Source organism: Prevotella sp. P3-122, from assembly GCF_002251365.1.
Taxonomy (GTDB): domain Bacteria; phylum Bacteroidota; class Bacteroidia; order Bacteroidales; family Bacteroidaceae; genus Prevotella.
Window position 1 is genome coordinate 1 of sequence record NZ_NPJH01000080.1, and the last position, 57671, is coordinate 57671.

Below are 57671 nucleotides of genomic sequence, written 5' to 3' on the forward strand. Positions count from 1 at the left end.
TCACCAAACTTAAAAACAACATGAAAGGTGCCTTGATGAGCGTGTCTGACAAGCTGCTGCTTAGGAAACGAGCAATAATAGAAACGGTAAATGACGAGTTGAAGAATATTGCACAAGTGGAACATTCAAGACACAGGTGCTTTGACAATTTCATCGTGAACCTGCTTGGAGCTATCGCTGCTTATTGTATGTTTCCTAAGAAGCCGTGTGTCAATGTACAACGTACAGTTGATACACAGCTTTCATTGTTTTGAATTCATCGAACTCACGTAGATTTACAAAACGGTGGAGTCATATTGAAAGAAACGTGTACTGAAAAAAATGGTTGCATAAGATTGAACCATATTCCTACAGGTTGCTACGCTATCACCATGTTTTTTAATAATCACAAGATAAAGGAGATAAAATGGAATAAGAGATAGGCAAAATATGCTTTAGGGATGGTCCATCATTCTGAACAATTAGGGATTTCCCTATCGTCTATTAGGGAAATTCCCTTTTAGTCATCAAGGGATACGCCTATCTTTGCGGCAGAGAACTTTGCCCGACGTTTTCGATAAGCCAGATGAGCAATGATGAGATTGCTCAGTCATTGCCATGGCGAGAAGACAAAGGATGAAATCCAGCAGTTCTTTTGAGATAAAAACAATTATTCTCCCCAAAAGGGGGATATCATAGTTTTGGAATGTAACATTGATTTTTAGCCGATTAAATGTATAATTAACTAAGTATTGAAAAATGAAAACCTTTAGATTATTCTTATTGCTCTTGGCAGACATGTCAATGGTTTCTGCCAACGCAATGGCAGGAAATCTGTCGACACTTAAAGACAGAATACTTCAAAACCTTAAACAGCAAAAACAAGAGAAGGTTTATCTGAGTTTTGACAACATCAGCTATAGCAGTGGTGATACTATATTCTACAAAGCCGATGTGGTGGAAGATCCATATCGGACTGCCACACGGCAAAGCTCTGTTCTATACGTAGAGATACTCTCTCCGTCAGGCTGGATAATGGAACGTCAGAAACTACACATTACGGACGGGCATGCAGAGGGTGCATTTTGCCTGTCGGAATCAATAACTGGAGGGTTTTATGAGATAAGGGCTTACACGGCGTGGATGCTTAATTTCACGAATGTTACAGAATCAAAGACTGGCAAGGCGAAGAAAGGCAAGAAAGAAAAGGTTCCTAAATACAACAACAGCAAAGAGTGTTGGGGTATATTTTCCAGGGTGCTGCCAATATATGGTGAAGACAATTGGTATGGTGGCACAAAAAATGTCAACAACAAGAAAACCAGTAAAGATGATGTGTCGCTCAGTGTCAGTTTTTACCCGGAAAGTGGTAATATCATTAAAGGGGTTCCTGCAAGGGTTGCCTTTGAGGTAACCGACTGTCTGGGAAGGTACCAGGATATTCACGGATGGATAAACTCAAAAAAAGGAAAAATTAAGGAGATACGGACCGCTCATGACGGCAAGGGCGTTTTCTGCTTAAGCAATGAGGAAACATCTGAAATGCTGACAGCGGAGTTCAAAACTGCCGATGGCACAAAGAAGTTCCGCCTGCCTGCTGCACAGTCTGAAGGATATGTTATGAATATCCTCAACGGGAAAGATGTAAAGGTGAGAATAATGCGCAATTCTCAGACCAAGGGCGAGGAATTGGCACTGGCTGTATGCTCGTACGGTAAAATGACCTCTTTCGTGGAGTGCGACATGAGTAATGACCTGCAACAGGAAATAACTCTAAAAAAAGACTCGTTGACTACAGGAGTTAATGTCGCAACACTTTATAATTGCAACGGACATATAATAGCGCAAAGAGTTTTTTTTGTCAACAGGCACGACATGGCGGTAAATGTTGAAGTGGATTACCCAAGAGACGTAACTGTTAAACCACACGAAAAAATAGACATAGATATCAGGCTTACAGAAAAAGACTCTGGCAAGCCGCTTGCCGGTGAAAGCTTCTCTATTGCTGTGACAAAGGACTGTAGTGGCAACGATGCAGGCAGAACAGATATAATGACATATCTTTTACTTTCTTCTGAGATTAGAGGATATGTGGCAAATCCGCAATATTATTTTGCAGGTAACGATATTGGGAGAGCTGAGGCTCTGGACGTTCTAATGATGGTGCAGGGATGGACAAGGTACGACTATGCGGGACTTGCCTCAGACGAAGGAAACATGCTGATATATGAGGCCGAGAAGGGGTTGTCGCTCAAGGGCAGGATTCTCGATACACATTACAACTCTGACATATACTACAGCTCCGCATACAACGGCAACGGATATACCGAGAAGCAGACTTCGGACGGTGAGGGATACGGTGAGCGCAGATATTGGACCGGTTGGAATAATAAAAAGAAGAGATTCTGGCTGAGAATGGATCTTATGACAGATAACGATATCCGCATAGACGAGAAAGAGATATTCTCATCCGACGAGTTCTCTTTCGATATACCCGCTTTTTGCGGCAAAGGCTATGCATACCTCATGATGAACAGGCAAAGCCTGAGAGACGCAGGAATAGAGGCAACCGATAGGAGCCACCATCACATAGGAAACGGAGACGTAAAAGACAATTCTCTTGAACGGACCTACATCATAGACTACAAGATGCCTATTGCGCCTTGGCCAAGAAAAATCAGCTATTACGAGACAACACACACCGACAGGAATTTTGCCGCAAACGCCTCTGTCAACAGGATGCCTGTTTGTGAGACTGATTTTCATAGCTGTAAACCGACATTCAGCATGGATATAAATAGCCTGATGGCTTATCTTTCTGTCAGGAATGGAAGAATTGCCGACTTTAGGACAAATTCTGTCGCTGTAAACAGAAGTATTAATCTTGTTAACCCAAATGCCTTGGAAATATTACCAGTGCTGGGTATTTCTGGCGATGTGGCCATGTTTGTAGACGGCAGGCCGGTATCAGAATACGACATGGCGAATATGGGTGCCAATTCAAAAAAAGCCAAATGGCCTGCCGATATGTCTTTCAAACGCATTGACGTTTATACATGCCGTCGGGCACGTGCTGCCTGTTTGACAGAAACAGGAAACGGTAAGATAAACCTGGCGGAGCCTTCGGTAAACATGCCGACAGCTGTTAATTTTATTACTGATCAAACGATTAAGGGGCTTGTTGACATGCCTCAATTCACAGGCAACCAAATAGAGTTCAACGGTTTCAGTACTCCTGTCGATTTTTATCGGACAGACTGCCTTGGACAGAAATTGCAAAACCTAACAGACAGAAAAAGTGGAACACTGCTTTGGATACCGCAGGCAGTCACAGATGACAACGGTATGATGAGGCTTTCATCATTTAATGGCTCTGAAAATATAAAAATCAATGTCAAGGTAGAAGGAATAACCAAAGATGGCAAATTTATCATTGGCAAGTAAAGGGGGAAGCTGCATAGCACAGGGGATTCTGCTTGTGACGGGCATTCTGACAGTTACAGGGTAAGGTGTACAGAAAAATTGAATATCCTAATTCAGAAGTTCATGTCGTTAATTGTCGCGCTGTAAGCGCATTGACAATGTTCCCTTACACCCAGGGTGCCGCTGCGCTCTACCCTGGGCTATGTTCTTCTGCGCTTACAGCGCGTGCTGGACACAGTATTTTTTTGATAACATATATTCAAAAAATAATCCTAATTTATTGGAAAGTAATAAATACAGTTTCTTCCCTTGCTTACATCCTTTCCATCAGTCTGCTATCCCAGCATTGCGAGGGCCTTGTTTTCGGCAGCTTCCATAATCTCACGTTCTCCCGGGCCCTTGTCGTTGATGCCGCACAGGTGGAGTATGCCGTGGATAATTACTCTATGTAGCTCTTCATCGTAGGTTTTGCCGAATTTCTCTGCGTTGGTCCTTACGGTGTCGAGTGATATTACAAGGTCGCCGTTGATGACGTCGTCCTCGTCGTAGTCGAATGTTATGATGTCGGTATAGTAGTCGTGTCCCAGATACTCACGGTTCACCTCCAGTATCTTCTCGTCGTCGACAAACATGTAGCCTATGTCGCCAACCTTTCGTCCGTATGATGCCGCAACGGCCTTTATCCATGCCGACGTGTCCCTTTTCCTGATTTTGGGCATCCTGATGCCCTCTGCGTTATATGTAATCATAATGTTACAGAATTAATTCTTTGGCAAAAGTAGCAAAAAAAATATGTAGCTACCATGCTTAATTATAATTATTTGCTTTTTGGCAGGAATTTATCTACATCTTTGCCGAAAGCTCGCAATTCTCTTACCGCACTCGACGATACGCAAGCCAATTCCGGTTCGGAGTATAGCAGGATAGTCTCTATATTGCCCACAAGGCGGTTTATTTCCGCTTGGTCGCGTTCAAACTCGAAGTCGCGTACATTTCTTACCCCTTTAACAATAAAGCCTGCTCCGACTCTTTTTGCCAAATCCATGGTGCAGTCGCTAAAAGCTACTACCTCTACCTTTGGCTCGTTGGCATATACATCCTGTATAGCCTTTACCCTTTCGTCGGTAGTGGTAGTATATTTCTTCTTGTCGTTTAGGCCTACTCCTATCACGAGCTTATCGAATAGAGGCAACGCACGGCGCACTATCGAGTCGTGACCAATAGTGAAGGGGTCGAAGCTGCCAGCAAAAAGTCCGGTACTCATATATTGTGTCTTTTGTTGTTTCCTGCAAAAGTATGCAATAAAATCCGTTCCTGCAAGTGATGGCGCAAAAAATATACTTTCGCTCTTGTTTGCTACCTGTTGGCGTATTTCGCTTTTTTAAGTTAAATACATGTGCGTTAATAGTTTTTTTCTATATCTTTGCACACTAAACCAATTATACTAAATATACAGATGAAAATTATCAAGACTATCATTGCAGCCTCTGCACTTGCGGCAACGCTCGCATCGTGTGACAAAGCCGAGCCTACATCTTACTACACCATACAGGTAGCACTGCCTTCTACAGGCGGCTATCCCATAGGCTATGCATATGCCACCGATATGGCCGACAGCCTGAAGTTCCTGTCCACAAGTCCATGGAAAATAGAGCACGTTGACGGTGACAACTCGTTCGTGACTATCGACGGCAGTATGACGGGCAAGGCCAACGTGATAGTAGCCTACGGGGTGAGGTTCAGCGAGAACACCACAGGCAAGCGACGCTTTGCCACCTATCGTATCGTAGACTCCGAGGATGCCGGCAATGCACAGGCCTCGTTCCGCTTCGTACAGTATGCCACACGTCCCGACGGCTCGCTTGGCACGGCTGCCGAGGTGAAGTCCATAAAAGGCTCCGATGGCAGCACCATCGACATATCCTACGATACTAAGCACAGGCCTGTGGCGATTGCCATGAGTGCCGGGAGCATGGAGCGGAAACTGACGTTTAGCTACGATGACCTTCTGAATAAGGTGACCGTCAGCCAGCCACGCTATCAGTTTACGTATGCCGACACCCTCTATACCCTGAACAACCTTACCCTTGAAGGCTCTTACGAGGACCGATACCTGCCTAACCTCACGTCCTATATCTACCAGCCACGCATGCTCATGGACCTTACGTCCAACGAGTCATCGCTCGTAAATACCGTTACTGACTCCAGAACTAATGTATCGCAGACCATGGCCTACAAGGCGTTCTCCAATGGATTATATGAATACAGCTTCTCCAATGGCTTCATGGTTCAGAACGCCATCGGCAGCAAGTTCGTACAGGCATATGGCTACTATTACAACGGAAAGGGCTCGCTCATGGTAGACAGCCTGCATTGTGCCGACAGCATAGCAGTGGAGCGAGTGTTCCCTGACTATAGCCACAAGGCAGAGACCTTCAAGATGACATATTCAAGTATAGACAACCGCATGACCTCGGTTGACGTAAACCAGCTCATCGGCGGTGTTGCCAACTGCGACCCTTATCTGCTGCTGTCGTTCTACAAGCTGGCCCGTCAGACGAGCGTTGTGGCTAAAGCTGAGGGTAAGAAGGGCACCACATATACCGTTTCTACGGAGACAAATGCCAACGGCTCTGTCAGGACCATGGCCGTTACTGACCATAAGGGCAACAAGATAACCTACACCTTCGAGTATTGATGAAGATAGGAAATATAGACTTTGGCAGCCGCCCCGTGTTCCTCGCACCAATGGAGGATGTCACCGATATAGGCTTCCGTATGCTCTGCAAGCGGTTTGGCGCCGCCATGGTATACACTGAGTTTGTATCGGCTGAGGCACTTGTGCGTTCGGTGAAGTCAACGGTCAGCAAGCTTGCCATCTGCGACGAGGAGCGTCCTGTGGGAATACAGATATACGGACGGTCGGTAGAGGACATGGTTGAGGCTGCACGGATAGTCGAGCAGGCATCGCCCGACATCATCGACATCAACTTCGGTTGTCCTGTCAAGAAGGTTGCCGGCAAGGGAGCAGGAGCAGGAATGCTCCGCAACATACCGCTGATGCTCGACATTACCCGCGAGGTTGTCAAGGCTGTCAAGGTGCCCGTAACCGTGAAGACGCGATTGGGATGGGACTGCGAGAACCTTGTCATTACAACCCTTGCCGAGCAGCTTCAGGACTGCGGCATACAGGCTCTCACCATCCACGGGCGTACGCGCAGCCAGATGTATACTGGTAAGGCCGACTGGACGCTCATAGGCGAGGTGAAGAACAATCCGCGCATACATATCCCCATCATCGGCAATGGAGACATCACCAGCGCCGGGGAGGCCAAGGAGGCGTTCGACCGCTATGGTGTCGATGCAGTAATGGTTGGACGTGCCACTTTTGGCCGTCCTTGGATATTCAAGGAGATAAATGAATGTATTAACGGTCTGCCGCCACAGCCTCTGACGGTGGACGAGAAAATAGACCTGCTGGAGGAGCAGCTGCGCATAAATGTCGAGCGCATCGACGAGTATAGAGGCATTCTTCATACTCGCCGCCATCTGGCCGCAACACCAGTCTTCAAGGGCATACCCGACTTCCGGCAGACACGCATCGCCATGCTTCGTGCGTCGACAGTTGCAGAACTGACATCAATACTTGAGGACTGTCGGGCGATAGTAAGGGTTTGAGAGGTTTATTCTGGATATTATTCATTTAGGTAGGGTGTACAGTTTGATGTGCAAAAATTGAATATCCTAATTCTGAACTTCATGTCGATAATTGTCGCGCTGTAAGCGCAAAAGCGCATAGCCCAGGGTAGAGCGTAGCGACACCCTGGGTTCTTCAAGTAGGTGACGATCGCGCTGTAAGCGCAAAAGCGTAGATAACAGCAGGATATATAACGCTTTTGCGCTTACAGCGCGCAAGGACAATGTCCCATTACACTCAGGGTGCCGCTTCGCTCTACCCTGGGCTATGCGCGGGTTGCCCCTTCAGGGCGTTATTACTGATATTTGTACACCAAACTGTACACCCTATCATTCAGGTTTTATTCTCATCTGCTTCTCCTTTCTACAGAAACCTCGATGCTCATGGAAGGATTCACGTTGTATCTTACCGATGCGCCAATCCTGTCACCCAGTTCTTGCATGTCGTAGAGAGGGTAGGGCATGCGCAAGCCGTTGACAACCGATTTCTGTCCATATAGGAATGCTTCCCAATGCTCATCAAAGCGGTAGCCCACCATGGCCGTCAGGCCAGCATCGCGATAGGAGTCATGTGCCCAGTTGATATTGCTCAGATAGCCTCCTACAGCTACGGAGAGCCTGTCGGTGAGCGGAACGGCATATAGTGCGGAGATATCCTGTGTGAAGCCTACGCCGCTGTACGAGTGCTTGCCAAATTGTGCAAACACTGACAATCCGAGGTTTACGTTCAGCCCCTCGTGTAAGTCCCAAGATGGTGCCCATCGCCAGCTGTAAGGACAATATCCCAGAGACTCTACCCGTCCGAAGGTGTTAACGTTGGGCAGCACTAAGGAGTCCAAAGCGGTATGTCTCGCCGGTTCTAAATAATCCATGCCTATGGCGGCATCATCCACGGTAGCCAGCCTGTTGCTGTCTGCCTTCTCAACATTCTGCGCATGCGATGCTGTCGCCATGCACATTGCCGCTATAGTCATAATTGCCTTGATTGTATTCATTGCTGCAAACTTACACAAAAAAATACCGAATACAATACAACATGGCAGCTTTTTAACTAATTACTACATTCTTTATCATTCGTCCTTGCGTCCGAACATCTTGTTGATGATTAGGGCTATTGCTCCGTCGCCTGTCACGTTGCATGCCGTACCGAAGCTGTCCATGGCTATATACAAAGCTATCATGAGAGCCTGTGCGTCGGCATCGAAGCCGAGGATGCTTGCCAGAGGCGCCAAGGCAGCCATGATGCTTCCACCGGGAACACCTGGGGCAGCGACCATTACTATGCCAAGTATGAGAATGAAGTGCAGGAATGTACCGAAGTCGTGAGGCATACCGTTGAGCAGGCATATTGTCAGCGCACAGCATGTAATCTTCATTGCCGAGCCCGACATATGTATGGTAGCGCATAGTGGAACCACGAAGCCTGCCACTCCCTCGCTGACCTTGTTCCTGATGGTCTGTGCAAACGTCACAGGAATGGTAGCTGCCGACGATGACGTGCCCAGGGCTGTAAGGTAGGCAGGCAGCATGTTGGCAAGCAGTCGCAGCGGATTGCGCCGTGTTATCGCTCCGGCCACTGCATAGGAGTAGAGCAGTATCAATATGTGCAGCACGAAGATGACCATTATGATGTATGCGAATACCACCATTATGCGGTACACCTGCCCGCTGCTGGTCATATTGAGGAATATGCCGAAGATGTACAGGGGCAATAAAGGGATGATGGCCTTGGCGATGACTCTCGCTACGACATCCTTGAATTCGACTGCGAGATTGCGCAACGACTGCAGGTTGCCGTAGTTTATGCCCAGACCCATTATGAACGAGAGCACCAGGGCGCTCATCACGTCAAGCAATGCCGGTATCTTCACTGAGAAGTAGGGCTGTATGTCTACTGGCTGCGACATTCCAGCCATGGCATCAGCATTAGCAACCATCGAGGGAAACAGCCATTCGCCCACGCCGTAACCCAACAATGCGGCAAGCGACGTGTCGGCATATGCTATTGCCACCGTAGCCAGAAGCATGGAGCCTACGCCCCGTCCTATCTCGGCTATGGCTGGCGTGACAAGTCCTACGATGATGAGCGGTATCATAAAGCCAAGGAACTGGCTGAAGACACTATTGAAGGTTACGAATACCTTAACGATGCCCTCATGGAGGATATCGCCCAGCAGCACGCCAAGGATTATGGCAACGGCAATGCGGAACAGCAGTCCCGAGAAGATGGTTCTAAGCTTGATGTTCATGGTTATGGAGCTGAGATTGGTCAGTCGTCAGGCAAGTTTCTCCGCCATGGCCTTGCCGAGAGTCTCGCATTGTGCTTTCACCTCTGGTGTGAGGGCCTGCTTCATGTCTACAGGCTCGCCTACCATCTCGAAGTGCAGGCGGGTGTCGTTCCACTCCACAATCTTCCCAACGGCTTTCGAGGCCCATGCGTGTGAGCCGAAGCAACCGAACAGACGCTTGCCCTTGATGTCCTTGTTGGCAATCTCTGAGAGCAGTACCTCCATCTCGTGGTAAAGTCCGGCATTGTATGTCGGAGCACCGACAATGAGGCCCTGGTAGCGGAAGATGTCGCGTAGGATGTATGAGTGGTGGGTTTTCGATACGTTGTACATGACGATGTCCTTCACTCCAGCCTGCGATGCGGCACGTGCTATCTGCTCTGCCATACGCTCGGTGTTGCCGTACATGGTGCCATAGCAGATGACGAGACCCGGCTGTGCCTCGTATTTTGACAGGCTGTCGTAGATGCCAATCACCTTGTCGATGTACTTATGCCATACAGGGCCGTGGGTGGAGCAGATATAGCTAAGCTTTACTCCAGCGAGCTTCTTTAGTGCGTTCTGCACGGGCGTGCCATACTTGCCGACAATGTTGGAGTAGTAGCGCACCATCTCAAGCCAGAAGGTGTCGCAGTTTATCTCCTCGTCGATGATGCCGCCGTTGAGAGCACCGAAGCAGCCGAAGGCATCGCCCGAGAAGAGTATGTCGCCCAGTAGGGTCACCATGGTCTCTGGCCAATGTACCATTGGCGTGAGCACAAAGCTCAGCTCGCTGCTGCCGAGTGACAGCGTGTCGCCATTGTTGACAACCATGATGTCGTCACCAATGCCATAAAAGCCCTGTATCATGGAAAAGGTCTTCTTGTTGCCGACAATCTTTATCTCCGGATAATACTTCTTTACCAAGGCCAGCGAGCCGCTATGGTCGGGCTCCATATGGTTTATTACGAGATAGTCAACCGGCCTGTCGCCGATGACCTCGCGTATATTCTCGATATACTGTGTGAAGAAATCCACCTCTACGGTGTCAATGAGGCACACTTTCTCGTCCACAACCAGGTAAGAGTTGTAGCTTACTCCGTTGGGAAGTGGCCATAAACCCTCGAAGAGACTTTTGTTGCGGTCGTTAACGCCTACGTAGAAGACATTGTTGCTAATTGGTGTCATGATTAAAAAATTGGTTTAATATGCTGTTCTTTTTATTCTTTACTGATTTTCTCTCCAAACTCCGGTGACACGAAGTTGTATATGTCCTTGCAGCATTCTGCCGAGAACCGTTGTCCGTACGATATGATTTTGTCCCATTGCTCCTCCGTGAGCCCTTTGTCGATGTCGTCGCGTGTGATGTTCTCGTGTATCAGTCCGAACACGAATCCGGCATTGAAGTTGTCGCCAGCCCCGATGGTGCTCACCACCTGCGTCTCTGCCGTGGGATATTCTTTCCTGAATGTCTTGTCTGCCCTTACAATGATGGGGTTGGCTCCTCTGGTACAGATAAATTTCTTGCAGTAGAAGGAAATCTCTGACTGATAGACCTTGTCTGCGTCGGGGATACGGTAGAGTATGCCAAAATCCTCGTCAGAGCCTCTCACGATATCAGCGTATTCAAGGTTTTCTATCAGGTTAGGGGTAATCTTCATTATCTCGTGCTTGTGCGACGACCTGTAGTTGATGTCGTAATAGAGTATGGCTCCATGGTTGTGGGCATATTCCAGAAATCCTCCCACCTGAGGTCTGACAACAGGATTTATGGAGAAGAACGAGCCGAAGACCACGATGTCGTCGCGGTTGATTTCGGGATAAACAAACTCCAGCTGGTCGTGTGGATGGTCTTTGTAGAATATGTAGTCGGCATTGTTGTTCTCGTCGAGGAAAGCCAGTGAGATGGGCGACTTCGAGTCTGGGAACACGTTGACGTTGTCTGCGTTTACTCCGTTATCCTTCAGGAAGCTGATGACATATTTGCCTATTCTGTCGTTGCCTGCCTCCGAGATGAATGTTGTGTTGACGCCCGCTCTGCCAAGGGATATCATAGCATTGAAAGCCGAGCCGCCCGGCACGGCCTCTATGGGCTTGCCGTCTTTGAATATGATGTCGAGAACAGTCTCGCCAATTCCTATTACTTTTCGCATGTCTGTAGTTATATATGTGATTGCAAAGTTAGTGCAAACGGATGAGAATACAAAGGAATTGATTTTATTTTTTATACTTGCTCAACTATCGGAAGAGGGATAAAAGGTGATAAATGACGCTTCAGAATGATGGGAATGCAGGCTGGAATACTAGCGTGCGATAACTGTGTCAGCTACATGAGCAGGCCATCACACCTGCTTGTGTTGGTCATCACACCTGCTTGTGTTGGCCATCACAGCTACGTGTGTATTTGAGGCTGGTGTGACTTGAAAATGAGGCAAGTTGAATAGTGATATGGAAAAATATCATTGCTTATTTGCATGGTTTGAGAAAAAAGAGTATATTTGCACCACAATGCAGGAAACTGCATTCTGCAAATCTCAAATAACAAAGCCATAATGAATAAAGACTATAAGAAACTCCGTAATGTTATATTTGTTCTCTTAATCATACTGGCGGTATTGATTCTCGCAAATAATGGAATGTTGCCATCTGTGAAAATCAACCGTGATGACAATTCTGGTTATTTTGTCGATATAGGTGATGGCGGCATGGAATTTGGGGATGAAGACGAGGAAGAAGGCAACGCACAGCAAAGCCCATCATACAAGGCCATGGATGATGACAGGCTGATAGAGATAAATAAGAACATTCATTGACACATGGAATATAATACGGCGCAGCTTCATAACGGACTGCGCATAATACATCTGCCCAACGCTTCAAAGATTGTTTATTGTGGTTTCCAAATAAAGGCCGGTACACGCAACGAACAGGCAGGCGAGGAAGGGCTGGCTCATTTCTGCGAGCATGTCACCTTCAAGGGGACTGCCCATCGCAACGCCTTTGCCATCATCAATAGTCTTGAGAAACTGGGTGGAGACCTAAATGCATTCACAAACAAGGAGGACACTGTCTTCTATTCAGCCATTCCGCACGAGCATTTTGCCTGTGCCGTAGACCTTCTTACAGATATTGTGTTTAGAAGCACTTACCCCCAGAGCGAGATAGATAAGGAGGTGGAGGTTATATGTGACGAGATAGAGAGCTACAACGACTCTCCTGCTGAGCTTATATACGATGAGTTCGAGAACCTGCTCTTTGCAGGACATCCTCTTGGACACAGCATCCTTGGAACGGCCGACAATGTCAGGAACTTCACGTCGGCTGATGCCCTACGGTTCACACAGCGGTTCTACAGACCAGACAATGCGATATTCTTTGCTTACGGCAACATCAATTTCCGTAAGCTTGTCCGCTTGCTGTCTGCCAAGACACCATCTTCCTTGCCCTGCCCCCAGGCTGTTCCCGCACAGGTGCCGGATATCTCAGAACTGGCATTGCCTGCCCCCAAGACCATCCTTCATCATGAAACCCATCAGGCGCATGTCATGATGGGCAACAGGGCTTATGCCGCTGGCAACCCGCAGCGGATGGCCCTTTATCTGCTCAACAACATCATTGGAGGACCGGGCATGAATGCGCGGCTTAACCTCATCCTCCGTGAGAGGCACGGACTTGTCTATTCTGTAGAGAGCTCCATGGTGTGCTATGGCGACACAGGCATGTGGTGTGTCTATTTCGGTTGCGACCCTCACGATGTCAACCGGTGTGTCGCCCTTGTACGTCGTGAGTTGCGCACTTATGCCACTAAGCCATTGTCCGCACGCAGGCTGGCGGCGGCAAAGAGGCAGATAAAGGGGCAGTTGAGCATAGCATGCGACAACAATGAGAGCTTTGCCATAGACTTCGGCAAGAGCTTCCTGCACTATGGCAGCGAGAAGGATATTGACCGCCTGTTTGCAAAGATAGATGCCGTAACGGCCGATGAGATACAGCAAGTGGCAAGGGAGGTCTTCTGCGACGGCTCCCTTGCCACTCTTGTCATCCAATAGGTGTGTGGTATGTGGGTTATCTTACCACCACTTTTTTCCCACCTATTATATATATGCCCTTGGCGAGACCTTCTGTGGAGTTGGTCTTGCGGAGCTGTGCGCCATTAATGGAGTATACGCCCACCGTGGCAACCTTGTCTGATGTCTCGATGCCGGCAAAGTCTATGCCCAGTGTCTCTGCGTCAACAAGTGGCAGTTCCTCCTCCGACAGTATAAGCCAGCGCTGCAGCAGTCCATTGCCGTCGTTGGCAAGGTTCAGGCCTGTGCTGCTTATGGTGGTGCCGGCAGTCAGACATGCCGGTGTCCAGTTGTTCAACTCGGGATGCAGAATCCAATACCCGCGCAACTTGTTCTCCGTCACATCCACGCGTCCCCTCATCATCTGCAGGTCATAGTTGTAGTTGGATGCTGTTGATGATGTGCTGCGGAACGCCTTGGCTGATGTGTCGTAAGACATGCGGTTGCCTGTGGCAGCGTTTGTCAGCTGATAGTACTGGTTCTTGGGATTGAACGAAACATACCATGCGGCACTGTCGTTGAGCGCGGCCTCGCTGGCAGTCATTTCCTTCATGGCAAGTCTGTTCACCTTGCTTTCGGTAAGATATTTGGTCAATCGGCCACAGTCCTCCGATTCCGCCTTCAGGTAGTATTTCACACCTGTCTCTACCTCTTTGGCGTAGTATGGAGCACCATGATGCTTGTAGCTTGTCTCCAGTCCGTCCTCCGCAAGTGCCTGTATCATTAGACCGTTGCTGAGGTACAGCTCTACGGCGTGAGTATCCTCGTTGGCGCCGTTGATGCCAAATGGCCACATGTGCTGATAGTCGCCATGCAGTACGTCTGTAGTGTTGTTGTTCCAGAACTGTGCCACTGCAGTAGCCCTATCACCGAGCCAGTCACCAGAGCCGTATGTGCCGCCTTGTGCACTTTGTTTTGATTTCCTGAGCGTGAACTGGCTCCATTGTCCACCAGCCCATGGTATTACGCCTACGCCGTGCAGCATCTCGTGCAGTAGGGTTCCTGTTGCCTGGTAGGCCGAGTTGGAGCCTACCCTTATCCATCCGCCATATGAGCAGTCGGCAGTGGGCACGCCATCTTCGAATCCTGCGCTTATGCGCACGTCCTTGATAGACGTAAGGTTGTTCCAGTAGTTCACGGCCTCTATGGTGGCGTTCTTTATCCTGTTGTATTGCTCATCAGTACCTCCGCTGCGTACCTCGTAGCTTATGGTTCCCTTTGGAATGGTGTAGAACATTTTCTGCTCACCATATGCTACAGAGCCGTCGGTAGACTTAACGAATGGACGGAAGTAGTATTGTGTGCCTGGCTCCAAGTCCTTCTTCCAGAAGATGGTTCCGTTCTTTGACAACTCTTCCTCGTTTGCCTGGTCAGCTATGGTCGGCATAGGTGACTTGCTGTAGACGAAGCCCTTGGCGGCAATCTGAGATGTGGTAACACCAGTGACGGTCATTCGGGTAAATGCCATTGTGGCTCCGCGCAGATACCTGCTGTCTGCGTTTATTGTGACCTTCTGTGCCCAACTGTAGTTGTTTATGGCTGTGTTGAGGCTCAGCGAGGCATCGTTGAGATCCAACAGTGTGGCCTCTGCATTGTCTGCTACAGCCTTTGCCTTGTCAATGGCGTCTTTCAGTTCTGCCGCAGAGACACCTTCGCCGTCACCATACAGTCCTGTAGCTGTCTCCAGCAGTGTGGCAAGCTTATTGCGTTTGACTGTGAAGTCGGCATCGCCCAACGGGGTGTCACGGTATAGCTTTATCCAGTCCATGAAGACAACCGTGCTTGCAGCCTTGGTCGTAGAGAAGCCCGTACATATCTGTCCGTCTGCTGTCTCCTCGATAGTGAACGTTATGGCGTCTGTTTTCCATTCGTTCTCGGGAAATAGCCTTGTCGTTGATGACACGATGCCTTTCTTCGGCCTCCATTTGAGCTGTGATGTCACGGCCTCTTGACTTGTGGTGTTGAGGCTGGCGTTCACTATAGTGTACGTGCCTGGTGGAAGTGTTACCTCTTGAGAGAGTGTGTAGGTGGCTGTTGACTTAATACAGAAAGCAGCAAGCCCGCCTTCTGTCTCACCGTCATAGCCTTGTGCTGGCACGGCGGAGCCGTTGATGGTTGTCTTGGTTCCAATCTCTACTGTGGCCAGTACTCCTGCCTTGTTGGTTGTGGGAGTGATGAGAGTCCACCCGGCAGGAACAGAATTGGATGTAGGGACAATGTTGCCCTCGTCGCTTGCCGTATAGTCGAAATAGGTGTCAAAAGAGCTGTTTCGCAGATAGCCCTCTGTGATGTCGTAGATCTGTGCAGAAGCTGTCGCGTATATACCTGCTCCTGCTACTGTAAGAAGTAATGATTTGAGTTTCATAAGCGTTGATTGTAATAATGTGTAGTTTCTGTTATGTTAGTGCTTGTATCAAGATATTCGTAGGATTGTGCAAATATAGTCTAAAAGAATGGAAAAAACAAACAAGGTGCCAGTTATTTATTTTGTTTTTGGATAAAAACATGGCTGGTCTCAGTTTTTTTCCCTATTTTTGCACTATCGCACAATAACTTAAAACTCAAAATATGAAACTAACTAATCATTACCTGCTCATGGCTGCCACTGTTGCTGCAGCCATGTTGCTCAATCCACAACGTTGTTTGGCAGATGATGACCTTGTAGAGGCATACCAGTTTACCGCTACCACAATGACGGGTAGCTCAGTCAGCGTAATCCTTGCAAAGAGTGACGACAAGGAGGGACCGCGCATGTTACATAAGGATAGGGTATTCCGTCTCGACGGAAAGGAAATCAATGCATCCGACATTCAGTATATCCGCATTGCCAAGACCATGGTCAGCGCAATCAGGGAGATTGACGTACAGCCTGTGCCGCACGTCGACAACAATGTCTACAGCATCAACGGACAGCTTGTGCGCCGTAATGCCGATACTCTCGACAACCTGCCCAAGGGCATCTACATTGTAAACGGAAAGAAACACATCGTTAAGTAAATCATGGAGGACTGACTTATGAGAAGACTTCTACTTTCTGCCGTTGTCGCGGTTGCATCAGTCACAGCCGCCATGGCTCAGGACACTTTGTGGGTGCAGTACGACAACAGGTTTGCCGACAACAAGTTTTTTGCTCTCAGTTCCAAGGTTGACTCTGTGGAGTTCTGCCTGACGGGACTTAATATTGCAAATCCTTATCCAATATTGAAGTTGTACAACTCGTCGCTGACAAAGGGATATTCAGAGTACCGTATATCCTCTCTTGTCAATGCCGACTTGTCTGGCAGGATTATGTTCCAGAACCCGGGCCGAATACTTTTCAAGCCCTCTTCCCTGTCGTCTCTCGATTTCATGAATGAGGCTTCGCAATGGTGCTTCAAGCGTTCCATGGAGAGCGAGCACTTCGTGGTGTTCTGGGAGAAAGGGTTTGGTGATGACCCCACAAAGGCTGCATCGGGCTATGCCTTCAACCCCAAGACCATGCTTAACAATGCGGAGAAGTATTGGGACAAGTATGTGGAACTGGGATTTATAACACCGGGAAAGTCAACTACCGACCAGTACAAGATAGAGATGTTCGCCAACTACACCTCTGACTGGATTGCCAATGGCGCAGGCCAGGACTTCAAGGTTGGCACGCTAAATGTCAGCCCGTGGGCCATCGGCTCACGAGGAGGTTCTACCGTAGCACACGAGATTGGGCATACATTCCAGTATCTTGTGTCGTGTGACCTTGGTACCACCCACGGTTTCAACTATGGTTATGGTGCTGGTGCCTCCGGTGGCAACGGATGGTGGGAGAGCTGTGCTAACTGGCAGGCATACAAGTGCTATCCGGCAATGCAGTTTACCGATGGCGAGAACTTCGAGGGACATCTCAATTACCATCATCTGAACCTGTTGCACGAGGATTGGCGTTACCAGAACTGCTTCATACACGACTACTGGTGCATGAAGCATGGGAACGACTTCATTGGCCGCCTATGGCGCGAGTCTATAAAGCCCGAAGACCCTGTGGAGGCATACAAACGTCTTAACGGTCTCGACCAGGACGCTTTCTGCAACGAGCAGATGGAGGGCTACATGCGCATGGCGACATGGGATATCGACGGCGTGCGTGATGCTGCCAAGCACCGTATAGGCCAGCATGTCACTCACCTGCACCTCACTGCCGACAACAATGGCACCTGGGAGGTAGACTCTGCATACTGTCCGCAGAACTATGGCTATTCCATCATCAACCTCAACACCGTAGCACCAGGAACTGTCGTCAAGGCCAACTTCAAGGGCATAGCCGGAGCTGAAGGCTACAGGGCTATCAACGTCGACAAGGCCGGATGGCGTTATGGCTTCGTGGCCTATGCCAATGATGGTACCCGTACCTACGGCAATATAGAAAGTGCGGCAGACGGCGTCGCCACGCTTAACGTTCCCGAGGGCTGTACCCGTCTGTTCTTCGTCGTTATGGGTGCTCCCACAGAGCATTGGCGACATCCTTGGGACGACAATGCGTCGAATGACGAGCAGTGGCCTTATCAGGTGAGGTTTGAGAATACTGATGTCTATGGCAACTTCAATGAATATCCAGCCGACTATGTGCCACGCGACACCACTATATATATAGATGCTGAGCTTGCTGTAAGCAACTCCTATAGCAGTACCCGTGTGCAGTACGATATGGCTGCTGTATCTCAGGCTCTCGGACTCAGCACCAAGCAGATGCAGAGCGTAGGCAGAACGGCAACAGCCAATCCCCGCTTCGTGGGCATCGATGCCAATGGCACCATACATACCGGCACCACCACCAGCACGTCTTCGTCGACAGTCTTCGGTCATTGGTTCAACTCGGCAGGCAACGTCTGCAACTACGATGGCACCGCATATATCTTTGCCGAGTTCTATCCTGACAAGTACGGCTGTTATGTGGGTCAGTACCCCTCTCGCCTCACCAAAGGCAAGACATACACCATCAAGCAGGGTATACAATACCAGAAGAACGGCAAGTGGTATACGGCTACCATGGTCGTAAGGCTTAAGGCTATATAAATATTGTCGGCCTGTATGTCTTCCTGTTGCCTTGTCAGCAATATCGGGAAAGAATAATAAAAGCAGCGGAACCAGACAGAGGTTTCGCTGCTTTTTTTGTTCTATTGGCTGTTACAATCCTTTGCCCTTATCATCTTTATTGTTTCAAAGGATGGGGGGGGTATTATTTCAAAAGATGCGTGAAGGTCTCTTACCTCGATGCCCAAAGCATGCTCTGGCCTGTAGCGTTGGCAACTTGGTATACACCGCTTTCGTCAAGTGCTACGTCCATAGTCTGCCCGTTGAGGTTAAGCTTGATAGTGCCGTCGTTGTTGAAGCGGAATATCTCGACAACCTTTCCGTCCTGCATCTGTGACCAGGAGTCGTTGGTCTTGTCGTAGATGAATGCATATACCTCGCCGGTAGGAGCTTTTACCTCATAGCCGTTCTTCAGAGTCTTTACGGCATAGTATCTGCCGTCCTGTCCCATAACGTTGACTGATTTGCCAACATTCTGGGCCATTGGGTTGCTACCGCTCCAGAACTCGATAGTGTTCAGCACCAGTGCGTCAGCTGTCAGGCAGAAGACATGGGCTGGAGAGAGCACGAGGAAAAGTATCTCGTTCAGGAACTTGGAGTTTGTGGCACGGTTGTTCCAACTGGCGAACTTATTGAACATTGCAAAGGAACCCACGCATGAGTTTGTGAGCATAGCTCCGCACAGGAGCACAGCTGCTACGGTAAGTTTACTTTTTCTCATAGTCAAATAATTTGTATTTAATAAATAATGGTTGGTAAAGATAGAAATAATAGTTGATATTTTGCTCTCGTATAGAATTATTTAACTAATGTTTAGAACGTTTTCAATAAGCCAGATAAGCATAGCCAAGCCCTGCTTGAGCTATGCCATAGCGAGAAAACGGTGGTAGTTATACCAACTATTGCCTATTACAATATCAGTACGGCCTCGTTTCCCTCGTTGAACAGCAGGTCGAGTATGGAGAGGTTGGGAAGGAAGCCGTGCTTGTGGCGGAAAACCTGATAATAGGGCTGAGGCATAAAGTCATCATCAGGCAATGGGTGCTTTGGCCGTATGGTATCACGGTAGTCTCTGGTGGCAGTCTCAGTAAGTTCTTCAACGTGGGCATAGCCTTCAGACAGCTGTATGTTGGGTGATATGTCGAGCAGCTCGCACATCTTGCACGTTATTTCCATGTTGAAGTCGAGCAGGTATTTCCATTTCTTCTCAAAGAACGGGCGCAGGTCATCCTCGTAGTATTCAAAGAACGGGCTCTCTCCGTAAGCTGATGCGAGAGCGTTCCAGTGCAGGTGCCGCCAGTTGCCGTGGTCGCTTATCATGGTATCCCTCATCAGCATCTTGCCGCTGGCGTTCCTTGCTGGTTCCACAGGCACCGACAGTACCTGTGTGCCCTGTGTGGCTGCTATGACGCATCTGTTGCGGTAAGTCTGCTTGATGAAGTTGTCGTATTGCTCTATCACGCACCTGCGGTATCTGAAAAGTTTCTGATACCACTGCACGGGGCCGAAATAGGTTGCAGAGAGTAGGGCTGTCTCCTGTGTGGGGAGCCATTTGTTGTCAGTCGTAGCCATCATGGTTGTATTTCGTCAAGCAGTCAGAACAGCTTCCATGCCTTGCCCAGCACCTCGTGTTTCTGAATGAGCGTCTCGCCATGCCCGGTGTCTATCAGGAAGGTATGGCAGTCGGTGCTCTTGCAGCGTTTGCAGCATTGCTCCGGTATTCGGTATCTTGTTCCTTTCACCGTTATGCTGTCGCCGGGCATCGCCTTTATGCGTCCTATGGTCTTCACCGTGTCTCCGTATACCACTATGTCTCCCCTGTCCGGGCTGGAGCAGAGCCAATGGAGCACTCCCACACGGTCGCCCTTCCCGACGTTGTCGTCCAGTCTCACGGGCACAGTGTAGATAGTGAAGACATAGGCGCGGATGACCATCATTACCGTAGCGGCCACCAGTAGCGCCAAAAGAGATTTAAGCGCCTGACGCATGTTCTACTGCCTGCGTGTCATTTTATATTGTCAACCAAATTAAACAGCCTTGACCAGCGTATGCCGCTGAAGCCATTGCGGTCGGGGTCGCTGGACCACCATATGAAGATAGGCTTGCCTACCACGTGGTCTTCGGGAACAAAGCCCCAGTAGCGTGAGTCGGCGGAGTTGTGGCGGTTGTCGCCCATCATCCAGTAGTAGTCCATCTTGAAAGTATAGCTGTCGGCAAGTTTGCCGTTGATGTATATCTGTCCGTTCTTTACCTCAAGGTCGTTGCCCTCATACACCTTTATAGGTCTCTCGTATATGGCGATGTTGCTCATCGAGAGATGTATGCTCTCGCCCTTCTTTGGTATCCATACCGGACCGTAGTTGTCGCGTGTCCATCCTGTTACGGCGTTCATGGGGTATAGAGAGCCTGAGTATATGTCACGGTCGGTAACGGGGCGTACGGCCGATACTATCTTTCTCTTCTTCAGTTCTGCCACGGCCTTCTTTGTCAGAGGCATGTAGCCGTCAAACTGCTGCAGCAGGGTATCATTGAGCAGATAGTGGCTGTCCACATCGAAGCCATGAAGCCTTGACAGCGACTGTACGTCCTCGTTGGTTATTCCAAGCTCCTTGCGCAGGTCATCATACTGTATTGACAGGAAATCGGCTACCGACATGCCGTTCATCTTCACGAAGTATGTGTACTGCACGTTGTCCGGCTCCTTGTTGGGCTTGCCGTCGAGGTATACAATCTTCTCCTTTATCTGCAAGGTCTGTCCAGGCAGTCCTACGCATCTTTTTACGTAGTTCTCCCTTCTGTCCACAGGACGTGAGTCAATGCTGCCGAACTGTACGGGGTTGTTGACGATGTAGTTGCGTCCCAGTGCGTAAGCGAATTTGTAGAAGTCGTATTGCTGGTCGGTATTGAGGTCTGCAATGGCCGGCGCATCGGGGTTCATCTGTCGGAATAGGTCCTCGCCGAAGTCGTAGCACATGGTGTAGTAGTCGTTGGCAAAACGTTCCTCGGTGAGGATTGAGTCACCGGCAGGGTAGTTGAATACCACGATGTCGTTGAGCTTCACGTTGCCAAGTCCTTTCACCCTTCTGTAGTCCCACTGTGGAAACTCTATGTAGCTCTTGCAGTTGAATATAGGCAGTGTGTGCTGCGTGAGCGGCATGGTAAGTGGGGTCTGAGGTATACGGGGGCCGTAGCTGATCTTCGATACAGCAAGATAGTCGCCTGTGAGGAGGCTCTTTTCAAGCGATGACGATGGAATGACGAAGTTCTGGAAGAAGAACAGGTGGATGAAGTACACTGCCACGAGTGCGAACACCAGGGCGTCTACCCACGACATTATGAATCTCACGGGGCCTTCGGCATCCTTCCACCACTGCCATCTTATCTTCTTGGTTATGTAAACATCATATATGAAAGGCACAACAAGCAGTCCCCACCAGCTCTCTACCCATAGCAGGAAGAGCAGGTAGAGGACGAGTACTCCGATGAATTTGGCCCACTGCACCTTCATGTTCAGTTTCTGTTTTCTCTTGTCTATCATAATATGTGTTGCTTTTTATTCTTAGAATTTGAACAGGTCGCTCGTCGTCAGCAATCCGTTGTGTGTGGCGGTATATTCTGCGGCAAGCACTGCGCCGAGTGCGAATCCCTTGCGCGAGTGGGCACTGTGGCAGATGGTGATGGTGTCGGCCTCTGAGTCGTATTCAATCTCGTGAATGCCAGGCACCTCGTCACGTCTTATAGCGTCTATGACAACGTTCTCTGCAGTAGCCTCTTGTCCGGCCTCGTCCTTCTCTGGAGTCTCCGGCCATGTCACGGCTCCCTTTACCCATGATGTCTTCCTGTCGATATTGTCCACGATACCCTCTGCAAGTGTTATGGCTGTACCGCTCGGAGCATCAAGCTTGTGTATATGGTGAGTCTCAGTCATTCTGACATCATACTGTGGAAAACCGTTCATTATCTTTGCGAGATATTTGTTTACGGCATCGAATATAGCCACGCCGATAGAGAAGTTGGAAGCCCAGAAGAGTGTCTGTCCACCCTCGGTACACATTCTCCTGACGTCGTCGCCATGTTCCTTCATCCATCCTGTGGAGCCGGAGACTACTTTCACGTTATGGCTGAATGCCTTTAGGTAGTTGCCATAGGCAGCCTGGGGTGCTGTGAACTCTATGGCCACGTCGGCCGATGCAAACTCTGGGGAATCGAAATCCTGCTGATTGTCAATGTCTATGATGCTGACAATCTCATGACCACGGTCCTTGGCTATCTGTTCTATCATCTTGCCCATCTTGCCGTAGCCTATCAGTGCTATCTTCATATTTGTATGTTTTTTACTTGTTCCAAGCTGCAAAGATAGTGCAATTTTTCGATTAACCGAAGAGAATACAAAGTTTTGTATTCTTGAGCAAGAGAAATTAACCAAAAAGAACTGTATGACAAAAGAAAATACCGCAAATGGTGGGATGTTTGTCTTTTTTTTATTAGCTTTGCATCAACAAAACGAAAGCCCCATAATCCAAATAATACTTCGGTGGGAATTTATAGAACCCGCCTTATATCCTACTGCTGATGGAGCAACTGCTACACTACTGCTGGAAACACAAGCAATTACCGCTCTACGGACTGGTCACTACCACAGGACAAGACGTTGAGATTATTGATGTCGGACTGCACAACCATGATGCAGGCCCTGACTTTTTCAATGCCAAGGTGAAGATAGGTGGAACCATGTGGGTGGGCAATGTTGAGATACACAGCAAGTCAGGTGACTGGTATCTTCATGGACATGACAAAGACCCTCGTTATGATAATGTCATACTGCACGTTGTGGAGAATGCAAATATGGATGTTAGGACGAGCAGCGGAAACTTGTTGCCGCAGGTTGTCATACACGTACCAGAACATATACGCGACAACTACCAGGAATTGTTGTCTACAGACAGCTATCCTCCTTGCTATAAGGCCATCCCCGATATTCCTCGTCTCTCCGTGCACTCATGGATGAGTGCACTCGTTACAGAGCGTCTGGAGCGTAAGACCGAGGACATCAGGCAGAGGGTCGGCAGATGTGGAGGCTCCTGGGAGGATGCTTTTTTCGTTACCTTGGCACGCAGCTATGGTTTCGGCATCAATAGCGATGCCTTCGAGACGTGGGCAGAGAACATTCCTCTTTCCTGCGTCGGGCATCATCGTGACGACATAATGCAGATAGAGGCTATCTTCCTGGGGCAGGCCGGACTGCTCGACCTTGCAGCCATGCCGGAGCGTTACCGTGAGGAGGCTTCAAGGGACAATTATTACAACCGGCTTCTATGCGAGTACAGGTATCTTGCCCACAAGTTCTCGCTAACGCCTATGAACCACACGCTGTGGAAGTTTCTGAGGCTTCATCCCCAGAACTTCCCTCAGATAAGAATCTCGCAGCTTGCCAGCCTTTATTTCTCACGCCGTGCCAGCCTTGGCAATATTCTTTGTTGCCAGACGGTCAAGGAGCTTGAGGCCGCTCTCTCTGCTACGGTGACTCCATACTGGCAGACACATTATAATTTCGGTCAGGCAAGCAGCAAATCTTCCAAGACCCTTTCCCGCCAGTCGCTCCACGTGGTCATCATCAATGCTGTAGTCCCCATGCTCTTCGCTTATGGCCGGTACAAAGGAAACGACGAGGTGTGTGCCCGCAGCTTCAGCCTGCTTGAGGAGTTGAAGGCCGAGCAGAACAACGTTGTGAAAATGTGGCACAACGCAGGGCTTGATGCCGCCAATGCGGCAGACTCCCAAGCCCTGATACAGCTCAAGAAAGTATATTGCGACCGCAAGGACTGCCTCCGTTGCCGCATAGGCTACGAATATCTCCGCAAGAAGACCAAGCCACATCCCCAATAACATCTATCCTCTATCCATCCATCTATCTATCTATCTCCTCTATCTTCTCTATCTCCTCTATCCCCCTATAAAAAACTCCGCTTATGCCAAAATACATCTTTGAGACCCGCATAGAGGTCCGCGATTACGAATGTGACATCGAAGGAATTGTCAATAATGCCAACTATCTCCACTACATGGAGCACACCCGTCATCTGTTCCTGCGTCATGCAGGACTGAGCTTTGCCGATATGCACGCCAAGGGTGTTGATGCCGTTGTTGCCCGTATGAACCTTCAATACAAGGTGCCGTTGCGGTGCGATGACATCATGATATCCAGGCTCTGGATGGAGAAGCAGGGACTGAGATACATATTCCATCAGGACATCTTCCGTGAGTCCGACGAGAAACTCTCATGCAGGGCTACCGTTGAGCTGGTATGTCTTGTCAATGGCAAGCTCGCCTCCAGTCCCGACTACGATAAAGCCTTTCAGCCCTTCATGCAATAACTACTATGCCATATATGACAAACTCACCATATGCAACTGCGAGGACAAACGATGTTGAGGCCCTCAGCGCTATGATGCTCTCGCATATAAGCTTCTACAACATTGCAGGCTTGAACAGCCTATACCATGCGGCAGGCTCGGCAACAGCTGTCATGGAACACCACAATGACATCAGGCAGCTTGTCCCTGAAGCCTCGCCACGGCTTGTGGAGACTTTCAGGAATATCGACGAGCACAGACGATGGGCTGAGGACCAGATGGCATGGGCCTTGAGCAAGGGCATCACGCCGCTGCCACTCTACTCCGCAGACTATCCGCAGAGGCTTAGGGAATGTCCCGACGCTCCCGTGGTGCTCTATTACATGGGCAATGGGCAGCTCAATGCACAGAGGGTGATATGTATTGTTGGAACTCGCCATTGTACCATCTATGGCAAGGACCTTGTGGCGGCGTTTGTCAGAGATTTGAGCAAACTATGTCCGGGCATCCTTATAGTAAGCGGGCTGGCATATGGCGTCGACATTTGTGCTCACCGCAACGCACTTGCCGAAGGACTGCCCACTGTAGGAGTCCTTGCTCATGGCTTGGACACCATCTACCCGTCCAGCCATAGGGAGACAGCTGTGGAGATGCTGCGGGAAGGAGGACTGCTCACAGAATATCCCTCAGGCACCAATGCGGACAAGATGAACTTCGTAAGGCGCAACCGTATAGTGGCAGGAATGAGCGACGCGTGCATACTGGTGGAGAGCGCGGAGAAGGGTGGGGGACTCATAACCACAGATATTGCCAACAGCTATGGCCGTGAGGTGTTTGCCTTTCCCGGATATGTTAACGCAGAGTACAGCAAGGGATGCAACAATCTCATTCGTGACAACAAGGCCGGGCTGATAACGTCGGCTGCCGATTTCGTAAAGGCCATGGGGTGGGAGAGTGATGCCGTGTTGCAGCAGGCTAAGAGCAAGGGTATAGAGAGGCAGCTATTCCCGGACCTAACGACAGAGGAGGCACGGGTGGTGGCAGTGCTCGAGAAGACCAACGACCTGCAGATGAATATGCTCTCAAACATGTCGGGCATTGGTATCGGTCAGCTCTCGTCGCTGCTCTTCACGCTGGAGATGAAAGGGGTCATCAAGACGCTGGCTGGTGGAGTGTGCCATCTGTGCCAGTAAAAAACTGTTGATAAAATGTCCTGTTCTCACCTTTTTGCTGTATCTTTGCATCCGGATATAAGGAGAAAGATCCCCTCAAAACTCATATGACAGAAGACTTTGACATACATGAGCAGCGGTTTGGTAAGGGCGAGAAGGAATTTGAGAACGCTCTTCGCCCATTGCGTTTTGCTGACTTCAACGGTCAGCAGAAGGTAGTGGAGAACCTTGAGATTTTTGTTGAGGCTGCCAAATACCGCAGGGAGCCTCTTGACCATACCTTGCTCTATGGTCCGCCGGGCTTGGGCAAGACAACGCTTAGTAATATCATCGCCAACGAGCTTGGAGTAGGATTTAAGATTACCAGCGGGCCTGTTCTTGACAAGCCTGGAGACTTGGCGGGAATTCTCACTTCTCTCGAACCCAATGACGTACTGTTTATAGACGAGATACACCGTCTCTCGCCCGTTGTCGAGGAGTATCTGTACTCGGCAATGGAAGACTACCGTATTGATATAATGATAGACAAGGGGCCTTCGGCACGCAGTATCCAGATAGACCTGAACCCCTTTACGCTTGTTGGCGCAACTACCCGTAGCGGTATGCTTACGGCACCACTAAGGGCGAGGTTCGGAATAAACATGCACCTCGAATACTATGACCCTGACACTCTCTGCAAGATTATCCGTCGCAGTGCCATGCTGCTAAAGGTGCCCATACACGACGAGGCGGCAATGGAGATTTCCCGTCGCTCACGCGGTACGCCACGTATCGCCAACTCCCTGCTCCGCAGAGTCCGTGACTTTGCGCAGGTGAAGGGCAACGGCACCATAACCTCTGACATTGCCAGTATGTCTCTCCGGGCATTGAATATCGACCGTTACGGACTTGACGAGATAGACAACAAGATACTTCTCACCATCATCGACAAGTTCCGTGGCGGACCTGTTGGTGTATCTACCATTGCCACAGCCATAGGCGAGGACCCCGGCACCATAGAAGAAGTCTATGAGCCATTCCTCATCATGGAAGGCTTCATCAAGCGCACGCCCCGTGGACGCATGGCAACGCCCTTGGCCTATCAGCACATGGGCCGCAACCAGTTCTCTGGCAGCGGTGTCGAGCCTTCGTTGTTTGATTAAGGGGGGAAATCTCTAAGTTGTAAGGTTCTTGCCTTTGCTCTATCTTCTCTATCCCATCTGTCTCCTCTATACCGTCTACCTCCTTATAGCCCAAACTCCATAGCAGCTTATCAGAACGAAGCATATCAGTGGGAGGCAGAAAGATACATTCACTGCTGGCATACCGAAGAGAGTTCCCTGATCGATGATTAGTCCCTGCAATGGGGGCATCAAAGCTCCGCCCACTATCGCCATGACGAGGAAGGCTGCACCGAGGGTTGTGTCCTGAGAATCAACCTTTTCCAGTGCAATACCGTAGATTGTCGGGAACATTATCGACATAAAGAGGCTTATCATCACGAGGCTGTACAGTCCGGCCATGCCCTGTATCACAACAGTACCTAAGGTGAGTATGCTTGCGCACACGCCGAAAATGGCAAGCATATTCCTTGAGTTCACATACTTCATGATTGCCGTTCCGGCGAACCGTCCGCATAGAGACAGGCTCATTGCGCAGATGTTATACATCTGGGCTGTTGCCTTGTCGATGCCGAGATTGTCGGCATACTGTATGATGAATGTCCACACCATAATCTGTGCTGCTACGTAGACCACCTGCGATATCACTCCATATCTATATAGCCTGTTATGCCAGAGGTTTGATAGCGTTATGCCAATCGGACGGGTGACGCCATTGTCGTTCTGTTGCTCGCCGTGCGTCTTGGGCATGCGTGTTAGCGCAATGACGACAAACATTACCGTTACCACTATGCCAATGGCCACGTATGGATCCCTGATAACAGCCAGGTCATGCAGTCTGATATTGGCTTTCTCCATCTCGCTCAGCGTTCCGAAGATTATCTGTCCGGCCTCGTCACGTTTGTCGGAGAGCAGGTTGGGCAGTACTATCATCGATGCTATGGCCATTCCCGATAATGAGCCTACGGGATTGAAAGCCTGTGCCAGGTTTAGCCGTCGCGTAGACGTGCTCTTGTCGCCCAACGACAGTATATATGGGTTGGCTGTTGTCTCAAGGAATGCCAGTCCGAAGGTCAATATGTACAGTGACACGCAGAAGAACGTGAAGCTCTGGCACTCTGCTGCGGGGATGAAAAGAAATGCTCCCGCCGCATATAGCCCCAGACCGAGCAGTATACCGCCCTTGTAGCTGTGCCGCCTTACGAACAGGGCGGCAGGTATGGCCATGGTGGCATATCCGCCATAGAAGGCAAACTGCACCATCGACGCCTTGGCTGCCGACAGCTCCATAAGTGTCTGGAATGCCGCCACCATGGGGTTTGTGATGTCATTGGCGAAGCCCCAAAGGGCAAACAATGATGTGGTCAGTATAAACGGAATGATGAACTTTCTATCTACAAGTTTCGTTTTCATTATTAAGAGTTTATTGTTATATCTTCTTTTCTTTCCCATACTCCGATGGCGACACACCGACAATGCTCTTGAAAGACTTTGTAAAATGCGAGTATTCAGAAAAGCCGCAGTCGAAGGCGACATTCTTTAGAGGTATGCTCTTGTTGTCCTCAATCATCTTCATGGCCTTCCTTATCCTTAAGTTCATGATGAAGGTGTTGGGAGTGATGTCTGCCACTGCCGTCAGCTTGCGGTGCAGTTGTCTGGCATTCATGTTGAGTTTCTCGGCCAGTGTAGACACTGATACCACCTCGTATCTCTCCAGCATGGCGTATATATAATCCGTAGCCTTGTTCAGGAAGGCATCTGCCATCTCCATGGTAGCCATTGCCTGACGGTCATCCGCTACAACCGTTATGTCCTTGATGTCCTTGCCTGCTGCCTTTGCCTGAGAGTACTTATGTCTGAGCACTTGTCTTTGCTCCAGCAGTTTTGCTACTCTCAGCCTCAGTTCGTCAGCATTGAAGGGCTTCGGCAGATATGCGTCAACGCCTGCCTCCAGTCCTTTCAGCTTGTCTGCCTCTGTAATCTTGGCCGTGAGCATTATCACGGGTATATGGTTCACCTCCTCGTTGGACCTAATCTTACTGCACATCTCCAGTCCGTCCATCTCTGGCATCATCAGGTCAGATACTATCATGTCGGGTATCATGCTGATAGCCTTCTTCAGACCGTCGTTGCCGTTGACGGCATATGCCACGTCGTAGTCGGCAGACAGCTGTGAGCCAATGTACTTGGCAACGTCTCTGTTGTCCTCTATTACCAGCACCACCTTACGCTGTTGGTTGCCCTGCATACCCTCCTGTAGGTCTTCCTGCATGTCTGCTTCAGTGCTGTTGCCATTGTCGAGTCCTGCCATGGCTTCAGTCTTGGCCTGTGCCATATCGTAGTTTGCGGGATTAAGCTTCCGCACGCCCTTCACAGCTTTTCTTACAGGTATGGTCAGTGTAAATGTTGAGCCCTCGCCTTCTGTACTCTCCACGGTAATCTTGCCCTCTAAGGAGTCGGCAATCTGTTTCACCAAGGCCAGTCCGACACCTGTGCCCTTGTTTCCTGTTGCTGACGAGTAGAAAGGCTTGAAGATATTATTCTTTTCCTCCTCGCTCATGCCTTTGCCGGTGTCGGTCACAGCCAAGGTCAGCAGCTTACCGTCCGATGCCGTCTTTATTGTGATTTGTCCACCTGTGGGAGTGAATTTGAGAGAGTTCGACAGCAGGTTGCTCACCACATTATTTATATAGTCGGGCACAAAGTCAATGTCTATATCCCCCTGCGCCTCTACGGCCAGTTCTATGCCCCTGCTTGCGGCATAGTCGTTGAAAGTCTCTGCAATCATCTTCACCTGAGCAACGATATTGCCATGCCGCCAGTCGGGCTCACCCACTCTTGATTTGATCTTTGCTATGTCTAACAGCTGCGTTACCAGTCTCAGCAGACTGTTGCCATGCCGGTAAATAGCCTCGCACTTGCTTCGCCATTCCTCATTGTCGCTCTTTTCCTTCATCTCGCCGCTCAGTCCGAGTATAACGGTCAGTGGAGTCCTGAACTCATGGGTAATATTCGTAAAGAAGTCTTCCCTCATCCCGCTTGCCTCCTGCAGGGCTTTCATGCTTGCGGCTTTTATGCGCTGCACGTAGGTCATCAGTCCCACTGTCAGAACAGACACCGTCAGCAGTATCACTCCTCCCCACAGCCAGAAGGTGCTGCGGCTTTTTTCCGCTTTCAGCTCCGACTTTGTCCTTGCCAGTATCATTTCCTGCCGCCTTCTCTCTATTGATATTCCTATGTTGTGAATGCGGTTGTTCTTGTCCTGGTCCATGATGCTGTCTTCCATGGCCTTGGCTTTCTCATACCATCTCAGAGCCTCGCGGTAGAGTCCCTTGCTGTTGTCCATCCTGTAGTGCAGAGTGTAAATCTCGCTCTCATGTTCTCTGGAGTTGAGGCCCTTCATCTCTTTGTCCACCTCCTTTAGCCATGCCTCCGCCTCAGCCATGTTGCCCGTGTCCAGTCCGAGCTGTACCAGTGCCATCATCGGCTCCAGTGTGTGCCATTTGTCCTTCGAGTCCTTGATAAGCTCATATGCTGTCATATATTCCTGCCGTGCCATGTCATATTCTTTTGCCTGTTCGTGCAGGTTGCCGAGATAGGTGTGGCAGAGCGATAGTCCCAGCGTGTTGCTGTCCTTCTCGTTCATCTTCAGTGACATCTCGTAGTATCGTCTGGCCTCCTTGTAGTTTCCCTGTGCGTTGTATATGGCACCAATGTTTGCGTAGTTGATAGCCTGTCCCGTTGCGCTGCCCAGTTCTCTTTCTCCTGCTAATGCCTGTCGGAATGCGCTGTCGGCACGCACATAGTCTTTTATGGTAAGATATATATTGCCCAGTCCGTTCAGTGACACAACCCTGTTTTTCCTCATGGTTCTGCATGTGTCGGCAGACTCCTCGCACATCCTCCATGCCTCGTAGTGGTATTCCTGTGCTATGTCCAGCATTCCCATCCGTCGGTAGTCGGTACCGATGTTGTTCAGAGCCTGTACCCACTCGCACGTGTCGCCGGTGCTCTTGGCCAGCGTCAGTCCGTCGTTGTGCAACATTAGAGCCTCGTCATACCGTCCTTCGTCTCTCAAGTCCTTTCCTCTGTTGCGGAGCGACACCAAACTGTCGGTGAATTCGTGCGTTTTCGCGGCATTAGAGTTTTTTTCCTCACCACAGGACATATTTGTCATTGTAAGGCATATCAACCCTGCTTGTAGTATCTTTGTAGCCGCCATCCTTGTCATCTTTATATTGATTAGTATGTATAAGTATCGTAAATCCAACTCTGTTCTATATAGCCGGAGGTATTGCCCACCTATGATTCTTGCCGTGAGGCCGTTGTCGTCCAGTACACACCCCTAAGCTGGAGATGATCCTGTGGCTGCTGAGGCAAAATCTCCATTTTATCGTGTTGTTGTTTTGTGCAAAGATAAGAAAAAAGTAAAAAAGTGAAAAGAAATATGGTGAAAATTACCATGAATGTAAAAAAATACATATTAAATTGTTCCATATTGTCCGAAATAGACGTGTTGTTGTCCGAAACTGCCATGTCGGTTGGCATTTATTGTTTTATCTTTGCACTGGAAATGCATATTTTAGTTATTACCCAATTATTCACTGATGTCAAGGGTGGCACCAGACTATCTCACGAATGGAAACTAAATAGCCAAGGTTACTATTGCCAACGGCGTGGTCATCTGAAAGATGGAGGCAAGAAACCGCTAATACTCATTTTTTTAAGGCCGTTGCCCTCTCTGTAGAGCAGGGCAACGGCCATTCTCTTTATTATGGGTCATCCGACATTTCGAGTGATTACCATTTATAGAAGTGTGCTCTGTATTTGTTGCCTTCATTGTCGATAAGGTTACAAATCTTGTCTGTGGCGTATTCATATTTGCGGTTCATGCTATATCTCGAGTGACAATATATTGTTGCGTGGTCTATGCATATATATATCATTGCCGATAAGGTTAATAACCTTACGCCTGCAAGGTTAATAACCTTAAGGCCGTAAGGTTATTAACCTTATCAGGGATGCAAACGTATTCATCTCCTATGGCAAACGGTTTCACCCACTTCATTTAATATTATAATATACTTCAGGAATAATATATTATTATGCGTACCTCCATATTTCTGATGAACCTAAACAACTTCTGATGCAAGAAGAATAGCTTGGAAGGCTGTACCTACATCACTATTGATGGTGATGTTTGGTACAGCCTCCTAAGCTAATTCTCCCACATGTCGGTGGAAAGATAGGCACTCACGGCTTCGTCGACGCTGTTGGCCACAAGGATATAGTCTCGCCACAGTCCCCGTATGACACCTTTTGATTGCAGGTCGTCGAGCATGGTTATGAGGGAGTCCCAGAAGCCTTTGGCGTTCAGGAGTATGATTTTCTTGTTGTGGTAGCCTATGGTGTGTGCGGCTGCCACGGTGAATATCTCGTCAAGAGTGCCAATGCCTCCTGGCAGTGCTATGATGACGTCGCTATGTGCGAGCAGCAGGTCCTTGCGGTCGCTGAGGCTGTCGCAGGGAATATAGATGTCAATATCCTGGAAGGCGCGCCCTCCCTTCTCGATGATTTGCGGTACTATGCCGATGCACCTGCCCTTTGCCGCCTTGATGCTCTTGCCGAGCTGCTGCATAAGTCCGAGATTGCATCCTCCCCATACCAGTGTGTGTCCGTTGTTGCCCATCCATGTTGCCAGCTCATCGGCCAGACGGAAGAAATCCGGGTCGATGTTGTTGTTGGCAGAGCAGAATACTCCTATTTTCATGATTGTGTATTTATATGGTTTATACAAGATTTTTCCTCATTTGGCGGATTTTGCTTTGGCCCCTCCTTAACTCCTAATACTTAAAACCTTAAACCTTCATCTTTCACCCTTGCAAAGGTATTGTTTTTTTTCTGAAAACATTGTTCTTTGCATTAAAAGTGTTAACTTTGCACCAAATTAAGCTTAATATCAATTTTGAAGACATTTGAAGAACTGGGCGTTTGCGAGGAGATTCGCCGCGCCATTGAGGAACTGGGATTTGAACAGCCCATGCCTGTTCAGGAGGAGGTTATACCCTATCTGCTTGGTCACGGCAACGACGTGATAGCTCTCGCGCAGACAGGAACGGGCAAGACTGCCGCCTACGGCATTCCTACGTTGCAGAAGGTAGACCCGAAGAACAAGATGCCGCAGGCACTGGTGCTCAGCCCTACTCGTGAGCTGTGCCTGCAGATTACAGATGATCTCAACGACTTTGCCAAATACATAGACGGCCTGCATGTCGCTGCCGTGTATGGTGGTGCGTCGATAGAGACGCAGATACGCACGCTCAGGCATGGCGTGCAGATTATCGTTGCTACGCCAGGCCGTCTCATCGACCTCATGCACCGTGGGGTGGTGAAGTGCGACAATATAGAGAATGTGGTGCTCGATGAGGCCGACGAGATGCTCAATATGGGTTTCGCCGACTCCATCAACGAGATATTCGAGAATGTTCCTGCCGACCGTAACACCCTGCTGTTCTCGGCTACTATGAGCAAGGAGGTGGAGAGGGTTGCCAAGAGCTATCTCAACGACTACAAGGAAATTGTCGTAGGAAGCAGAAACGAGGGTGCGGAACATGTAAACCATATATATTATATGGTACACGCGCGAGACAAGTATCTTGCCCTGAAACGTATCGTGGACTTCTATCCGAAGATATTTGCCATCATCTTCTGCCGTACAAAGGTGGAGACACAGGAAATTGCCGACAAGCTGATAAAGGACGGTTACAACGCTGAGGCACTCCATGGTGACCTGAGCCAGCAGCAGCGAGACCTTACGATGCAGAAGTTCCGGCAGCATACCGTGCAGTTGCTTGTAGCTACCGATGTGGCAGCAAGAGGACTTGATGTCGACGACCTCACCCATGTCATCAACTACGGACTGCCCGACGACATAGAGAACTATACCCACCGCTCCGGACGTACAGGCCGTGCAGGCAAGAAAGGTACGTCGATATCCATCATCCACTCGAAAGAGAAGACTAAGGTCAGGAACATTGAGCGGGAGATAGGCAAGGAGTTTGTTGATGGCACCCTGCCAACGCCTGAGGAGATATGCAAGAAGCAGCTCTACAAGCAGATGGACACCATCATGAAGACCGATGTCGACGAGGAGCAGATTGCCCCGTATATGACTGACATCATGCGCCAGTTCGAGTATGTCGACAAGGAGGATATTATAAAGAAGATGGTGACGATGACCTTTGGCCGCTTCCTCGACTACTACAAGGATGCGCCCGTTATTGAGAAGCCATCGGCAAAGAGTGGAAGAAGCGGGAATGCTCCAAGGGCAAAGGTGTCGGGCGGAAGGCGCAAGCACGAGTCGGAGCCTGGTTACAAGAGACTGTTCATAAACCTCGGCAAGGCAGATGGCTTCTATCCCGGTGAGATAATGCAGTTCCTCAACCGCAATATGAAGCAGCGGCAGGATGTCGGCCACATCGACCTGCTGTCGAAGTTCTGCTACATAGAGGTGCCCGAGGCCGATGCCAGGAGAGTGATGAAGGCTCTCAATGGATTGGAGTACAAGGGACGTGCCGTAAGGTGCAACGATGCAGATGAACCAGGGCATGGAAGAGGAAAGAGTGAAGAGAGAAGAGGCAGGAATGAAGAGCGAAAAGGCAAGAGCAAGGCTGAGCGTCGTCGCGAAAGTGCAAATGGCGATTGGCGTGAGCTTATGAAAGGCCGTCCGTTCAAACAGAGAGACGATGAGCCCGACTTCTCTGAGGAAGGATGGGCAAGGAGAAAGCCGAGGAAGAAATAATTAGTCTACCCCCTCTATCTCCTCTATTATATCTATCTCCTCTATTATATCTATCTCCTCTACCCCCTAAAAAAACTACACAAGAATAACTATATGGCTAAACCTAAACTAACTGACAAGAAACCTTTTATGACGACAACCGCCCTGCTGTCATGGATGCTGCCTCTGGCGGCACTCCTGGCAGTGGGGATTTCCCTTGTTGTCTTCGAGTCAGACTATCTTTTCAAGGTACAGGAGCTGAATTTGTTCCTGTATACCCCCTTGTTTTTCAAGCAGCAGCTTGTTGTGTCAGGAGGTTTCCTGACATGGCTGGGGTGTTATTTCACGCAGTTTTTCTATCATCCAGCTCTTGGCGTGACATTGCTGTGCCTGTGGTGGGCATTGCTGATGTGGCTCTTCAAGAGGACATTCCGCATCGCCAACCGCTATAGTGCACTGTTGCTGTTGCCGTTGGCACTGATGGTGATTACCGATGTAGACTTGGGCTACTGGATATACTACCTAAAGTTCCGTGGGCATTTCTTTGCCACTACGGTAGGCTTCAGCCTGTCGCTCGCCGTGGTGTGGGCATACCGTTGCCTGCCCGTAAGATGGCACCTGCGCACAGTCTTTATCCCTGTTGCCGTGGCGTTGCTCTATCCTGTGGCGGGTGTCTATGCCCTCATAGCCGCCATAGTCATGGCTGTCATGTCCTGGGTTGTCAATGATTCCGTGGCATCAAAGGTCACCGACTGCATAGTGGCTTTGCTGTCTGTCGCTGCCGTGCCATTGCTCTTCTACCGTATGGTCTTTTGTCAGACGAGCATTGAAAATATATGGTTCACGGGTATGCCGCTGTTCCTGATGCCTGACAGATACCCCGCATACTATACACCCTGGATAGTGATGACAGCACTAATGGCGGTATTGGCCCTGACAGTCAGGGTGAGCGTGCCTGCCAAGCCTCGCCGTCCGCTTCTGTTCTGGTCGTCACAGCTCGTGCTTGTTGGCTGCGTGGCTTTTGCAACATGGCATTTCTGGTTTAAGGACCGCAATTTCCACCACGAGATACGCATGTACCACTGCATAGACAACCAGGACTGGGAAGGCGTGCTCAGTGAGTACCGCTCCATGGATGCCGACGAGGAGCCGACACGAATGATGTGGATGATGAAGAACCTTGCGCTCACAAGGCTCGGACGTGCCGGCGACGAGATGTTTAGATACAAGAATGGTGATGCGCCTTGCAATGCTCCGTTCCTGGTAAGGCTTACGCAGACGGGCGGCAAGCAGCTGTATTTCAACTACGGCAAGGTTAACTTCTGCTACCGCTGGTGCCTTGAGGACGGTGTGGAGTACGGATGGAGGGTAGACTTCATAAAATACCTGCTGAAATGCTCGCTCGTCAATGGTGAGCTGGTGGCAGCAAAGAAATATATGGACATACTGAAGCAGACAAAATATTATGCCGGCTATGCTGAACGTTATGAGGCGTATATCCGAAATCCGAAGCTGATAGCCAAGGACAGCGAGTTTGCTACCATTGCCCATTACATGGATGCCAAGGACGTGCTGACCTCCGACAACACCCTTGTGGAGATATTCCTTCTCAACATGTTCTCCAACGAGGACAGCAGCGACCCGCTATATCAGGAGCAGACACTGCTGGCAGCCCTGCAGCAGAAGGACATACAGCTCTTCTGGCCCCGCTTCTTCCATTACGCACAGATACACCAGGGCGAGAGGATGCCCACACACTATCAGGAGGCGGCATACCTCTATGGGCATCTTGAGAACCAGGTGGACATCTCCAACATGCCTTTCGACGAGGAGGTGAAGAGCAACTACGAGGGCTTCATGGCATTGGCACAGCAGAATGCAGGGCTTACGGAGGAACAGCTCAAGCCTATCCTGTACCCCATGTATGGCGGCACCTTCTACTACGAGTATTTCCTGATACGCAACCAGAAAAGCTATTAAAGCATAGTATAAATCTATAATGTCTATAACGTCTATAATATCTATAATATCTATCTCCTCTATCTCCTCTACCCCCTCTTCCCACCCCCATAGCAAGAGGTTCTAAGAACACCCAAAAAAAACATCAACTATATACAATGAAGAATATCTTTTCCATAGCATTAACCCTTCTCCTGCTGGCCTCATGCCATCAGGCTGAGGTGCCCACGCAATATGCCGACAGCAAGGCTTTGCCAAAAATCTACCCCGACTATATCGATGTTACCGTGCCTGTGAACATCGCCCCACTGTCCTTGCAGCTCATGCAGGATGCCGAAGAGGTGGTGACACGCTATTCTGCCGAAGGCGAGGAGATTGTATGCGGTGGCCGGAAGGCCATGCCTGACATAGACGACTGGAAGGCTCTTGCGGCCAAGGCGGCGGGCAAGGACATCACCGTAGAGGTGTTTGCAAAGAATGGCGGTGCATGGACAAGGTACAAACCCTTCGCTATACACATTTCGCCCGATTCCATCGACAGCTATATCAGCTATAGGCTCATAGCACCCTCGTATGTCACATACGAGGACCTGACCATCAACCAGCGAAATCTGGAGAACTACGAAGAGAGTGTCATCTACGGCAACATGATGCTCAGCACAGAGGTGGACGGACAGTGCATAAACTGCCACAACTACCAGGCGGGAAACCCGCAGCGCATGCAGTTCCACGCACGACACAACCATGGAGGTACCGTGGTGGCATACGACGGCAAGATAAAGAAGGTGAACATGAAGAATGACTCCATACTCTCTGCCGGAGTATACCCGTCGTGGCATCCTTGGCTCAAGCTCATCGCATACAGCACCAACAAGACCATGCAGAGCTTCCACACCCGCGACATCAACAAGATTGAGGTCCTGGACTCGCAGAGTGACCTTATTATATATGATATCGACAACAATACGGTGACTAACATCGAGAACGACTCTACGGAGTTTGAGTGCTACCCCAGCTGGTCGCCCGATGGCAAGTGGCTATACTATGTCAGTGCACACTTCGAGTTCCGTGGCCTCATGAGTCGTGATGCGGAAAGTATTATGCGTGCCAAGGAGATTAAGTACTCAATCTATCGCAAGCCGTTCAATACCGAAACCCTGCAGTTTGGCCCTCGTGAGCTGGTGTTCGATGCTGCCGCCTTGGGGAAGAGTGCCACGCTGCCCCGTCTGTCGCCCGATGGACAATACCTGCTCTTTACCATGGGTGGATGGGGATGCTTCCATATCTGGCACCGTGACGCAGACCTGTATATGTTGCGCCTCGCAGACGCTAAGGTATGGCCACTGACGAAAGCCAACTCCCCAATGGCTGAGAGCTTCCATAACTGGTCGAGCAATGGCAAGTGGATTATATTCTCCTCAAGACGCACGGATGGCGTATACACCCGTCTGTTCTTCTCTCATGTCGATGGCAAGGGCAATGCAACTAAGGCGTTTGAGCTGCCCCAGGCAGACCCTGACTACCATCGCCAGTTTATGAAGAGCTATAATGTCCCCGAGTTTATGCGTGGCCCGGTAACAGTCAAACCACAGGACTTCGCGGATGTGCTCAAGAATGATAACGTGGAGCCGGTGAAGTATAAGTAACTATGGTGTCCAGTTTGTTGTACCCAAAACAGGAACCTGTGTAGTTACCAGATTTAGGTTGACTATTTGCAGCAAATACATACCCGGCACGCACTTGCAGCAAAATAAGAATGCTCCAAATTACCGATCGGTCACGGATGGGTAACTGGAGCATTCTCTCTAATGAACAGTGTGATAATTGTTAGTTAAAAAACAGTGTCACAATCTCTTAATCTCTAAATAAAACTTATGAAAACGTTTACTTTCTTTTATCGCTGCAAAGGTAAGTATATAGTTTCTCATTGATACCCACTTATCATTATTTGACACCCATAATTCGTTAAAATACCTATATCAGGCAGTTGTTTCGACTTTATTCCTTATCTTTGCATTCTATCAGCCATATTTATCTTGGCACTTATCCCTGGTATGTGATTTGGCATTTTTACCATTCATGAAGAGAACTATCCTGTTTGCGCTGAGTCTGCTCCTGACTCTGACAACGACCAAGTCCAAGTCGTTGCCATATCGTGTTGTCTCCACCATTAAGCCCTCGCAGTCTGACGAGTTGCGATGTTTGCTTTTCGATAAGGGTGGTCTGTTGTGGATAGGAAGCAGTTCGGGACTGAAATCATGGGATGGATATGAAATGGCCACCTACCGCTCGACGGCATTCTCGCCGGGCATACTTCCCAACAACACCGTTATAAGCATTACCGAGGACCACAACGATTGTCTATGGCTTGGTACCCGTAATGGACTTGTGAGGATGAACCAGAGGACGGGCGAGTTCCGCACCTTCTTCCTTTCAGATGACAGACAGAGGATTATCTACTCGTTGTTTACCTCTTCCGACGGTACTGTATGGATAGGTACCGATGGTGGCCTTACGCGCTTCTTGCCCGAGACTGGTACCTTTGAGAATTTCACCAGTGAGGACTGCACATTCCTCGACCCCACTGGAAAAAAACTCAGCCGCTATGGCTATAGTGTGAAGTCAATGGTTGAGGACCGCGAGGGAAACCTGTATGTTGGCACGTGGAACACCGGACTCCTGCACTTCGACATCAAGCGCAGGATGATAAGGCAATACCGGCCGCTCAATGCCCTGAACTCAGCCTATTCGTTGCTGCTCGACAGCAAGGACAGGCTGTGGATAGGCACATGGGGCTATGGCTTGCTGATGATGCCGCAGCCAGACCGTTGGCCAGAGGCAGAGGTGGTCACTGTGGCTGGGCAGGGCAAGGACTTTTCCACTTTCTATAAGATTGTCGAGGACCCAGTGACGAAGAAACTATGGGGAACCACCATTGAAGGTATCAGCATCATAGACCCAGAGAAGAAGACCTTGGAGAAGTACACCGATGCGGCAGGCTATTCCATAGGACTGTGCAACGATATCGCTGTCGATGAAACGGGCAGAATATGGGCCACAACAATCTCTGGCAGGCTGTTCCAGTTCTCTACCCAGCCGTCGCCCTTCCGCACGTCGGCGCTTCATCTTGAGGACAGGCTGGCGTCGTTGGGGGCCGTGTGCTCATTGTATTCTGCCGATGGCCAGTGGTTCTGGATGGGAGTCAGTCCCTACGGTCTCGTGCTATACAACCGTGCCGACGGTACCTCTCTGTTCAATAAGGATATTCCCCTCTTCGACAATGTGCTGGACAAGGGACTGTCGACAAGGATAACATCCATCATCAGGCGGCGTGACGGCACACTGTGGATGGCCTCGAACAGCTATGGCATCATCTCCAAGAAGGCCGGACAGCAGGCCGAGATGATAGATGCGCAGTCATGTTCCTGGATGGGCGACAATTACGTAAACAGCCTGTTCGAGGACAGCAAGGGAAATGTGTGGGTGGGACAGCGCTCATGCCTCTCCCGTGTGAGACCCGACAACAGTGGCGACATAATGAAGATGGCGGATGGACATGGCGACTTCAGCAACTGCGATGTGAGGGGCTTTACCCAGGACAGCAAGGGTAATATCTGGGTGGCAACCGATAATATGGGCATCGTCAGGATTAGCGACAACAACGGACGCTATGGTTTCTCAAGATACTATCCCGGCAATGGCAAATACGCCGTGGACGATGCCGTCAGCTGCTATGCTGACTCCCATGGCCGCCTGTGGGCGATAAGTGTCAGCGGAGGACTGTTCCGCTACGATAGTGTCAAGGACTTGTTCATCGCCGTGAACAAGATATACAATATCGATGGCGACAGGGTGTTCTCTATCAATGAGGATGTATACGGCAACCTATGGCTCGCAGCGGATGGGAGTCTCGTGAGACTTACCATCGACAAGCAAGGAAGCGTGATTCCGTCCCATTTCACCGATGAGGACATCCTTGGTGCGGCAACTTTCTATCCCAATGCCACCTACCGCCTTGGCAAGGAGATATACTTCGGCAGCGACGGAGGGATGATATCCTTTGAACCTACAAAGGCTATGGTGAGTGAGAAAAGGAATAAGGCAAGGCTGTTGGTAACAGACATACTGCTCGACGGAAAAAGATATATGGAGCTGGACTCCGCCCAGAGACATAGCCTCACGGAGCAGACACCAAGGTACACACGCAGCATTGTGGTGCCACATGGCGTGAGCAAGCTGTCGGTGGAGTTTGTGCTGCTGAACTATTCCGGCAACAGCCGCACAAAATATGCCTATATGCTTGAGGGACATGACAACGACTGGCGGAGTGCCGACTCACGGCTGCGAAGAGCTACCGTGGAGAATATCCCGTCAGGATCTTATACCCTGCACCTGAAGGCTACCGACAACTTTGGATATACCGTGGAGTTGCCTTACGCCATATTTATAAAGGTGTTGCCCCCATGGTACCAGACGTGGTGGGCGTTTGTGATATATTTCCTGATAGTGGCATGTGGCATATGGCTGTCGGTAAAATGGTACAAAGAGCATATCAAGACCAAGAACAGGTTGCAGATGGCAGTGGTATTCACCAATATCACCCATGAGTTGCTTACACCGCTCACCGTTATCTCGGCAGCCATAGACCAGCTGAGGCAGAAGGCACCTGGCAACGAGCGGCAATATATGCTTATGCAGAACAACATCAGCAGGCTGACGAGGCTGTTGAGGCAAATACTGGAGGTAAGGAAGTCACAGGCAGGACAGCTGAGGCTGAAGGTCAGTTGCCGCAACCTGGCCGAATTTATTGAGGCGGCATGCGACAACATCCGTCCTATGGCAGAGGCACGCGGACAGCAGTTGGTATTCACCTGTGGAGAGGGTACGAGGGCTAACGTGTGGTTTGACCCCGACAAGATGGACAAGATAATGTATAACCTGCTATCGAATGCCGTGAAGTATAACCGTGACGATGGCAGGATAGAAGTTGGTATGACCTTTGCCGACAATGTGGCAACCATTACTGTAGCCGACCAGGGCATAGGAATATCACGGGAGAAGATGCGGCATCTGTACAGCCGTTTCCTCGATGGGGACTACAGGCGCATGAATACCATGGGTACTGGAATAGGACTGTCGCTCACACGCGACCTGGTGGTGCTGCATCATGGAAGCATAGACTGCGAGAGCAAGGTGGATGAGGGTACCACATTTACCATAAACATCCCTATAGGAAGAGATAAATATCAAGAGGAGGAAATAGACAGCCAGGCTGAGGTACTCATACATGCTGATGCCATTGACGAGCCTGCTGGCACTCCAATATCTCCCAGTGACATTCCCTGTGGCGACTACTCGATACTCATTGTGGAGGACAACGAGGACCTGCTCGGACTGATGAGCCAGCTGATTGGTCAGTATTATGAGGTATATACCGCCAAGAATGGCGAGCAGGCTCTAAACATCATCCATCGGGAGAGCCTCGATCTGGTAGTGTCGGACGTAATGATGCCTAAGATGGACGGCATAGAGCTGACAAGGCGTATCAAACAGAGCGATGACTATGCGCAGCTGCCAGTGCTGCTGCTGACTGCCAAGACACGGGATGAGGACCGCGACAAGGCATACGAGACTGGAGCTGACGAATATATGACCAAGCCATTCAAGCTTCATGACCTCTTGCTAAGGGTGAGAAATATCATTGAGAACCGTGAGCGTATAAGAAGACGGTTCACCATGCAGACAGACTTTGTGGTGGAGGAGCAGCACTATAGCGATCCTGACGAGAACTTCGTGAGGAAGGCCGTTGACTGTGTGAGGGCGCATCTTGCCGACCCTGACTACGACCGCGACTCTTTCGCCTCTGACATGTGTGTCAGCAGTTCAACCCTCTACAACAAGCTCCGCGCCCTTACAGGACAGAACATCACGGGATTTATATCGTCGATAAGGCTAAAAGAGGCATGCAGGATAGCAAAGGCGCATCCGAAAATAACCATTGGCGAGCTGTCCGTGAAGGTGGGCTTCAACAGCCCGAAGTATTTCTCCAAGTGTTTCAAGAAGGAGTTTGGAATGTTGCTCAAGGACTATGTGGCACAGGAGGAGTAAGGTCGAAGGGCTAAGGTCAACATTACAAATTAATAAAAAGTTAAGAAGATGAATGCAATTATCACTATGTTATGTGGGGTTGCCTTTATGTGCATCCCTTTTGGCTGTCAGGCGCAGGCCGACGGCTGGAAGCTCGTGTGGCATGACGAGTTCGATACCGAGGGTGCTCCTGACAAGACGATGTGGCACTTCGAGAAAGGATTTGTGCGCAACCATGAGGACCAGTGGTACCAGGAAGACAACGCCTATTGCCACGGCGGACTGTTGGTGTTTGAGGGAAGGGCAGAGAAAAGCCCTAATCCCATGTGGCGCAAGGACAGCAGGGAGTGGCGCAGCAGCAGGGACTCCATACGCTATACGTCATCATCGATAAACACCCGTGGAACGTTCCAGTTCCTATATGGGCGCATGGAGGTGAGGGCGCGAATACCGGTGACAGGAGGAGCGTGGCCGGCAATATGGCTGTTGGGAACTGGGGTGGAGTGGCCATCCTGCGGAGAGATAGACATCATGGAATATTACCGCATAGACGGTGTGCCGCATATCCTTGCCAATGCCGCCTGGGGCAATGACAAACACTACGATGCTGTTTGGAACTCGGTGCGAACACCTTTCAGCCACTTTCTCGACAAAGACCCGCTATGGGCAAGCAAGTTCCATGTCTGGCGCATGGACTGGGACAGGGAATATATAAGGATTTTCCTTGACGGCGAGCTGCTCAACGAGCTTAGGATGGCTGATATACGCAATGGCAGCATCGGCAACTATGGGAACCCCTTCGACAAGCCGCAGTATATACTCCTGAACCTTGCCATGGGAGGCGACAACGGAGGTGAGATTGACGATGCGTCGCTGCCCATACGCTATGAGGTGGACTATGTCAGGGTGTATCAGAAAGAAGGATTATAGATGGACATAGAACGTAAAAGGCGAAAAAAACTTAAAACATGTGATGAAAGCCGTGGAATATTATAATTATTAGCTAACTTTACAACCAATAAATAAATATTATCATACTAACTATAAAAAATACTAACCCTAACAGAAAATCAGTTTTACTATTACGGCTTCTGTTCTTACTCCTAAGACGAGAAGAATGAAATCCGTCGGCTGAAGCTACGTCAAACATGAAACTAAACAATTTATTATCAGCGTCCACCGCCGGGGATGTTATCACAATTATTACAAACATGAAGAAAATTACATTTTCATTTTTCGCACTCTTGATGGCAGTATTGTTCTTGCCGTCAAGTGCGTTGGCAAGAGAAACCGTAACTTTCGACTTCGCTGCTCATCCATGGACGGAAACAGTCGGTAATATCACTGAACCAATAGTTCAGAGCGAGGTTACGTTGACAACTACTGATGGTGGTACACCCACCAGACTTTATAGTGGTACTGATGGTGTTGACTTGCGTGTTTACAAGAGCGGAGGTTCGTTTACATTTACTGCTCCAGAGGGGCAAGTCATTGAGAAGATAGAATTTTCAGGAACTGTTGCCGCAACAGCAGGAACAGGAACCTACGACTCTTCTACCAAAACATGGACACAGCCTGACAAACAGGTAAATGCCGTTACCTTTACAGCAACTGGTACCAACAAGATTACCAAGGCTGTCCTTACCATCGCCGCCCCGGGCGAGGCACCAGAAGTTGTAGCATTGCCTACAGCGGAAAATATTGCTGCCTTCAAGGCTCTTGACACTGGCACTGAGGCAGAGCTTACGCTTACCGATGCCAAGGTGCTCTATGTCAACGACAAAGACATGATAGTTGAGGACGCTACAGGTGCAATCGACTTCTATAACATTGGCCTGGAAGCTACCGCAGGAAAGGTGCTCAATGGCTCTATCGCAGGAAAGAACAGTCCGTATAACGGTCTGCCTGAGTTTGCAAAGAGCTCCAATACTAATTTTGCTACAGTTACCGTAACAGACGGTGACGCTCCTGTAGCAGTGGAGATGACCGTAGCCGAGGCTATGGCAGAGAAATCATACCTGAAGTATGTGAAGCTTACCGATGCCACACTCGTATTGGACGGAGAAACATACTATCTCGTAAATGGTGACAACAAGATTCAGATCTTCAACAAGTTCTATCTTGACTACACTCTTCCCGAGGCTATCAAGAGCATCGCAGGTATCATCATTCCTTACACAAAGAGTGGTACGACAATCGTAGAGCTTGCTCCTATTGCCGTGAAGGATATCGTGGCTGTTGAGCCGATACCAGAGGGCGATATCACCTCTCTTGTTCTTTCCAATCCTGGCTTCGAGGCTTGCGAGGCTGCAACATCTGATGTAGGCACATCTGGTTCAGCACAGGGTACAGACTATGCTGCACAAGGCTGGTCTCTGATATCATCGGCAGCATGGTCTAATGGTGCCGTAATAGAATATGGCAGCACTGTAAAGCTTAACGGCGTTAATATTCCTGATGTTGACAATGCCGGCAATTCTGGTAAGGCTCTCGGTATTACCGTTGGATGGGGTGGTGCTGTCGTATATAAATCAGCAGAATTTACATTCCCTGCCGGTCATTATACCCTTAAGGCAAACGCCTATAATGCTGGTACTGCTGCACAGTTCGGGTCGAAATTAGGCTTTGAGTCAGCAGAAAAGACGGTTGTAAGCTCCAGACAGAGCTTCGACCTCAATGCATGGGTAGAAGACGTAGTAGAATTCGAGCTTGCATCTGAGACAACAGGTTGTATCACCATTGGTGGAGTAGCCATCAGCGGTGGATCTACTTCAAATGGTAGGATATTCTTCGACAATATCACCATCTCTCATTTCGCTGACCTTCTCTCACAGGCTGTTGCCGCTTTGAACGAGACTATAGCAAAGGCTCAGGCTGTAGCTGATGCCGGTTTGGCTCCTAAGACCGATATTAATGCCGCCATTGCCACAGCTCAGGCTGCTACTACGGAAACAGAAGCTGAAACCGTAATGGCTGCCAAGGAAACTCTTCTTGCTGCCGTTGCTGCTTACAACGATGTAAACAGCCACTTCGTGGCAGTTGCAAACTTCAAGGCTTACTTCGTAGCCGATCCTTATAAATACGCAAGCGAGGAGTCGAAGACAAACTATACCAATCTTGCTGCCAAGACTCCTGCCAATGCTGATGAGGCTGATGCCAACCTTGAAGAACTTCAGCTCGCAGCACGTGCCATTGCCGAGTCTCACGCAAAGGCTGAGGGTGTAGCAGACGCTACAGACCAGACCTCTCTCATCACAAATCCTAACGCTGAGGCTATGGACGGCTGGACAACCGTTAATGGCGAAGGCTCAAATGGCAAACTCGAAGTTAAGACCGCCGAACCATTTACCGATGCAGCAGGCAACACTGACCATCCTTACTTCGATGGTGGCAACTGGGGTGCTTCAGCTTGGGATGTTACATTCCAGCAGACAGTGAACCTGCCTAAGGGCAAGTACATGCTCTCTGCAACGTCACGTGCTTCTGTTGGTATGGTTTCTTTCGCTCTCTTCGCAGGCGAGGCCCGCACAGAGATGCCTCACGTAGGTGCATCAGGCGAACTCTTCAACCGCGGATATAACCTTAGCAGCGTAGAGTTTGAGGTGACAGAAGAGACTGCCGATGTAAATATCGGTGTCCAGGGTGTTGCTAAAACAATACATGAGTGGATGTCGTTCACACGCTTCCAACTTGTCAAGCTCGACAAGAGCGAGGTTGTTGACCCAGAGCCAGACCCAGAGCCGGAACCAGAGCCTGTTGTTAAAGAAGGTTCATACTACATCAAGAACGTTGCTACAGGCAAGTATCTGTCTGCCGGCAGTTGGTGGGGAACACACGCTGTTGTAAACAAGTATGGTCTCGACATTATCGTTACTCTTGCCGACGGCAAGTACACGCTCGACACACAGCTTTACAATAACGATAGCAAGCATTATCTGAATGGTGAATATGCCGATGGTGATGCCTTCGGATGGACATTTACTGCAGCCAAGACATCTGCAGATGCCGATGCCGTAATCATCAATAACGGTTCACAAAATCTCACTGCTCAGGAAGACGGTCTGGTTATTCTTGGCGCTTCTGTAGAAGATAATGCGAAGTGGGTATTTGTGCCAGCTGACGAGTTCAATGCCGCATTGCAGGCTGAACTTGCTACAGCTACCGAGGCTGACGGCAAGGATGCGACAATGCTTGTAAAGGGTCAGGGCTTCCTCCGTTACGACCGTCGTAACAGTGCATGGACAGACAACCCTGGTGTTGGTGGCGGTGCCGGCAGCGGTAATTCCAATACCAATGCAGAAAAGTTCAACAAAACATTTGATGTAAACCAGACAGTGACCGTTCCTGACGGTAAGTACACCGTTGAGATACAGGGCTTCTACCGTAATGGAAATATTGCATCGGCTGCTGCAGCCCATGTCAACTCTACCGAACAGCTGCTCGCTACATTCTATGCAAACAGTGCTGAGGCTCCGCTTCCTTCTATCTTCTCTGAAGCAGGAAAGGTAGATGACGGTGCTACAGCTGAAGGTATCGACGGCAAATTCCCTGACAATCAGGCTCAGGCAGGTTACTTCTTCAACACAGGTGCTTACAATGTTGTTCTTGAGAATGTAGTTGTTGTCGGCGGTGCACTGAAGATTGGTGTGAAGAAGTCTGAGACCGCTGCCGAAGACTGGACATGCTTCGACAATGTACGCCTTACATACTTTGGTGCTGTAGAAGACCTGTCCGCTTACAAGGAGGCTTACGAAGCAGCTCTTGCAGCAGCAACGACAGCACGTGCTGACGAGGCAAACTCTGTTGTTACAGGTGAGGAACTCACAGCTCTTAACAATGCTATTGATACCTACGCTACTGTAGAAGACACCAAGGACGCTTACGTTGCTGCAACTTCAGCTCTCAACGCTGCAACCAGCACCTTCACATCCGCAGTAGCTGCTTATCAGGCTCTCAAAGACACCAAGGCAGAGTATGAGTCATTCGATACAGCTCCTTATCCGTACGCTTCTTCCACAAAGAAAGCAGCTATACAAGCAGCTGTTGACGTAGAGGCAACATCAGCTGCCGACGCAACAGCAAAGAAAGACGCAATCTTGACAGCTGTACGTGACTACGTTGAGTCCAACGCTGTTGCTGAGGAAGCGGGTGCAGTAGACTATACCTCTTCTATCCTCAATCCTAATGCAGAGGATGGCGTGAACTCTTGGACAAAAACTCTTGGCGATGGCTCTGGCGGTGAAATAAAAGTTCTTTCCGGTGAGCCATTCACCGATGCAGCCGGCAACTCTACCCACAAATACTTCGATGGTGGCAACTGGGATGCCTCTGCTTGGGATGTTACATTCTCTCAGGACGTTACTCTGCCGAGCGGTGAGTATCTGCTCTCAGCAACTACACGTGCTTCTCAGGGCATAGCAAACTTCATACTCTTTGCTGGCAACGACACCAAGGAGATGACCCACATAGGTAATACTGGTGGTATCTTCAACCGTGGATGGAACGACAACTTCGTTGTATTCAACGTTCATGAAGACAACACAGCCGCTAAGATAGGTGTACGTGGTATAGCTACAACCCAGCACGAGTGGATGTCGTTCACACGCTTCCGTCTCGTACGTCTTGGCGATGCCAACATCATCAATGGTATCCAGACAGAGAACCTTGACAATGCTACCATCTACTCTGTAAACGGACAGGTGGTTCGCACAAATGCTACTACTACAAAGGGACTCGCCAAGGGCGTTTATGTAGTAAACGGCAAGAAGGTTGTTGTGAAGTAAGTGCTGTAAGACGCTGAAATGTACCGATTTTGGTACATGGAACATAATTAAATAAGGTGACATCGTTGGTGTCACCTTATTTTTTTGTAACTTTGCACCCATATATATATAATAAGGTGGCTGCATGATAGCAGCCGCCATGGCTCATACCTTTTTTCTATGGTACTCAACTATATTTGGATTGCATTCTTTGCCTTGGCCTTCCTGTTCGGAGCCATACAGCTCTGCATGGGCGACACCACGGTCTTTCAGAAGATGGTGGACTCCACCTTCGACACCTCCAAGACGGCTTTCGAGATCTCGCTTGGCCTGACGGGTGTGCTCGCCCTATGGCTCGGAGTGATGCGCATAGGCGAGAAGGCCGGTGTGGTAAACCTTCTGGCGCGCCTGCTCAGCCCTGTCTTCACAAGGCTCTTTCCTGATATACCACGTAACCATCCCGTCATGGGAAGCATATTCATGAATATAGCCTCGAACATGCTGGGACTCGACAATGCAGCCACGCCTACCGGCCTCAAGGCCATGCAGCAGATGCAGGAGATCAACAGCAAGAAGGACACCGCCACCAATCCCATGATAATGTTCTTGGTGCTCAACACCTCGGGACTGACCATCATACCTACGAGCATTCTTGCCTTCCGTGCCTCGTATGGCGCGGCAACGCCAACAGATGTCTTCATACCGATACTCCTTGCCACACTCGTCGCCACGTTGGCCGGCATCATCATCACTGCCCTGTGGCAGCGCATAAACATCATGCAGCCAGTGCTCCTTGCCACCCTTGCCGGTCTTGTGGGCTTCACGGCTCTCGTCATCTGGGGCTTCGGGCAGATGGACAAGGACACTATGGGTGTTGTGACAAGCGTAGTCTCGAATGTCATCCTGCTGGGCATTATCTTAGCCTTCATCCTGGCAGGCTTCTTCCGCCGCGTCAATGTCTACGACGCCTTCATAGAGGGAGCCAAGGAGGGGTTCCAGACTGCCGTGAGAATAATACCATATCTCGTCGCCATACTCGTGGCGGTGGGAGTGTTCCGCGCGTCGGGAGCCATGGACATGCTCATCGATGGTGTGGCATGGTGCGTGGGGAAGTGTGGGCTTGACACCGACTTTGTCGGAGCTTTGCCTACGGCATTGATGAAGCCGCTGTCGGGAAGCGGTGCCCGAGGGCTGATGCTTGAGGCTATGACCAACTATGGTGCCGACTCGTTCGTAGGACGTCTGGCCTGCGTATTCCAAGGCTCCACCGATACCACCTTCTACATTCTTGCCGTCTACTTCGGCAGTGTAAGCATCAAGTACACCCGCCACGCCGTGGCCTGCGGCCTGCTTGCCGACCTTGCCGGGGTGATAGCCGCCATAGCCGTATGCTACATGTTTTTCTAAAACATTACTGGATATTGCACCACCTACCAAACATCAACAAAGAATAAAAGAAAACAAATGGCAAATCTCAAATCACTGGCCAAGGATACGGCCATCTACGGACTTAGCAGCATCGTAGGCAGATTTCTCAACTATCTGCTGGTGCCGCTCTACACATCAAGCCTGTCGGCGGCAAGCGGCGGCTATGGTGTCATCACCAATATGTATGCCTATTCGGCATTGCTGCTCGTGCTGCTCACATACGGCATGGAGACCACCTTCTTCCGCTTCGCCAACAAGGAGGGCGAGGATGCGGGGAAGGTATATTCTACCATCCTTATCGCCGTAGGCTCCACGTCAGTGCTCTTTGTGGCCTTGGTGCTGCTGTTCCTGTCGCCCATATCCTCAGCCATGGGCTATGCCGGCCATCCGTCCTATGTGTGGGTGATGGCTCTCACCGTTGCCCTTGACGCCTTCCAGTGCATACCCTTCGCCTATCTGCGATACAAGAAGCGGCCTATAAAGTTTGCGGCTTTCAAGATGTTGTTCATCATCCTCAACATCCTGCTCAACCTGCTGTTCTTCCTCTTGCTGCCTGCGCTCTATGCATCGCATCCCGACACCGTAGGCGCCATCTACAACCCGGAGGTGGGGGCAGGCTACGCCTTCTATATCAACCTTGCATGTACAGCCACCATCACCTTCTGCTTCTATAAGGAACTTACGGGCTTCCGCTACGCCTTCGACAAAGCCCTTATGCGCCGCATGCTCTCCTATAGCTGGCCCATACTGGTGCTCGGCATAGCCGGCATACTGAACCAGGCTGCCGACAAGATACTGTTCCCCTATATATATAAAGGTGCTAATGCCCACGAGCAGCTCGGCATCTATGGTGCAGCGTCGAAGATTGCCATGATAATGGCGATGATAACCCAGGCGTTCCGCTATGCCTATGAGCCTTTCGTCTTCGGCAAGGCCAAGGACAGCGACAACCGCGACACCTATGCCAAGGCAATGAAATACTTCATCATCTTCACCCTGCTTGCATTCCTGATGGTGGTGGGGTATATGGACATACTGAAGCATATCATCGGACGCGACTACTGGAGCGGACTGAGGGTGGTGCCAATAGTGATGGCCGCGGAGATAATGATGGGCATCTACTTCAACCTGTCCTTCTGGTACAAGCTCATCGACAAGACCATCTGGGGCGCGTGGTTCTCGGGCATCGGCTGCGCCGTGCTCATTACCATCAACATCGTCTTCGTGCCACGCTTTGGATATATGGCCTGCGCATGGGCAGGCTTTGCGGGATATGCCACGGCGATGCTCCTGAGCTATCTCGTAGGGCAGAAATACTATCCGATAAGATATAACCTCAAGGAGATTGGCATATATGTGCTCATGGCGGCCGTGCTGTTCGGTATGATGACCTTGTGCAGGGACTTCCTGCCTGTCATCCTGGCTCTTGTTGCCAACACGCTGCTCCTGCTTCTCTTTGTCGCCTACATAGTGAAGAGGGATTTTCCCCTAAGCTCCTTGCCCGTCATAGGAAAGAAATTCAGAAAATAACAACTATACGATTATGAAAAAGAAAACATTATTGCTGGCCGCCATGATGTCTGCGGCTGCTGTCCACGCCGACGAGGGCATGTGGACTATCTACAACCTGCCGCCACAAGTGTATGAGGCCATGCAGGGAGAAGGCTTCAAGCTCACTTATGACGAACTGTATAATGGCGACAACGCCTTGAAGAATGCCGTTGTGAATTTCTCCGGCTATTGCTCTGGCGTTGTGGTGTCGCCCGACGGACTGGTGTTCACCAACCACCATTGCGGCTTCGAGGCCATACGCTCACACTCCACCGTTGAGCACGACTATATGCTCAACGGCTTCTACGCCAAGACCTACGAGGAGGAGCTGCCCAACGAGAATATGTTCGTGAGCTTCATGGTTGAGCAAAGCGACATTACGGGCAGGCTGCAGGCCCTCGGCATCGACAATATGGGCAGCAAGGAGCAGGCTGCTCTGCTCGACTCTCTGCAGAATGTGCTCACAGACTCTATAAAGGGTATCGACTCCACGCTGCATGTCGACATCGACGCATTCTATGAGGGCAACAGGTATTATGCCACTACATACCAGGACTTCACCGACCTGCGTCTTGTCTTCACCGTGCCAAAGTCTATGGGCAAGTTCGGTGGCGAGACAGACAACTGGATGTGGCCCAGGCAGACCTGCGACTTCTCCGTATTCCGCATATATGCCGACCCGAAGACCAACGGGCCTGCAGCCTACAGCAAGGACAATGTGCCCTATCGTCCCAAACGCTGGGCACAGGTGAGCCTGCAGGGCTATAAGGATGGCGACTATGCCATGACCATAGGCTATCCCGGCTCTACCAGCAGGTATCTGTCAAGCTATGGCATCAAGGAGATGCGCGATGCCGAGAATGCGCCGAGAGCACAGGTCAGGGGCGTCAAGCAGGACGTCATGATACGCCACATGCGTGCCGACGAGGCTGTACGCATCAAATACGACTCGAAGTATGCGCAGAGCTCCAACTATTGGAAGAACTCCATCGGTATGAACAAGTGCATCGACTCCATAGGCATCATCAACCAGAAGCGTGCGTACGAGGCACGGATTAAGGCTTACCAGGACTCTACGGGGTATCTCAAGGGCAAGCTCGACTTCGACAAGATGAAGGAGCTCTACGAATTGCGCTTCGAGGATGTAAAGGCTATGATGTACTGGAGCGAGACTTTCCGCCGCACCAATGAGTTCTGCACCCGCGCGATGGCTCTCGACCGCATGGAGGTGATGGGACCGAAGAACAAGAAGTCGAAGCAGTATATACTGTTCAGCGACAACAGCGACGAGTGGGATGAGGCACTTGACAAGGAGGTATTTGCCGTGTTGCTGAAGAACTACAGGGAGCATGTGGCACAGAAATATCTCCCGAAGTTCTATGCCACCATCGATACCCAGTTTGGTGGCGACTATACTAAATATGTGGACTATCTCTACAAGAACTCGTTCCTGATGAAGAGCGAGGAGAAAATCTACGTCAACAGGAAGAGCTATCTCAAGGACCCGGGCGTGCAGCTCGGACTGGACATGCTCGAGATACGCAGCATGCTCCGCGACAACATCATGAGGACAAGCGACAGCATTGCCAATATGGAGAAGTTCCTCTGTGCAGCCAAACTGCGCATGGAGGAGGATATGCCACACTACTCCGATGCCAACTTCACCATGCGCCTGAGCTACGGACAGGTGGGAGGCTTCATGCTCGGCGACAAGCCATCGGGCTATTACACCACTGCTGAGAGCATTGTGGAGAAGATGGACAAGGGCGACCGCATCATCGACTATCAGGCTGAGCCCATCATGCGCGAGCTGCTCTCTGCTCCCGACCACGGAGCATATACCGACCCTGTTACGGGCAAGTTCCAGCTCTGCTTCCTCACCAATAACGATATTACTGGAGGAAACTCAGGCTCACCAATGTTCGACGGCAACGGCAACCTGATAGGTCTTGCCTTCGACGGCAACTGGGACAGCCTGTCATCGGACATCAACTTCGACAGCCGTCTGGCACGCTGCATCGGCGTCGACATCCGATATGTCATCTTCATGATGGACAAGTGGGGACATGCCGACCGCCTGCTCAAGGAAATCAACGCCAAGTAAGGCACTCGGAGATATACCTCGCTGAATGTCTGTAAAGACTTAGGTGAATGTCATTGCTCACCATGGTGTCTTTCCATATTCACCATGGTGACTTTCTTGACTCACCATGGTGATTATAATCCTAATATGAGACTTACTTTTGAATTATGACTAAGACAAGAAGATTTGTCACAACATTGCTGCTGGCTTTCTCCATGCTGGCAGTAATGGCAATACCGGCCAAAAGGGGAGTAAGCAAGTTCGTGACTTTGACTGATGGCTCTACGGTAAAGGTTAGCCTTGCTGGTGACGAACATCTGCATTTCTGGGTGGACTCGTTGGGCAACAGGTATGTTCCTGACGATGCTCAGGAACTTTACAGGCTGGCCAGTGATGACGATATGGCCAAGAGCAAGGCACGGCTGCGCGCGCGGACGGAGGCCACCGCCCAGAGAAGGGCAAAGAAACTGGCTGCCAATGCCGCACAGGGAACCTTCGAGGGAAAGAAAAAGGGCATCGTGATACTCGTGGAATATACTGACGTAAGCTTCACAACAGCAAATCCTAAGGAGCAGTTTAGCAGAATAGCCAACGAGATTTCATTCGCGGAAGGAAATTTCAATGGTTCGGTGAGGGACTATTTCCTTTCGCAGAGCCGTGGCGCCTTCGAGCTTGATTTCGATGTCATAGGGCCTGTGAAACTTGCCAACAACATGGCCTACTATGGTGCCAATGACAGTTGGGGCAACGACCTTAGGCCAGAGATGATGGTCGTGGAGGGCTGTAAGGCTGCGGATGCCGAGGTGAACTTTGCCGACTATGACTGGGATGGCGACGGCTATGTCGACCAGGTGTATATATTGTATGCAGGCTATGGCGAGGCCGACACTTACAACAAGGAGTCTACAGTATGGCCACACGAATGGGCTCTGTCTGGCTCGTCGATAACATCGCCGCAGATGCTCGATGGTGTCATTATAGATACTTATGCATGCAGCTCGGAGCTTAACGGAACTGGGAAGATTGGCGGTATCGGAACGATGTGCCATGAGTTCTCCCATTGCATGGGCTTGCCCGACATGTACGACATCAACTATTCAGGCAACTTCGGTATGGGACCATGGGATCTCATGGACTCCGGTACATACAATGACAACGGATATACTCCGGCGGGCTACTCAAGCTACGAGCGAATGGTGTGCGGATGGCTGTCGCCGATTGTTGTCAGCAAGGGCGATGAGCTGTCGGTTAGCGGCGTGGCGCCTCTTGCCGAGGACGGTGATGCGTATATGTTGGTAAACAGCGGAAACCCAAATGAGTATTTCCTTGTCGAGAACCGTCAGAGGGTGGCATGGGATGCGGCTCTGCCTGCCAGTGGTGTGCTGGTGCTGCATGTCGACTACGATGAGAATATATGGTACTACAATCTTGTGAATACTACGGGGCGTGACTCTTATTCCGGAATTACGAACAGTCATCAGAGGGTTACGCTGATACACGCCGACAACGATGACGACAAGAGCTATTTCAACTCCCGCAATTACTCATACTCCAAGACCACTTACTATGGAGACCCGTACCCGTATAACGGCAACGACAGCCTGACGCGGCTGTCTGTGCCCTCAAACGCACTATATACTGCCAATGCCGACGGAGACAGCTATATGGATGTCGCTATAAGGAACATTGCTGTTGCCAAAGATGGTACCGCCAGCATGTATTTTGGAGAAAATGCTGTCTCTGAGGGTGGCGATGGCAATGACGATGGTGGAGGCAGTGGCGATGACAATAACTATGTGCTGTTCTACGAGTCGTTCGATGGCTGCGACGGCATAGGAGGTACTGATGGCGTTTATGGCGGAAGCTCACAAGTGGGTATCGCAAGTTTCCTACCCGACAATAACGGATGGGAGAGTCAGAAGGCTTTTGGTGCCAACAAGTGCGCGAAGTTCGGTTCATCGAGCATTGCCGGCTCGGTCACTACTCCGGAATTTGTTGTCGACGGTAAGGCGACGCTGACTTTCCGTGCTGTTCCTTGGGACTCCGACAATACGGCACTTATGCTTTTCGCCAGCACGGGAGCTTCGGTCGTGCCGGCCACATTCACCATGTCTACGGGCGAGTGGACGGAATATACAACGACCATCACGGGTCACGGCGCTGTGAGAATACAGTTCCTCCCGTCAAAGAGGTTCTTCCTTGACGAGGTCAGGGTAACGGGTCCCTCAACATCAGTTCAGGGAATCAGCGTTGGCGATGTTGTTCCTGTAGCAGTATATTCCGTTAGCGGAACACAGCGCAAGGCTATAGGCAAAGGCATCAATGTCGTGAAATACTCTGACGGCACAGTGCGCAAGGTAATGCAGAGATGACCGATGATTACGCGCTGTAGGCGCAAAAGAACATAGCCCAGGGTAGAGCGTAGCGACACCCTGGGCTATTGCGTGTAGGTGATTATACCCCCTACAATCTCTCCTCCTGCAACATTTTCTCAACTCCCTTGCGTATGCTGTTCAGGCCAAACTCTTCTGCGACGATGTCGGCGGGTGCTATCCACATGCACTCTGCGGCATCGTCCATTGCTTTTAGTGGGTCGGTATCCTCTACGCTACACTCGAAGAACATGTCGAGCGTGGGTATGTCTATGCCGCTATAATGATAGGTGTTGGGCAACGAGAACAGGTATCTCGTAGAGGTTACGGTGAGGTTGGTCTCCTCCATAACTTCCCTTGCTATGCCCTCCTCGGCGGTCTCGCCAATGTCGGCAAAGCCACCTGGCAGGTCAAGGGTTCCCTTGGCAGGCTCCTCGCCGCGGCGTACCACGAGGATGCGTCCTTGGCTGTCGCGGATGAAAGCTACGAAAGCAGAACTGGGGTTCATAAACCGCTCGAACCCGCAGTTGCCGCACTTCTTGCTCTTCACCGTTGCCACATAAAACTGGTCGCTGCCGCAGCATGGGCAGTAGAGGAATTTGTGTAGTGGATGCATGGTGTCTAATAGAACCAACCTAAACAGGATTAGAGCAGGGCTTTAATCTCTGCCTCAAGGTCTTTTATCTGTACGTCGCGCTTCTGCAGCACGTTGTTCTTGTCTATGAGGAAGTATGTTGGCAGTTCCCTGACATTATAGCTTCCAAGCTCGTGGGCGTTGGGGCCGTCAGGAGTGCGCACGCTCACCCATGGCAATGCTGCCACGCTTGTCTTCCAGAAGTGCTCGTCGGGGTCTACGCTCACCTGGTATATCTCAAATCCCTGCGCATGGTACTTGTTGTAGATTTCCCTCATCTGCATGATGCGGGCGGTGCTCTCCTTGGTTGCGAAGACATGGAAGTCGAGCAGTACCACCTTGCCTTTCAGGTCGGTAAGCCTGCGTATGTTTCCCTTGTTGTCGGGCAGGGCAATGTCTATCACGCCAGTATACTCCACCTTCGAGGGGTCGACGGTCTGCGCCTGCTCTGCCTTAAGAATGCGGATGTTCTTCAGTCCCTCTATGGCTATGTTGTGCAGGTTCAGCCCGCGCTCGGCCTTCGGATAGTATGTGTCCCAGCTTGTTGCCACGGCAGCGAACACCTTTACGTCGTCCTCGTTGCTGCGTGGATTGAATATCAAGGCTGCGTCATAGCCCAGGGATACCGTCTGGAACAGGGCGAAATAGCTGTATGCCCTCATGGGCTCCTTGAAGATGTAGTCGTTCTTCACCTGCTCCTTGTATACGGCAAGAACAGTACGGATGGAGTCGCGAACGTGGTCGGCGTCCAAAGTACGGTTGGCTATGATGCCGTTGATATTGGCCTGCAGGGCCATCTGCCTGATGGCGAGCTCCTTTATCTTCGAGCAGTCGTCAGAGCCTGTCACCTCATAGTCCGTAGCCATGGTAGGGTAGGAGGCTTTCACTGCAACCTCG

39 protein-coding genes (1 of these 39 running past the window's edge) are annotated in these 57671 nt (G+C 50.0%); 22 read left to right on the forward strand and 17 right to left on the reverse strand.

Going from position 1 to position 57671, the window contains the following annotated elements:
- Positions 1-254 (forward strand): transposase (locus CIL02_RS12920; protein WP_141210234.1); only part of this gene is annotated, 254 nt, incomplete at its 5' end.
- Between the two features lie 484 nt (positions 255-738).
- Positions 739-3423 carry a hypothetical protein gene (locus CIL02_RS12930; RefSeq protein WP_141210235.1) on the forward strand — a complete coding sequence of 895 codons (2685 nt, stop codon included), beginning with the start codon at positions 739-741 and terminating at the stop codon, positions 3421-3423.
- A 314-nt stretch (positions 3424-3737) separates the two neighbouring features.
- On the opposite strand, the gene ybeY is transcribed toward CIL02_RS12930, so the two are convergent.
- Positions 3738-4151, reverse strand: coding sequence for an rRNA maturation RNase YbeY (gene ybeY, locus CIL02_RS12935; protein WP_094402331.1), 414 nt, complete (start codon positions 4149-4151; stop codon positions 3738-3740).
- A 68-nt stretch (positions 4152-4219) separates the two neighbouring features.
- Positions 4220-4666, reverse strand: coding sequence for a pantetheine-phosphate adenylyltransferase (gene coaD / locus CIL02_RS12940; RefSeq protein WP_094402333.1), 447 nt, complete (start codon positions 4664-4666; stop codon positions 4220-4222).
- Between the two features lie 192 nt (positions 4667-4858).
- On the opposite strand from coaD, the gene CIL02_RS12945 reads away from it, so the two are divergent.
- Both CIL02_RS12945 and dusB read left to right on the forward strand, forming a co-directional pair.
- A complete protein-coding gene (locus tag CIL02_RS12945; RefSeq protein WP_094402334.1) occupies positions 4859-6100 on the forward strand; it encodes a hypothetical protein in 1242 nt (413 codons plus the stop codon).
- Positions 6100-7080, forward strand: a complete 981-nt coding sequence (dusB, locus tag CIL02_RS12950; protein ID WP_094402336.1) for a tRNA dihydrouridine synthase DusB — start codon at positions 6100-6102, stop codon at positions 7078-7080. Before CIL02_RS12945 ends, dusB begins: the two co-directional genes overlap by 1 nt.
- 365 nt (positions 7081-7445) lie before the next feature.
- On the opposite strand, the gene CIL02_RS12955 is transcribed toward dusB, so the two are convergent.
- The 4 genes from CIL02_RS12955 to CIL02_RS12970 form a co-directional block, all read right to left on the reverse strand.
- A complete protein-coding gene (locus CIL02_RS12955) occupies positions 7446-8093 on the reverse strand; it encodes a hypothetical protein (protein WP_094402337.1) in 648 nt (215 codons plus the stop codon).
- A 75-nt stretch (positions 8094-8168) separates the two neighbouring features.
- Entirely contained in the window at positions 8169-9347 is a 1179-nt protein-coding gene (locus CIL02_RS12960; RefSeq protein WP_094402339.1) for a dicarboxylate/amino acid:cation symporter, read from the reverse strand.
- Between the two features lie 27 nt (positions 9348-9374).
- Positions 9375-10553 carry an FprA family A-type flavoprotein gene (locus CIL02_RS12965; RefSeq protein ID WP_094402341.1) on the reverse strand — a complete coding sequence of 393 codons (1179 nt, stop codon included), beginning with the start codon at positions 10551-10553 and terminating at the stop codon, positions 9375-9377.
- 32 nt (positions 10554-10585) lie between these two features.
- The gene (locus tag CIL02_RS12970) at positions 10586-11518 is read right to left on the reverse strand and encodes a carbohydrate kinase (protein WP_094402343.1); all 933 of its coding nucleotides are present in this window, start codon (positions 11516-11518) and stop codon (positions 10586-10588) included.
- A gap of 399 nt (positions 11519-11917) precedes the next feature.
- Here CIL02_RS12970 and CIL02_RS12975 point away from each other — a divergent pair, with 399 nt between their 5' ends.
- Both CIL02_RS12975 and CIL02_RS12980 read left to right on the forward strand, forming a co-directional pair.
- Positions 11918-12178: a hypothetical protein gene (locus CIL02_RS12975; protein ID WP_094402344.1), complete on the forward strand. Its 261-nt coding sequence runs from the start codon at positions 11918-11920 to the stop codon at positions 12176-12178.
- A gap of 3 nt (positions 12179-12181) precedes the next feature.
- Positions 12182-13414, forward strand: a complete 1233-nt coding sequence (locus CIL02_RS12980; RefSeq protein WP_094402346.1) for a pitrilysin family protein — start codon at positions 12182-12184, stop codon at positions 13412-13414.
- A gap of 16 nt (positions 13415-13430) precedes the next feature.
- On the opposite strand, the gene CIL02_RS12985 is transcribed toward CIL02_RS12980, so the two are convergent.
- Positions 13431-15797, reverse strand: coding sequence for a hypothetical protein (locus tag CIL02_RS12985; protein WP_094402347.1), 2367 nt, complete (start codon positions 15795-15797; stop codon positions 13431-13433).
- Positions 15798-16000: 203 nt separating this feature from the next.
- On the opposite strand from CIL02_RS12985, the gene CIL02_RS12990 reads away from it, so the two are divergent.
- Positions 16001-16429: a hypothetical protein gene (locus tag CIL02_RS12990; protein WP_141210236.1), complete on the forward strand. Its 429-nt coding sequence runs from the start codon at positions 16001-16003 to the stop codon at positions 16427-16429.
- Between the two features lie 18 nt (positions 16430-16447).
- A complete protein-coding gene (locus CIL02_RS12995) occupies positions 16448-18475 on the forward strand; it encodes a DUF6055 domain-containing protein (RefSeq protein WP_094402351.1) in 2028 nt (675 codons plus the stop codon).
- A 190-nt stretch (positions 18476-18665) separates the two neighbouring features.
- Here the strand turns inward: CIL02_RS12995 and CIL02_RS13000 are convergent, their stop codons facing one another.
- From CIL02_RS13000 to dapB, 5 genes are all read right to left on the reverse strand, one after another.
- Entirely contained in the window at positions 18666-19214 is a 549-nt protein-coding gene (locus tag CIL02_RS13000) for a DUF3332 domain-containing protein (RefSeq protein WP_094402352.1), read from the reverse strand.
- Between the two features lie 188 nt (positions 19215-19402).
- Positions 19403-20068, reverse strand: coding sequence for a WbqC family protein (locus CIL02_RS13005; RefSeq protein WP_240513698.1), 666 nt, complete (start codon positions 20066-20068; stop codon positions 19403-19405).
- A gap of 20 nt (positions 20069-20088) precedes the next feature.
- Positions 20089-20481, reverse strand: a complete 393-nt coding sequence (locus tag CIL02_RS13010) for a S26 family signal peptidase (RefSeq protein ID WP_141210237.1) — start codon at positions 20479-20481, stop codon at positions 20089-20091.
- Between the two features lie 17 nt (positions 20482-20498).
- Entirely contained in the window at positions 20499-22031 is a 1533-nt protein-coding gene (lepB, locus tag CIL02_RS13015) for a signal peptidase I (protein WP_094402355.1), read from the reverse strand.
- Positions 22032-22052: 21 nt separating this feature from the next.
- Entirely contained in the window at positions 22053-22814 is a 762-nt protein-coding gene (gene dapB, locus CIL02_RS13020; protein ID WP_094402357.1) for a 4-hydroxy-tetrahydrodipicolinate reductase, read from the reverse strand.
- Positions 22815-23065: 251 nt separating this feature from the next.
- On the opposite strand from dapB, the gene CIL02_RS13025 reads away from it, so the two are divergent.
- The 4 genes from CIL02_RS13025 to ruvB all read left to right on the forward strand — a co-directional run bounded on the left by CIL02_RS13025 (position 23066) and on the right by ruvB (position 27160).
- Positions 23066-24379 (forward strand): DUF2851 family protein, encoded by a 1314-nt coding sequence (locus CIL02_RS13025; protein ID WP_094402359.1) that lies wholly within the window; start codon positions 23066-23068, stop codon positions 24377-24379.
- A gap of 83 nt (positions 24380-24462) precedes the next feature.
- Positions 24463-24867, forward strand: coding sequence for a thioesterase family protein (locus tag CIL02_RS13030; RefSeq protein ID WP_094402360.1), 405 nt, complete (start codon positions 24463-24465; stop codon positions 24865-24867).
- A 14-nt stretch (positions 24868-24881) separates the two neighbouring features.
- The gene (dprA, locus tag CIL02_RS13035) at positions 24882-26039 is read left to right on the forward strand and encodes a DNA-processing protein DprA (RefSeq protein ID WP_094402413.1); all 1158 of its coding nucleotides are present in this window, start codon (positions 24882-24884) and stop codon (positions 26037-26039) included.
- A gap of 86 nt (positions 26040-26125) precedes the next feature.
- Positions 26126-27160 (forward strand): Holliday junction branch migration DNA helicase RuvB, encoded by a 1035-nt coding sequence (gene ruvB, locus CIL02_RS13040; protein WP_094402362.1) that lies wholly within the window; start codon positions 26126-26128, stop codon positions 27158-27160.
- Positions 27161-27235: 75 nt separating this feature from the next.
- Here ruvB and fucP read toward each other — a convergent pair whose 3' ends face one another.
- The 3 genes from fucP to CIL02_RS13060 form a co-directional block, all read right to left on the reverse strand.
- The gene (fucP, locus tag CIL02_RS13045) at positions 27236-28531 is read right to left on the reverse strand and encodes an L-fucose:H+ symporter permease (RefSeq protein ID WP_094402364.1); all 1296 of its coding nucleotides are present in this window, start codon (positions 28529-28531) and stop codon (positions 27236-27238) included.
- A gap of 16 nt (positions 28532-28547) precedes the next feature.
- A complete protein-coding gene (locus CIL02_RS13050) occupies positions 28548-31286 on the reverse strand; it encodes an ATP-binding protein (protein WP_206073508.1) in 2739 nt (912 codons plus the stop codon).
- A 1050-nt stretch (positions 31287-32336) separates the two neighbouring features.
- Positions 32337-32888, reverse strand: a complete 552-nt coding sequence (locus CIL02_RS13060; protein ID WP_094402370.1) for a TIGR00730 family Rossman fold protein — start codon at positions 32886-32888, stop codon at positions 32337-32339.
- A 195-nt stretch (positions 32889-33083) separates the two neighbouring features.
- On the opposite strand from CIL02_RS13060, the gene CIL02_RS13065 reads away from it, so the two are divergent.
- From CIL02_RS13065 to CIL02_RS13115, 10 genes are all read left to right on the forward strand, one after another.
- Complete coding sequence (locus CIL02_RS13065) at positions 33084-34919, forward strand: DEAD/DEAH box helicase (RefSeq protein ID WP_094402372.1); 1836 nt, start codon at positions 33084-33086, stop codon at positions 34917-34919.
- Positions 34920-35012: 93 nt separating this feature from the next.
- Positions 35013-36878 carry a DUF6057 family protein gene (locus CIL02_RS13070; RefSeq protein ID WP_141210238.1) on the forward strand — a complete coding sequence of 622 codons (1866 nt, stop codon included), beginning with the start codon at positions 35013-35015 and terminating at the stop codon, positions 36876-36878.
- Positions 36879-37015: 137 nt separating this feature from the next.
- Entirely contained in the window at positions 37016-38503 is a 1488-nt protein-coding gene (locus CIL02_RS13075; protein ID WP_094402376.1) for a PD40 domain-containing protein, read from the forward strand.
- 433 nt (positions 38504-38936) lie between these two features.
- A complete protein-coding gene (locus tag CIL02_RS13080) occupies positions 38937-42965 on the forward strand; it encodes a hybrid sensor histidine kinase/response regulator transcription factor (RefSeq protein WP_094402379.1) in 4029 nt (1342 codons plus the stop codon).
- A 48-nt stretch (positions 42966-43013) separates the two neighbouring features.
- A complete protein-coding gene (locus CIL02_RS13085) occupies positions 43014-43874 on the forward strand; it encodes a family 16 glycosylhydrolase (protein ID WP_094402380.1) in 861 nt (286 codons plus the stop codon).
- A gap of 281 nt (positions 43875-44155) precedes the next feature.
- Positions 44156-48727: a hypothetical protein gene (locus tag CIL02_RS13095; RefSeq protein WP_094402383.1), complete on the forward strand. Its 4572-nt coding sequence runs from the start codon at positions 44156-44158 to the stop codon at positions 48725-48727.
- Between the two features lie 159 nt (positions 48728-48886).
- Positions 48887-50113 carry a nucleoside recognition domain-containing protein gene (locus CIL02_RS13100; protein ID WP_094402385.1) on the forward strand — a complete coding sequence of 409 codons (1227 nt, stop codon included), beginning with the start codon at positions 48887-48889 and terminating at the stop codon, positions 50111-50113.
- Positions 50114-50170: 57 nt separating this feature from the next.
- The gene (locus CIL02_RS13105) at positions 50171-51664 is read left to right on the forward strand and encodes a lipopolysaccharide biosynthesis protein (protein WP_094402387.1); all 1494 of its coding nucleotides are present in this window, start codon (positions 50171-50173) and stop codon (positions 51662-51664) included.
- 13 nt (positions 51665-51677) lie between these two features.
- The gene (locus CIL02_RS13110; protein ID WP_094402389.1) at positions 51678-53789 is read left to right on the forward strand and encodes a S46 family peptidase; all 2112 of its coding nucleotides are present in this window, start codon (positions 51678-51680) and stop codon (positions 53787-53789) included.
- A 146-nt stretch (positions 53790-53935) separates the two neighbouring features.
- Complete coding sequence (locus tag CIL02_RS13115; protein ID WP_094402391.1) at positions 53936-56140, forward strand: M6 family metalloprotease domain-containing protein; 2205 nt, start codon at positions 53936-53938, stop codon at positions 56138-56140.
- Positions 56141-56231: 91 nt separating this feature from the next.
- Here CIL02_RS13115 and CIL02_RS13120 read toward each other — a convergent pair whose 3' ends face one another.
- Positions 56232-56756 carry an NUDIX domain-containing protein gene (locus tag CIL02_RS13120; RefSeq protein WP_094402393.1) on the reverse strand — a complete coding sequence of 175 codons (525 nt, stop codon included), beginning with the start codon at positions 56754-56756 and terminating at the stop codon, positions 56232-56234.
- Between the two features lie 29 nt (positions 56757-56785).
- Positions 56786-57671 carry the 3' portion of a TlpA disulfide reductase family protein gene (locus tag CIL02_RS13125; protein ID WP_094402395.1) on the reverse strand. 284 nt of this gene lie beyond the right edge of the window, so 886 of the gene's 1170 nt are visible here — the last part of the coding sequence; its start codon lies off the right edge, out of view; it ends in the stop codon at positions 56786-56788.

Excerpts from the sequence above, each read along its gene's own strand:
- CIL02_RS12930 (WP_141210235.1), top strand. The coding sequence starts at position 739 with ATGAAAACCTTTAGATTATTCTTATTGCTCTTGGCAGACATGTCAATG.
- ybeY (WP_094402331.1), bottom strand. The coding sequence starts at position 4,151 with ATGATTACATATAACGCAGAGGGCATCAGGATGCCCAAAATCAGGAAA.
- coaD (WP_094402333.1), bottom strand. The coding sequence starts at position 4,666 with ATGAGTACCGGACTTTTTGCTGGCAGCTTCGACCCCTTCACTATTGGT.
- CIL02_RS12945 (WP_094402334.1), top strand. The coding sequence starts at position 4,859 with ATGAAAATTATCAAGACTATCATTGCAGCCTCTGCACTTGCGGCAACG.
- dusB (WP_094402336.1), top strand. The coding sequence starts at position 6,100 with ATGAAGATAGGAAATATAGACTTTGGCAGCCGCCCCGTGTTCCTCGCA.
- CIL02_RS12955 (WP_094402337.1), bottom strand. The coding sequence starts at position 8,093 with ATGAATACAATCAAGGCAATTATGACTATAGCGGCAATGTGCATGGCG.
- CIL02_RS12960 (WP_094402339.1), bottom strand. The coding sequence starts at position 9,347 with ATGAACATCAAGCTTAGAACCATCTTCTCGGGACTGCTGTTCCGCATT.
- CIL02_RS12965 (WP_094402341.1), bottom strand. The coding sequence starts at position 10,553 with ATGACACCAATTAGCAACAATGTCTTCTACGTAGGCGTTAACGACCGC.
- CIL02_RS12970 (WP_094402343.1), bottom strand. The coding sequence starts at position 11,518 with ATGCGAAAAGTAATAGGAATTGGCGAGACTGTTCTCGACATCATATTC.
- CIL02_RS12975 (WP_094402344.1), top strand. The coding sequence starts at position 11,918 with ATGAATAAAGACTATAAGAAACTCCGTAATGTTATATTTGTTCTCTTA.
- CIL02_RS12980 (WP_094402346.1), top strand. The coding sequence starts at position 12,182 with ATGGAATATAATACGGCGCAGCTTCATAACGGACTGCGCATAATACAT.
- CIL02_RS12985 (WP_094402347.1), bottom strand. The coding sequence starts at position 15,797 with ATGAAACTCAAATCATTACTTCTTACAGTAGCAGGAGCAGGTATATAC.
- CIL02_RS12990 (WP_141210236.1), top strand. The coding sequence starts at position 16,001 with ATGAAACTAACTAATCATTACCTGCTCATGGCTGCCACTGTTGCTGCA.
- CIL02_RS12995 (WP_094402351.1), top strand. The coding sequence starts at position 16,448 with ATGAGAAGACTTCTACTTTCTGCCGTTGTCGCGGTTGCATCAGTCACA.
- CIL02_RS13000 (WP_094402352.1), bottom strand. The coding sequence starts at position 19,214 with ATGAGAAAAAGTAAACTTACCGTAGCAGCTGTGCTCCTGTGCGGAGCT.
- CIL02_RS13005 (WP_240513698.1), bottom strand. The coding sequence starts at position 20,068 with ATGATGGCTACGACTGACAACAAATGGCTCCCCACACAGGAGACAGCC.
- CIL02_RS13010 (WP_141210237.1), bottom strand. The coding sequence starts at position 20,481 with ATGCGTCAGGCGCTTAAATCTCTTTTGGCGCTACTGGTGGCCGCTACG.
- lepB (WP_094402355.1), bottom strand. The coding sequence starts at position 22,031 with ATGATAGACAAGAGAAAACAGAAACTGAACATGAAGGTGCAGTGGGCC.
- dapB (WP_094402357.1), bottom strand. The coding sequence starts at position 22,814 with ATGAAGATAGCACTGATAGGCTACGGCAAGATGGGCAAGATGATAGAA.
- CIL02_RS13025 (WP_094402359.1), top strand. The coding sequence starts at position 23,066 with ATGGAGCAACTGCTACACTACTGCTGGAAACACAAGCAATTACCGCTC.
- CIL02_RS13030 (WP_094402360.1), top strand. The coding sequence starts at position 24,463 with ATGCCAAAATACATCTTTGAGACCCGCATAGAGGTCCGCGATTACGAA.
- dprA (WP_094402413.1), top strand. The coding sequence starts at position 24,882 with ATGACAAACTCACCATATGCAACTGCGAGGACAAACGATGTTGAGGCC.
- ruvB (WP_094402362.1), top strand. The coding sequence starts at position 26,126 with ATGACAGAAGACTTTGACATACATGAGCAGCGGTTTGGTAAGGGCGAG.
- fucP (WP_094402364.1), bottom strand. The coding sequence starts at position 28,531 with ATGAAAACGAAACTTGTAGATAGAAAGTTCATCATTCCGTTTATACTG.
- CIL02_RS13050 (WP_206073508.1), bottom strand. The coding sequence starts at position 31,286 with ATGTCCTGTGGTGAGGAAAAAAACTCTAATGCCGCGAAAACGCACGAA.
- CIL02_RS13060 (WP_094402370.1), bottom strand. The coding sequence starts at position 32,888 with ATGAAAATAGGAGTATTCTGCTCTGCCAACAACAACATCGACCCGGAT.
- CIL02_RS13070 (WP_141210238.1), top strand. The coding sequence starts at position 35,013 with ATGGCTAAACCTAAACTAACTGACAAGAAACCTTTTATGACGACAACC.
- CIL02_RS13075 (WP_094402376.1), top strand. The coding sequence starts at position 37,016 with ATGAAGAATATCTTTTCCATAGCATTAACCCTTCTCCTGCTGGCCTCA.
- CIL02_RS13080 (WP_094402379.1), top strand. The coding sequence starts at position 38,937 with ATGAAGAGAACTATCCTGTTTGCGCTGAGTCTGCTCCTGACTCTGACA.
- CIL02_RS13085 (WP_094402380.1), top strand. The coding sequence starts at position 43,014 with ATGAATGCAATTATCACTATGTTATGTGGGGTTGCCTTTATGTGCATC.
- CIL02_RS13095 (WP_094402383.1), top strand. The coding sequence starts at position 44,156 with ATGAAGAAAATTACATTTTCATTTTTCGCACTCTTGATGGCAGTATTG.
- CIL02_RS13100 (WP_094402385.1), top strand. The coding sequence starts at position 48,887 with ATGGTACTCAACTATATTTGGATTGCATTCTTTGCCTTGGCCTTCCTG.
- CIL02_RS13105 (WP_094402387.1), top strand. The coding sequence starts at position 50,171 with ATGGCAAATCTCAAATCACTGGCCAAGGATACGGCCATCTACGGACTT.
- CIL02_RS13110 (WP_094402389.1), top strand. The coding sequence starts at position 51,678 with ATGAAAAAGAAAACATTATTGCTGGCCGCCATGATGTCTGCGGCTGCT.
- CIL02_RS13115 (WP_094402391.1), top strand. The coding sequence starts at position 53,936 with ATGACTAAGACAAGAAGATTTGTCACAACATTGCTGCTGGCTTTCTCC.
- CIL02_RS13120 (WP_094402393.1), bottom strand. The coding sequence starts at position 56,756 with ATGCATCCACTACACAAATTCCTCTACTGCCCATGCTGCGGCAGCGAC.